56 protein-coding genes and 1 riboswitch (2 of these 57 only partly in view) are annotated in these 55,448 nt (G+C 70.9%); of the genes, 23 read left to right on the top strand and 33 right to left on the bottom strand.

Features of this window, described 5'->3' with window-relative positions; translation table 11 throughout:
• On the top strand, positions 1 to 1,032 hold the 3' portion of the coding sequence (locus tag QC283_RS07345) for a TetR/AcrR family transcriptional regulator (protein WP_279560553.1). 132 nt of this gene lie to the left of the window's left edge; the window shows 1,032 of its 1,164 coding nt (coding positions 133–1,164); its start codon lies off the left edge, out of view; it ends in the stop codon at positions 1,030 to 1,032.
• A 127-nt stretch (positions 1,033 to 1,159) separates the two neighbouring features.
• Here QC283_RS07345 and QC283_RS07340 read toward each other — a convergent pair whose 3' ends face one another.
• The gene (locus QC283_RS07340; RefSeq protein ID WP_279560552.1) at positions 1,160 to 2,368 is read right to left on the bottom strand and encodes an oxygenase MpaB family protein; all 1,209 of its coding nucleotides are present in this window, start codon (positions 2,366 to 2,368) and stop codon (positions 1,160 to 1,162) included.
• 442 nt (positions 2,369 to 2,810) lie between these two features.
• On the opposite strand from QC283_RS07340, the gene QC283_RS07335 reads away from it, so the two are divergent.
• Positions 2,811 to 3,908, top strand: coding sequence for a VWA domain-containing protein (locus tag QC283_RS07335; RefSeq protein ID WP_279560551.1), 1,098 nt, complete (start codon positions 2,811 to 2,813; stop codon positions 3,906 to 3,908).
• A gap of 217 nt (positions 3,909 to 4,125) precedes the next feature.
• On the opposite strand, the gene QC283_RS07330 is transcribed toward QC283_RS07335, so the two are convergent.
• A complete protein-coding gene (locus QC283_RS07330; protein ID WP_279560550.1) occupies positions 4,126 to 4,548 on the bottom strand; it encodes a hypothetical protein in 423 nt (140 codons plus the stop codon).
• A 129-nt stretch (positions 4,549 to 4,677) separates the two neighbouring features.
• Here QC283_RS07330 and QC283_RS07325 point away from each other — a divergent pair, with 129 nt between their 5' ends.
• Together QC283_RS07325 and QC283_RS07320 are read left to right on the top strand one after the other, a co-directional pair.
• On the top strand, positions 4,678 to 5,574 hold the full coding sequence (locus QC283_RS07325) for an alpha/beta fold hydrolase (protein ID WP_279560549.1): 897 nt from the start codon (positions 4,678 to 4,680) through the stop codon (positions 5,572 to 5,574).
• Positions 5,575 to 5,691: 117 nt separating this feature from the next.
• Positions 5,692 to 6,339 carry a TetR/AcrR family transcriptional regulator gene (locus QC283_RS07320; RefSeq protein WP_279560548.1) on the top strand — a complete coding sequence of 216 codons (648 nt, stop codon included), beginning with the start codon at positions 5,692 to 5,694 and terminating at the stop codon, positions 6,337 to 6,339.
• A gap of 30 nt (positions 6,340 to 6,369) precedes the next feature.
• On the opposite strand, the gene fabI is transcribed toward QC283_RS07320, so the two are convergent.
• The gene (gene fabI, locus QC283_RS07315) at positions 6,370 to 7,149 is read right to left on the bottom strand and encodes an enoyl-ACP reductase FabI (protein WP_279560547.1); all 780 of its coding nucleotides are present in this window, start codon (positions 7,147 to 7,149) and stop codon (positions 6,370 to 6,372) included.
• A complete protein-coding gene (locus tag QC283_RS07310; RefSeq protein ID WP_279560546.1) occupies positions 7,146 to 8,021 on the bottom strand; it encodes an alpha/beta hydrolase in 876 nt (291 codons plus the stop codon). Before QC283_RS07310 ends, fabI begins: the two co-directional genes overlap by 4 nt.
• A 149-nt stretch (positions 8,022 to 8,170) precedes the next feature.
• On the opposite strand from QC283_RS07310, the gene QC283_RS07305 reads away from it, so the two are divergent.
• Genes QC283_RS07305 through QC283_RS07295 form a run of 3 tightly spaced genes read left to right on the top strand, consistent with a single transcriptional unit; the run spans position 8,171 to position 9,620 of the window.
• Positions 8,171 to 8,344 (top strand): hypothetical protein, encoded by a 174-nt coding sequence (locus tag QC283_RS07305; RefSeq protein WP_279560545.1) that lies wholly within the window; start codon positions 8,171 to 8,173, stop codon positions 8,342 to 8,344.
• Entirely contained in the window at positions 8,341 to 9,279 is a 939-nt protein-coding gene (locus QC283_RS07300; protein WP_279560544.1) for a hypothetical protein, read from the top strand. Before QC283_RS07305 ends, QC283_RS07300 begins: the two co-directional genes overlap by 4 nt.
• Positions 9,276 to 9,620, top strand: coding sequence for a 4Fe-4S binding protein (locus QC283_RS07295; protein ID WP_279560543.1), 345 nt, complete (start codon positions 9,276 to 9,278; stop codon positions 9,618 to 9,620). The genes QC283_RS07300 and QC283_RS07295 overlap by 4 nt, the downstream gene beginning before the upstream one ends.
• Positions 9,621 to 9,705: 85 nt before the next feature.
• Here QC283_RS07295 and QC283_RS07290 read toward each other — a convergent pair whose 3' ends face one another.
• The 8 genes from QC283_RS07290 to QC283_RS07255 all read right to left on the bottom strand — a co-directional run bounded on the left by QC283_RS07290 (position 9,706) and on the right by QC283_RS07255 (position 19,504).
• Positions 9,706 to 10,719, bottom strand: coding sequence for an acyl-ACP desaturase (locus tag QC283_RS07290; RefSeq protein ID WP_279560542.1), 1,014 nt, complete (start codon positions 10,717 to 10,719; stop codon positions 9,706 to 9,708).
• A gap of 67 nt (positions 10,720 to 10,786) precedes the next feature.
• On the bottom strand, positions 10,787 to 13,240 hold the full coding sequence (locus QC283_RS07285) for a DHA2 family efflux MFS transporter permease subunit (RefSeq protein WP_279560541.1): 2,454 nt from the start codon (positions 13,238 to 13,240) through the stop codon (positions 10,787 to 10,789).
• 1 nt (position 13,241) lies between these two features.
• Positions 13,242 to 14,153, bottom strand: coding sequence for a prephenate dehydrogenase (locus QC283_RS07280; protein WP_279560540.1), 912 nt, complete (start codon positions 14,151 to 14,153; stop codon positions 13,242 to 13,244).
• Positions 14,138 to 15,055: a phytanoyl-CoA dioxygenase family protein gene (locus QC283_RS07275; protein ID WP_279560539.1), complete on the bottom strand. Its 918-nt coding sequence runs from the start codon at positions 15,053 to 15,055 to the stop codon at positions 14,138 to 14,140. The genes QC283_RS07280 and QC283_RS07275 overlap by 16 nt, the downstream gene beginning before the upstream one ends.
• A gap of 63 nt (positions 15,056 to 15,118) precedes the next feature.
• Positions 15,119 to 16,183 (bottom strand): 4-hydroxyphenylpyruvate dioxygenase, encoded by a 1,065-nt coding sequence (gene hppD / locus QC283_RS07270; protein ID WP_279560538.1) that lies wholly within the window; start codon positions 16,181 to 16,183, stop codon positions 15,119 to 15,121.
• A 12-nt stretch (positions 16,184 to 16,195) separates the two neighbouring features.
• Entirely contained in the window at positions 16,196 to 17,461 is a 1,266-nt protein-coding gene (locus tag QC283_RS07265) for a beta-ketoacyl-[acyl-carrier-protein] synthase family protein (protein WP_279560537.1), read from the bottom strand.
• The gene (locus tag QC283_RS07260; protein ID WP_279560536.1) at positions 17,458 to 19,110 is read right to left on the bottom strand and encodes a class I adenylate-forming enzyme family protein; all 1,653 of its coding nucleotides are present in this window, start codon (positions 19,108 to 19,110) and stop codon (positions 17,458 to 17,460) included. Before QC283_RS07260 ends, QC283_RS07265 begins: the two co-directional genes overlap by 4 nt.
• 130 nt (positions 19,111 to 19,240) lie before the next feature.
• Positions 19,241 to 19,504, bottom strand: coding sequence for an acyl carrier protein (locus QC283_RS07255; protein WP_279560535.1), 264 nt, complete (start codon positions 19,502 to 19,504; stop codon positions 19,241 to 19,243).
• 17 nt (positions 19,505 to 19,521) lie between these two features.
• Between QC283_RS07255 and QC283_RS07250 the strand changes: the two genes are divergently transcribed.
• Positions 19,522 to 20,190: a 4'-phosphopantetheinyl transferase family protein gene (locus QC283_RS07250; protein ID WP_279560534.1), complete on the top strand. Its 669-nt coding sequence runs from the start codon at positions 19,522 to 19,524 to the stop codon at positions 20,188 to 20,190.
• 5 nt (positions 20,191 to 20,195) lie between these two features.
• Here the strand turns inward: QC283_RS07250 and QC283_RS07245 are convergent, their stop codons facing one another.
• Both QC283_RS07245 and QC283_RS07240 read right to left on the bottom strand, forming a co-directional pair.
• Positions 20,196 to 21,596 carry a class I adenylate-forming enzyme family protein gene (locus QC283_RS07245; protein WP_279560533.1) on the bottom strand — a complete coding sequence of 467 codons (1,401 nt, stop codon included), beginning with the start codon at positions 21,594 to 21,596 and terminating at the stop codon, positions 20,196 to 20,198.
• Positions 21,597 to 21,864: 268 nt separating this feature from the next.
• The gene (locus QC283_RS07240; protein WP_279560532.1) at positions 21,865 to 22,941 is read right to left on the bottom strand and encodes an alpha-hydroxy acid oxidase; all 1,077 of its coding nucleotides are present in this window, start codon (positions 22,939 to 22,941) and stop codon (positions 21,865 to 21,867) included.
• A 170-nt stretch (positions 22,942 to 23,111) separates the two neighbouring features.
• On the opposite strand from QC283_RS07240, the gene QC283_RS07235 reads away from it, so the two are divergent.
• From QC283_RS07235 to QC283_RS07195, 9 genes are all read left to right on the top strand, one after another.
• Positions 23,112 to 23,756 carry a TetR/AcrR family transcriptional regulator gene (locus QC283_RS07235; protein WP_279560531.1) on the top strand — a complete coding sequence of 215 codons (645 nt, stop codon included), beginning with the start codon at positions 23,112 to 23,114 and terminating at the stop codon, positions 23,754 to 23,756.
• A gap of 45 nt (positions 23,757 to 23,801) precedes the next feature.
• Positions 23,802 to 24,764 carry an alpha/beta hydrolase gene (locus tag QC283_RS07230; RefSeq protein ID WP_279560530.1) on the top strand — a complete coding sequence of 321 codons (963 nt, stop codon included), beginning with the start codon at positions 23,802 to 23,804 and terminating at the stop codon, positions 24,762 to 24,764.
• Between the two features lie 4 nt (positions 24,765 to 24,768).
• Positions 24,769 to 26,106 (top strand): aminotransferase-like domain-containing protein, encoded by a 1,338-nt coding sequence (locus QC283_RS07225; protein ID WP_279560529.1) that lies wholly within the window; start codon positions 24,769 to 24,771, stop codon positions 26,104 to 26,106.
• 156 nt (positions 26,107 to 26,262) lie between these two features.
• The gene (locus tag QC283_RS07220; RefSeq protein WP_279560528.1) at positions 26,263 to 26,865 is read left to right on the top strand and encodes a TIGR03086 family metal-binding protein; all 603 of its coding nucleotides are present in this window, start codon (positions 26,263 to 26,265) and stop codon (positions 26,863 to 26,865) included.
• 29 nt (positions 26,866 to 26,894) lie between these two features.
• Positions 26,895 to 27,155, top strand: a complete 261-nt coding sequence (locus QC283_RS07215; protein WP_279560527.1) for a hypothetical protein — start codon at positions 26,895 to 26,897, stop codon at positions 27,153 to 27,155.
• Positions 27,156 to 27,171: 16 nt separating this feature from the next.
• Positions 27,172 to 28,146 carry a hypothetical protein gene (locus QC283_RS07210; protein ID WP_279560526.1) on the top strand — a complete coding sequence of 325 codons (975 nt, stop codon included), beginning with the start codon at positions 27,172 to 27,174 and terminating at the stop codon, positions 28,144 to 28,146.
• Entirely contained in the window at positions 28,109 to 28,483 is a 375-nt protein-coding gene (locus tag QC283_RS07205; RefSeq protein ID WP_279560525.1) for a holo-ACP synthase, read from the top strand. Before QC283_RS07210 ends, QC283_RS07205 begins: the two co-directional genes overlap by 38 nt.
• Positions 28,480 to 28,905: an acyl-CoA thioesterase gene (locus QC283_RS07200; RefSeq protein ID WP_279560524.1), complete on the top strand. Its 426-nt coding sequence runs from the start codon at positions 28,480 to 28,482 to the stop codon at positions 28,903 to 28,905. Before QC283_RS07205 ends, QC283_RS07200 begins: the two co-directional genes overlap by 4 nt.
• Positions 28,902 to 30,509, top strand: a complete 1,608-nt coding sequence (locus tag QC283_RS07195; RefSeq protein WP_279560523.1) for an AMP-binding protein — start codon at positions 28,902 to 28,904, stop codon at positions 30,507 to 30,509. The genes QC283_RS07200 and QC283_RS07195 overlap by 4 nt, the downstream gene beginning before the upstream one ends.
• Before the next feature lie 265 nt (positions 30,510 to 30,774).
• Here QC283_RS07195 and QC283_RS07190 read toward each other — a convergent pair whose 3' ends face one another.
• Positions 30,775 to 31,182, bottom strand: coding sequence for a RidA family protein (locus QC283_RS07190; RefSeq protein WP_279560522.1), 408 nt, complete (start codon positions 31,180 to 31,182; stop codon positions 30,775 to 30,777).
• Between the two features lie 79 nt (positions 31,183 to 31,261).
• Between QC283_RS07190 and QC283_RS07185 the strand changes: the two genes are divergently transcribed.
• Complete coding sequence (locus QC283_RS07185; RefSeq protein ID WP_279560521.1) at positions 31,262 to 31,912, top strand: TetR/AcrR family transcriptional regulator; 651 nt, start codon at positions 31,262 to 31,264, stop codon at positions 31,910 to 31,912.
• 73 nt (positions 31,913 to 31,985) lie between these two features.
• On the opposite strand, the gene QC283_RS07180 is transcribed toward QC283_RS07185, so the two are convergent.
• Positions 31,986 to 32,498 carry a CPCC family cysteine-rich protein gene (locus tag QC283_RS07180; RefSeq protein ID WP_279560520.1) on the bottom strand — a complete coding sequence of 171 codons (513 nt, stop codon included), beginning with the start codon at positions 32,496 to 32,498 and terminating at the stop codon, positions 31,986 to 31,988.
• Positions 32,499 to 33,070: 572 nt separating this feature from the next.
• Between QC283_RS07180 and QC283_RS07175 the strand changes: the two genes are divergently transcribed.
• Entirely contained in the window at positions 33,071 to 33,679 is a 609-nt protein-coding gene (locus QC283_RS07175) for a hypothetical protein (protein WP_279560519.1), read from the top strand.
• Between the two features lie 241 nt (positions 33,680 to 33,920).
• Here QC283_RS07175 and QC283_RS07170 read toward each other — a convergent pair whose 3' ends face one another.
• Positions 33,921 to 35,165 carry an NADH:flavin oxidoreductase/NADH oxidase family protein gene (locus QC283_RS07170; RefSeq protein WP_279560518.1) on the bottom strand — a complete coding sequence of 415 codons (1,245 nt, stop codon included), beginning with the start codon at positions 35,163 to 35,165 and terminating at the stop codon, positions 33,921 to 33,923.
• Positions 35,166 to 35,260: 95 nt separating this feature from the next.
• On the bottom strand, positions 35,261 to 36,082 hold the full coding sequence (locus QC283_RS07165; protein WP_279560517.1) for an SDR family NAD(P)-dependent oxidoreductase: 822 nt from the start codon (positions 36,080 to 36,082) through the stop codon (positions 35,261 to 35,263).
• Positions 36,083 to 36,272: 190 nt separating this feature from the next.
• Between QC283_RS07165 and QC283_RS07160 the strand changes: the two genes are divergently transcribed.
• A complete protein-coding gene (locus QC283_RS07160) occupies positions 36,273 to 36,704 on the top strand; it encodes a MarR family winged helix-turn-helix transcriptional regulator (RefSeq protein ID WP_279560516.1) in 432 nt (143 codons plus the stop codon).
• Positions 36,705 to 36,935: 231 nt separating this feature from the next.
• Here the strand turns inward: QC283_RS07160 and QC283_RS07155 are convergent, their stop codons facing one another.
• The gene (locus QC283_RS07155; protein WP_279560515.1) at positions 36,936 to 38,129 is read right to left on the bottom strand and encodes an MBL fold metallo-hydrolase; all 1,194 of its coding nucleotides are present in this window, start codon (positions 38,127 to 38,129) and stop codon (positions 36,936 to 36,938) included.
• A gap of 168 nt (positions 38,130 to 38,297) precedes the next feature.
• Here QC283_RS07155 and QC283_RS07150 point away from each other — a divergent pair, with 168 nt between their 5' ends.
• Both QC283_RS07150 and QC283_RS07145 read left to right on the top strand, forming a co-directional pair.
• Positions 38,298 to 38,882, top strand: coding sequence for a carboxymuconolactone decarboxylase family protein (locus QC283_RS07150; protein ID WP_279560514.1), 585 nt, complete (start codon positions 38,298 to 38,300; stop codon positions 38,880 to 38,882).
• Positions 38,883 to 38,963: 81 nt separating this feature from the next.
• The gene (locus tag QC283_RS07145) at positions 38,964 to 39,545 is read left to right on the top strand and encodes a TetR/AcrR family transcriptional regulator (protein ID WP_443032563.1); all 582 of its coding nucleotides are present in this window, start codon (positions 38,964 to 38,966) and stop codon (positions 39,543 to 39,545) included.
• A gap of 111 nt (positions 39,546 to 39,656) precedes the next feature.
• On the opposite strand, the gene QC283_RS07140 is transcribed toward QC283_RS07145, so the two are convergent.
• On the bottom strand, positions 39,657 to 40,442 hold the full coding sequence (locus QC283_RS07140; protein ID WP_279560792.1) for an SGNH/GDSL hydrolase family protein: 786 nt from the start codon (positions 40,440 to 40,442) through the stop codon (positions 39,657 to 39,659).
• A 204-nt stretch (positions 40,443 to 40,646) separates the two neighbouring features.
• Positions 40,647 to 41,609 (bottom strand): M23 family metallopeptidase, encoded by a 963-nt coding sequence (locus tag QC283_RS07135; RefSeq protein WP_279560512.1) that lies wholly within the window; start codon positions 41,607 to 41,609, stop codon positions 40,647 to 40,649.
• Position 41,610: 1 nt separating this feature from the next.
• Positions 41,611 to 41,770, bottom strand: a riboswitch (cyclic di-AMP (ydaO/yuaA leader).
• A 423-nt stretch (positions 41,771 to 42,193) separates the two neighbouring features.
• Between QC283_RS07135 and QC283_RS07130 the strand changes: the two genes are divergently transcribed.
• Positions 42,194 to 42,991 (top strand): tyrosine-protein phosphatase, encoded by a 798-nt coding sequence (locus QC283_RS07130; RefSeq protein WP_279560511.1) that lies wholly within the window; start codon positions 42,194 to 42,196, stop codon positions 42,989 to 42,991.
• 25 nt (positions 42,992 to 43,016) lie between these two features.
• Here the strand turns inward: QC283_RS07130 and QC283_RS07125 are convergent, their stop codons facing one another.
• The 12 genes from QC283_RS07125 to hpnD all read right to left on the bottom strand — a co-directional run.
• Positions 43,017 to 43,139 (bottom strand): DUF6126 family protein, encoded by a 123-nt coding sequence (locus tag QC283_RS07125; protein WP_279560510.1) that lies wholly within the window; start codon positions 43,137 to 43,139, stop codon positions 43,017 to 43,019.
• Positions 43,136 to 43,807 carry a helix-turn-helix domain-containing protein gene (locus tag QC283_RS07120; RefSeq protein ID WP_279560509.1) on the bottom strand — a complete coding sequence of 224 codons (672 nt, stop codon included), beginning with the start codon at positions 43,805 to 43,807 and terminating at the stop codon, positions 43,136 to 43,138. Before QC283_RS07120 ends, QC283_RS07125 begins: the two co-directional genes overlap by 4 nt.
• An 86-nt stretch (positions 43,808 to 43,893) precedes the next feature.
• Entirely contained in the window at positions 43,894 to 45,279 is a 1,386-nt protein-coding gene (locus QC283_RS07115) for an aspartate aminotransferase family protein (RefSeq protein ID WP_279560508.1), read from the bottom strand.
• Positions 45,280 to 47,232: a 1-deoxy-D-xylulose-5-phosphate synthase gene (gene dxs / locus QC283_RS07110; RefSeq protein ID WP_279560507.1), complete on the bottom strand. Its 1,953-nt coding sequence runs from the start codon at positions 47,230 to 47,232 to the stop codon at positions 45,280 to 45,282. It lies immediately after the preceding gene.
• A 27-nt stretch (positions 47,233 to 47,259) separates the two neighbouring features.
• Positions 47,260 to 48,414: a flavodoxin-dependent (E)-4-hydroxy-3-methylbut-2-enyl-diphosphate synthase gene (gene ispG / locus QC283_RS07105; RefSeq protein ID WP_279560506.1), complete on the bottom strand. Its 1,155-nt coding sequence runs from the start codon at positions 48,412 to 48,414 to the stop codon at positions 47,260 to 47,262.
• A 4-nt stretch (positions 48,415 to 48,418) separates the two neighbouring features.
• Positions 48,419 to 49,441, bottom strand: coding sequence for an adenosyl-hopene transferase HpnH (hpnH, locus tag QC283_RS07100; RefSeq protein ID WP_279560505.1), 1,023 nt, complete (start codon positions 49,439 to 49,441; stop codon positions 48,419 to 48,421).
• Positions 49,442 to 49,447: 6 nt separating this feature from the next.
• The gene (locus tag QC283_RS07095; protein WP_279560504.1) at positions 49,448 to 50,089 is read right to left on the bottom strand and encodes a phosphorylase family protein; all 642 of its coding nucleotides are present in this window, start codon (positions 50,087 to 50,089) and stop codon (positions 49,448 to 49,450) included.
• Positions 50,089 to 52,158 carry a squalene--hopene cyclase gene (gene shc / locus QC283_RS07090; RefSeq protein ID WP_279560503.1) on the bottom strand — a complete coding sequence of 690 codons (2,070 nt, stop codon included), beginning with the start codon at positions 52,156 to 52,158 and terminating at the stop codon, positions 50,089 to 50,091. The genes QC283_RS07095 and shc overlap by 1 nt, the downstream gene beginning before the upstream one ends.
• Positions 52,159 to 52,276: 118 nt before the next feature.
• Positions 52,277 to 53,341, bottom strand: a complete 1,065-nt coding sequence (locus QC283_RS07085) for a polyprenyl synthetase family protein (protein WP_279560791.1) — start codon at positions 53,339 to 53,341, stop codon at positions 52,277 to 52,279.
• A gap of 68 nt (positions 53,342 to 53,409) precedes the next feature.
• Positions 53,410 to 54,846: a hydroxysqualene dehydroxylase HpnE gene (gene hpnE, locus QC283_RS07080; protein ID WP_279560502.1), complete on the bottom strand. Its 1,437-nt coding sequence runs from the start codon at positions 54,844 to 54,846 to the stop codon at positions 53,410 to 53,412.
• On the bottom strand, positions 54,843 to 55,001 hold the full coding sequence (locus QC283_RS07075; protein WP_279560501.1) for a DUF6380 family protein: 159 nt from the start codon (positions 54,999 to 55,001) through the stop codon (positions 54,843 to 54,845). The genes hpnE and QC283_RS07075 overlap by 4 nt, the downstream gene beginning before the upstream one ends.
• Positions 55,001 to 55,448, bottom strand: the 3' portion of a protein-coding gene (gene hpnD, locus QC283_RS07070; RefSeq protein WP_279560500.1) for a presqualene diphosphate synthase HpnD. The gene runs 503 nt beyond the window's last position; only the last 448 of its 951 coding nucleotides appear in the window; its start codon lies off the right edge, out of view — the gene reads right to left on this strand; it ends in the stop codon at positions 55,001 to 55,003. The genes QC283_RS07075 and hpnD overlap by 1 nt, the downstream gene beginning before the upstream one ends.

Raw genomic sequence — 55,448 nt, 5'->3', positions numbered from 1 at the left:
ATCACCGCGGCCGCCCTGTACCGCCACTTCCCGAACAAGTACGCGCTCTTCGCCGAGTGCGCCGACGTCATGGCCGACGGGCTGGTCGCCGCGCTCGACGAGGTGCCGCCCGAGGCCCCCCTGACGGATGTGCTCACGGCCGTCACCCGGGTCACCGTCGCGCACCGCGCGTCAGGAGGCGTGTACCGGTGGGAGGCCCGGTACCTCAATCGTGAGGACCGCCGGCGTCTCAGGGCGAAGTTCAGGCACGTCGTCGGGCGGGTCGACGAGGCGGTGCGGCGTGAGTACCCCCTGCCCGACGAGCGGCTGCGGGCCGTGGCGGCCCTCGGTGCGATCGGCTCCATCACGATGCATCACACCTCCATCGCCGGGCGCCGGGCCGAGAACCTGCTGTCGGCAGCCGCACTGCGGGTGGCCGCCACGGATCCCGCGGCGGTCCACGAGGGCGCACGACCGGTCGAGTTGCCCGCCCAGCCGGTGCCGCGCACCCGGCGCGCGGAGATCCTCGCGGCCGCCATCCCGCTGTTCGCACGGGACGGATTCGCCAACGTCACCAACGGACAGATCGCGCGGGCGGTGGGCTTGGCCCCGTCGGCGCTCTACCGCCACTATCCGGGCAAGGTCGACATCCTGGCGGCGGCGTGCCTCCAGGCGGCGGGTCTCCTGGCCCAGTGGGTGGAGCAGAGCCTTCACGCGGCGGCCGGCCCGCGCGAGTCCGTCGTCGCGCTGGCCGCGACGTACGTGGCCTACAGCTTCGAGTACACCGCGCTCAACAGCGTCGCCGAAGCCGAGTTGGCCGGTCTGCCGGCGGACCTGCGGCGGCCCCTGGTCCTCGCCCAGCGTGAACACATCGCCGTCTGGGAGCAGCAGTTGCGGCTGGCCCGTCCCGAACTGGACCCGCGTCAGGCCCGGGTGCTCGTGCACGCGGGGTTCGGCGTGGTGGTCGAGGCCGGACGCGGACTGCGGTGGCGGGACGGCCACGACCACCGTGACGCCGTGACCGCTCTGGTCGTGGGTGCCCTGGGCCTTTGAACCGGCGTCGGAGGCGGGCGCGTGACGATCCACCGCCCCGTACGGCGCCTCGGGGCGAGGTCGCCCGGGCGCCCGCCCCTCGACGCGTCCGCCGTGGGACGGGCACCTGCGGAAGGGGACGGCCGGCTCAGCCGGTCGGCCTGTTCCCGGTGGGGATCGTGATGGGGGTGGTGGTCCCGGAGGAACCCTTGTTGAGGAACAGCATGGCCAGAGCGCGCACGAACTGGTCCACCATGTAGAAGGTGCCGGGCATGATGGGCGACAGCCCTTCGCGGAACTTGATGTACGCCGGCCACGCGGTACGGACCAGAGCCGCTGCCGCGTAGTCGCGTCGCAGTCCCAGCCAGTCGCCGACCTCGTCGCTGAGGACGTAGCGCACGAACTCGTTCTGGAACCCGCGGGTGACGCCGAGATCGACCTGTGCGGTCAGACTGAGCAGTTCCTCGGCCAGCTTGATGCCCTCGGTCGTGGGGGCGAGGATCGGGGTGAGCACCTGCTTCGACTGCGCCTGGGCGGCCGCCCAGGTCTTGGGGATGTACTCGTCCGGCACCCCGAGCAGGTGGAGCGCGACCTGCCAGGAGTGCAGGAACGCCTCCTGGTCCTCGGCCGGGAACGGGATCTTCCACTCGGTCAGCTTGCTGTGTACGTAGGTTCCCAGGCTGTGGAAGGTGACCAGGATGTCGGCGGCGCTGATCGGGATGTCCTGGTCCGCGCCCGACTTCCACTGCCGCAACTGCGGCAGCAGGTGGCGCACCGCGGCATGCACCAGCCGGGTCTTGTTGGCGGTGACGATGAACTGTCCCGTCGGCTCGAAGGCCCTCAGCTCGGACAGGTCGTAGCCGAACGTGAACGTCTTGGCCGCGCGGTCCTGCATGTCGGCGCCGCCCGCCGACCAGTAGACGCTTCTGGCCTCGCGCGGGATCACGGTGCTCATGATGCCGCTGCCGAGGCCGTACAGCATGAACAGGTAGGTGTCCCTGCGCCGGTTGAAGTCCGCCGCGCGGGTCAGCTTGGCGCGGTCGGCCCAGGAGGGCAGCCTGTTGACCTGCCGCAGATGCGCGGTGAGCTCCGCCGGGAAGCCGCTGGGCAGCGGGTCACCGTTGTTCACCCACCCTTCCATCGCGGCGTTGATCGAGGGAACCTGGCCGTTCTTGAGCAGCGCGGCCATCAGAGGGTCCGTCGCACTGTCCCAGACGTACTCCGGGTCGGCACCCGTGCCGGTGCCGGCCACCGAGTCCGCCGCCGGCCACCCCCACGCCTTGGCGCTGTCCGCCACGCCCACGAGCCCGAGCGCGACACCGAGCGACAGGACTCCTCGCCTGCTGAGATTCTCCATTGACTTACCTGCTTCTTCCCTGAGGCCGGAGGGTACTCTGCGTCATTCTCCCGACGTGCCAGTTGAGCGATCACCAGGCTTCGAAGTCCTGCCGAGCGATGTGATTCCTCATTAACATAGCGACCCGTGTCAGCGTCGGCAATGGGGATGACGGAAGGTCCTGGAGTGACGCCGGTACGCGTTGTCAGTGGTGCTCCGTAGAGTGAAACCATCATCCGAACGGACCGGAGTCCAGGCCGGGTTGCGCGACCCGTGACCGCGACGTCCGCCGACGGACGAGGGCGTTTCGTGGCTCTCGTGGCGACCGTTCGCCACCGGCCCACGCCGACGCTCGACGACAGGACGGGCTGAGGCACCGACCGACACGACTTCACCGGGAAGCCGCGTCTCCGCAGGGCACCGCCGCGGTCCCACGGGGAACGAACAGAAGGGGATTGACGCGATGAGCACAACGGTAAAGGACCGGCTCAAGAAGCACTTCGTGAACCACGTCGCTCTCGTCATCGACAAGTCCGGCTCGATGAGAGGGCACTCGGAGCAGCTCATCCGGGTGGTGGACGAATTCGTGAAGGGGCTGGAGGAGGAGTCGGACAGACTCGGCCACGAGACCCGGATCAGTCTCTACGCCTTCGACCACCTGGTCGAGAACCTGGTGTGGGACATGGACGTGAAGCACCTGCCGTCCATGCGTGGCCTGTACACCGTGGAGAACGGCGCGACCGCGCTCATCCAGGCCTCGGTGAAGGCACTCGACGACCTCGGCCACATCTGGGAGGAGTACGGCGAGCACAGCTTCCTCCAGGTCGTCGTCACCGACGGGGAGGAGAACGCCTCCGGCGCGGACCGGACCGGCTCGCGCCACGACCACCTGCCCGACGGCCGCGCCGTCCTGGACACATGGCGAGGCAGGATCGCGGACAAGCTGAACGGCCTGCCGGAGCACTGGACCTCGGCCATCATGGTGCCGAACTCCCTGGCCAAGCGCACCGCTCAGCAGTACGGCTTCCCGACCGGCAACATCTCCATCTGGGACGCCGACTCGGCCCAGGGCGTCGAAGAGGCGATCGGCGCCGTCAAGATGGCCGCCACCAGGTTCCTGCGAGACCGCGAGCAGGGCGTGCGCGGAACCAGGAACCTCTTCTCGATGGGACAGGACCTCAGCACGGCCGACGTGAAGTCCAGCCTTCAGGCCCTCGACGCCGGCAAGTACGTGCTGATACCCGTGGACCAGCAGACGTCGATCCGCGATTTCGTCACCAGCGCCGGACACCCGTACAAGACCGGCTGCGCCTTCTACGAGCTCTCCAAGCGCGAGAAGATCCAGGCCAACAAGAAGATCGCCGTGGCGGAGAAGGACCCCGCCACCGGCCGGATGACCGGAAAGGTGTTCACCGGCCCCGCCGCCCGGCAACTGCTGGGCCTGCCGGAGACGGAGGTCACGGTGACCCCCGGAAGCAACGCGGCATACACCCTGTTCGTCCAGTCCACGTCGGTCAACCGGAAACTGGTCACCGGCACCAAGCTGCTGGTTCTCCTGTAGCCGACGCTTCCGTCAGTGCCGCGTCACGGAGGCCTGGGTGCCGGCGGCGGCCGTCCCGTCCCGTCCCCGGCGATCGGGCCGGGGCGGGACAGCCGCTCTGCCTTGTCGGCGACTGTCTCCGCGCCCAGGACAAGGACGGACCGCTGACCGAGCGGTCCGGAGGGCAGGGCACGAGCTTCGCCGTCGCCGCCCCTTCATCAGCCGCCCCCGCCGAGGATCACCCCCACCGCGCGATCAGAGACCGCGCGGCCCGCTGCACGGCCTCCCGGTCGAGGTCGTCCGTACGCCAGGTCGCGGACCGCAGGGCACCCCGGTCGCGGTAGGCACCCACGATCCGGCGGTGCTCGGGGCTCGCCACGAAGTCCCTCAGGTCGTCCTCGTGGCGCCACAGGGTGACGGAGCCCGAACGGGGGCGCAACAGGTCGGGCGTGGTCCACAGCCAGAGCCCGAGCGCGCCGCCGACGCGCCGCCAGTTCCGGCGCAGGGTGAGGCCGGCCAGGTTGACGCCCACCGCCACCCAGGGCCGGTCAGGGGCGAACTGGGTGACGCTGACGACGACCTGCGGCACCGGCCGGCCATCCTCGTCCGGGCCCGGTGCCGGACCGTCCTGCCAGGGCGTGAACCAGACGGTGGCCGTCATGGCAACCTCCTCACGGACGAGCGGCGCCAAAGGCCGCGTCGGCCTCGGCCGCCCTTTCGTCCGAACTTATATGCACGGTCGTTCGTGCTAAAATACCAGTCCTCTGGTGTCGATGGAGGAGCAGCGAGCATGAAGCTCAGCGAGGCAGTGCCGAGTGTCGCCCTGAACACACTCTCCCGCGTAGCCGGCCGGCCGGCGGGCGCGGCCACGTTCGCCCTGTTCCACATGCCCCTCGCGCGCAGCACGGCCCGGCCGGCGGAACGGGAGCTGATCGAGAGGGCGCACGTCGGCCGAGTGGAGCTCGACGGCAAGCACGCCGTCACCTACGAGTGGGGCGACGGCGCGCGCACCGTCCTGCTGGTGCACGGCTGGCAGTCGCGGAGCTCGCGCCTGTCCGACCTGGTCACGGGATTCCTGGACCGGGGCTACCGTGTCGTCGCGTTCGACGCCCCCGGTCACGGCGCCGCATCCGGCCGCAGCGCGACCATCCTCGACTACCGCGCCGTCATCACCGCGCTCCACGAGCGGTACGGAACATTCGACGGTCTCGTGGCCCACTCCCTGGGCGCGCTGGCGTCGTTCTTCGCGTTGCGGCACGGAGTGAAGGCGGAGCGGATCGTCACCATCAGCGGCGTCTGCGACTTCGGCTACCTGGTCGACGAGTTCGCCGCCGCGCTCGCATTGCGTCCGCGGCTCAAGACCGAGCTGCACCGGCGGATCGCGAGGGACCTCTTTCCCGGGCTTCCGGTGGACCGGTCGCCCTTCTCCGCGACCGACACCGCCGAGGAGGTGCACGCACCGGTACTGGTGATCCACGACGAGGACGACACCCGGATCGGGGTCGAGCAGGGACGGCGCCTGTCCGGCGCTTTCGGCGACCGGGCCCGCCTGGTCGTCACCAGCGGACTCGGGCACCGGCGCATCCTCGGCGACCCCGAGGTCGTACGGGCCGCGGTGGATTTCGTCGAGCACGGGCCGAGCCGAAAGGGCGGGCCGGTGGACGTGTCCCGTGTCGCGTCGGACTGAGGCCGCACGGACCTCGTGCCATCGGCGACAGCACTAACCGCACGGACGTCCACCTATTCGCTACACTCGAGTAACCTCATCGGCGCCGAGGGGCAAGCCCGGGAGAGTAGGTAAGGCATGGGCACGACTACACGCATTGACGGCCGGATCGCGCGAGGCAACCAGACCCGCCAGCTGATTCTCCAGCGCGCCATGGAGACGGCGTCGGTCGAGGGCCTCGAAGGACTGTCTCTGGGTCGTCTGGCGAGCGAACTCAAGCTGAGCAAGAGCGGCGTCTTCGCCCTGTTCGGTTCCAAGGAGGACCTCCAGCTCGCCACCGTCCGCGCGGCGATCAACGTGTACCTGGACGTCGTGGTCCAGCCGGCCCGCGACGTGCCGCCCGGCATCGGCCGCCTGTGGCGCCTGTGCACCGGCTGGCTCGCCTACTCGCGCGACCGGGTCTTCCCCGGCGGCTGCTTCTTCTACTCCGCCTCCGCCGAGTACGACGCCCGCGTGGGCAAGGTCCACGACACGCTGGCAGGCGCCCGGGCCAACTGGCTCGCCTACGTCGAGAAGACGGCGCTCGACGCCCGGCAGTGCGGCGACATCGCGGAGGGGACCGACGTCTCCCAGCTCGCCTTCGAACTCATCGCCCTCCTGGAGATGGCGAACGCCGAATCGGTGCTGCACGACGAGTTCACCAGCTACGACAAGGCTGCCAGGGCCATTCTGGACCGGCTGCGCACCGTGGTCACCGACGCCTCAGCGCTGCCCGACAGCCCCTGACACTCCTTTGGCGGTCCTCGTCCCCCTTTTTCACGCGCCGATGGCGTGCACACCGCCGTCGACGTGCACGATCTCCCCCGTCGTACGGGGAAACCAGTCGGAGAGCAGGGCCACCACCGCCCGAGCGGCCGGCTCGGGGTCCGACACGTCCCAGCCGAGCGGGGCGCGGGATCCCCACACCTCGCGGAAGATGTCGAATCCGGGGATGGACTTGGCCGCCATCGTCCGGATCGGCCCGGCGGCGACCAGGTTGCAGCGGACGCCGCGCGGCCCCAGGTCTCTGGCGACGTAGCGCGACGTCGCCTCCAGAGCGGCTTTGGCCACGCCCATCCAGTCGTAGGCGGGCCAGGCCGTTCGCGCGTCGAAGTCGAGCCCCACGACGGATCCGCCGCGCTCGTCCATGAGCGGCAGGCAGGCCATCGCCAGCGCCTTCAGGGAGTACGCGGAGACCTCGACCGCGGTCGCCACGGAGTCCCAGCCGGTCGCGAGGAAGTTGCCGCCGAGAGCGTCCTGCGGCGCGAAGGCGATCGAGTGCACCACGCCGTCCAGCCGCACGTCGGCGCCGACACTCTCCCGGACACGCCCCGCGAGCGTCTCCAGGTGCCCCGTGTCCCGGACGTCGAGCTCGACCACGGCGGCCGGACGCGGCAGGCGTCTTGCGACGCGCTCCACCAGGCCGAGCCGGCCGTATCCGGTGAGCACCACGTCGGCGCCCTGCTCCTGGGCGAGCCGGGCCGTGTGGAAGGCGATCGACGACTCCATCAGTACGCCCGTCACCAGCACCCGCTTACCGGTCAGTATGCCGCTCATCCGGCCGCCACCTCCGCGTCCGGTCCGGCCCCGCGCCCGGCGACGACCCGAGCACCAGCGGCGAACAGGGCGATCTCCTCGACCACTTGCGGCGCTCCGAGGATCCGCCGGTGGCCGTACCTCCGGGTGGTGAGCAGGCGGGCCCGGGCGCCCAGCGCCTCGACGATGCGCTCGGCACGGGCCGAGTCGACCGCCTCGTCGTCCTCGTCATGGACGACGAGCAGCGGAGCGCAGTCCTCGGTGGCACCGTCGAGGACCGAGAAGCGGGTCCACATGTCCGGCTCTCCGGGATACAGGTCGCACTCGATACGGGTCCGCACCTCGCGCGTGAGGTGCGGGCTCAATCCCCTGGCCTGACAGAAGACGTCGACCAGGTAGGCGAAGTCCGGAACCGGGCTGACGGCGACGACCCGATCGGCACGCAGTCCCTGCCGCAGGGCGAGCGACATCGCCAGGGCACCGAAGGAGTGACCGACCGCCGTGACGAACCCGCCGTGCGCGCGGTGCAGCGCGAGGATGATGTCGCGGTACTCCACGAGGGTCGTACCGTCCCCCTCGGACTCGCCGTGTCCCGGCGCGTCGAAGGCGACGGGGCTGCAGCCCAGCGCGACCAACCGGTCGATGATCTTCGCGTAGCGCGAGGCGCGCGACTCCCAGCCGTGCACCAGGAGGACCGGGTTCCGGCCATCGCCCCAGCGGTAGGTGACGACGGCCCTGCCACCGGAACACAGCTCGCCCGTGCGTGCGCTTTCGATGGCCGCCCGCTCGTCGGGGCGGGGCCTGCTGCGCCCCTGGGGCCGCCGGAAGAGCTCGAACAGCTCCTCCCCCTCAGCACTCAGGGCCACGCTGACGGCTGCCGTCGCGGGATCCATGCCACGCCCTCCAGCTCGATTTCGAATGGAGGAGATAGTAGCACGATCGTTCGCTCATATTTATTGGCTCCTCACGCCATTAAAGTGCACGCACGATCGTGCTACTGTCCGACATCGACGCTCGTCAACTCTTCCCTCTGGAGGACGGCATGACGTTCTCGCAGCCCGCTCCCCGTCCGGACGACACGGCGCACCGGAGGCCCGGGCCCAATCAGTGGATCAAGGACCATCTGGACTCGTTGATCGACGCCCAGCTCCTCACCGGCCGCCCCGACGCCGCCCCCGGCGGCGCGGCCGACCGGCAGGAAGGACGGACCCCGTGACCGACCCCGTGACCGGCACCCGCCCCACGCGGCGCGTCGGCGTCGTCGTGGCCGCCGGCATGCTCAAGGGGGCGTACGGCCATGGCGTGCTGTCCGCCTTCGAGGAGCGCGGACTACGCGCCCACGTGTACGGGGCCGCCTCGTCGTCCGCCCTGTCCGCCGGTCTGGCGGCGGTGGGGCGGGCCCGGCGAACCGGCGTGGCCTACTGGCTGGATGCCGCGGAAGCCGCCACGGCCCAGGGCATGAGCAGCGTCGTACTCGACAGCATCAAGGAGTACGGCCCGGTGCTGCACGCGGACCTCTTCCGCCCCACCGCCCCGGAGTTCCTGCTGGCCACCAGCAAGGTCACCACGACGGCCGGCGCGCGGATCACCCAGGGACCGGAAGCACGGTCGCTCGGCAGGCAGTTGCTCCGCGACGTCTTCACCGGTGACCGGAGCTGGGTCGAGGAGAACCTGGCCACGGTCGTGTTCTCCTCGCACGCACGGCCCGGGGACGGCAGGTCCCGGCTGACGCCGGACAACTACGACGCCGTGGCCTACGCCTCGACACGCATGATGCACGCCTGGCAGGTGCCGGCCGAAATCGACGGGGAAGCGTACGTCGACGCCTCGTACACCTGCTCCTGTCCGGCGCGCGAGGTCGCGGCCAGGAACGTGGACACGCTGGTCGCCGTCGGCTGCGATCCCTTCCCGCTCTTCCGCGACCTGTACGCCACCGAGCAGATCGTCGACGGGACCGTACTGCACGGCGCGCGGGTCCTGATCGTCAAGCCGGACGAGGACCTCAAAACCCTCGGCGTCGACTACGCCGCCGCGACGGCCGAAGGGCTCGTCAAGGTCTACGGGCTGGGAGTCGACGCGGGTCACCGGTTCGCGGACCGGCATCCCGCGCTGCTCGGCGCGCCGGTCGCCGCACACGAGGAGCCGACGTGACGCACGTGGTCACCGAGCAGTGTGTGCACTGCAAGTTCGCGGAGTGCGTCACGTACTGCCCCGTCGCCTGTTTCCGGGAGGCCGACACCTTCCTGGTGATCGAACCCGAGGAGTGCATCGACTGCGGGAACTGCGTGGAGGCGTGCCCCGCCGACGCGATCTACCCGGAGGCCGAGTTGCCGCCCGACCTCCAGCCCTCCCTCGAGTGGAACGCCCGGCTCGCCCCGGGGCTGCCGCTGGCCACCTCCCGCGTCGAGCCCCTGCCCGACGGTGAGGCATGGCGGGGAAGGCCCGGCAAATGGCACACACTCCCGCCGGATCGGGCTCCCGGCTCCTTGTGAGGTGCCTTGTCTCTCCGAGGAGGCTGGGACGGGACGGGCGCCCCCCGGGACATCCCCGGTGGCGCCCGTCCCGTCTCAGCGGGTCTCAGGCAGCCGTCTCGCGCCGGGCCCGCGCCGCCCGGATGCCCTCCCGGCGGGTGGTGAAGGAGGTCGCCTTCCCGTCCAACCGCGCGACGAAGGCGGCGAGTTCCTCCCGGGCCGCGTCGCCCGCCGGGCCGAGGCCGCCCCGCTCGAACACGCGCAGCTTGCGCAGGATCGGCATCACCACGCTGTCGTGGTGCAGGCGCAGGTCGTAGATGCCGGCGATGGCGATCTCCGCGGACTTGCGGCCGAAATCCCTGATCGTCGATCCCGGCATCTCGAAGCCGACGACGACGTCGCGCACCACCTCCATGGTGGTGTCGGGTGCCAGTTCGAACGCGGCCTCGACCAGGTTCCGGTAGAACACCATGTGCAGGTTCTCGTCAGCCGCGATGCGGGCGAGCAGCGCGTCGCAGACCGGATCGGTGCTCGCCTGGCCGGTGTTGCGGTGGGAGATACGTGTGGCGAGTTCCTGGAACGCCGCGTAGGCGATGGCGTGCAGGGCACTGAAACCGTCCGGGCGGTCGTAGCCGGCCGACATGTGCGCCATGCGGGCCCGTTCGAGGGCCCTCGGGTCGACGGCCCGCGTGACCAGGAGGTAGTCGCGCAGCGCGGCGCCGTGCCTGGCCTCCTCCGCCGTCCAGCGGTCGACCCAGTGGCCCCAGGCTCCGTCCTTGCCGAACTCGGCCACCGCGAAGTGGTATCCGGGGAGGTTGTCCTCGGTCAGCAGATTGACGACGAGGGACGTGCGGGCGACCTCGGGGAGCGTCGCCTCGGCCCGCGTCCATGGCTCGCCGCCGAGCGGGCCGTCGAAGGTGCGGCCCTCGTCCCACGGGATGTACTCGTGCGGGAACCATTCCCTGGCGACCCCGAGATGCCGGTGAAGGTTGTCCTCCACCACCGGCTGCAGTTCGGCCAGCAGGGAGTGTTCGGCTCGCGCGGTGGATCGGTCGGATCGGTCGGGCCGTACGGGTCGGTCAAGTCGTACGGTCCGGTCGGGTCGGTCGATGGGAGGCATCCTGCCCTCTTCGTCCTCTGTCGTCGTTCGGGCGATGAAAGTGCCGCGTGCGGCGTGGGCGCGCGGGTCAGGCAGACCGGCGGGCCTTCGCGCGGATCGCCGGTGCGGCGGCGGCCGCCGCCAGTGATCCGACGGCGCAGGCGACGAAGACCTCGAGGTACCCCTGGTCGTCGAGGACGTCGTAGCGCTCCAGGATGGCCGCCAGTGCGGCGATGCCGAGCGCTCCGCCGACCTGGCGCGTCGTCATCAGCAGCCCGGTTCCGGAGGCGAAGCGCCTCGGCGGAAGGGACTCCGTGGCGGCGTTGGAGATCGCGGTCAGCGCGGCACCGATACCGAGCCCGGCGACGATGCCGATGGGCAGCCACACGGCGGCGTACTGACGGTCGGTCCCGAGCAGCAGGTACATCGCGGCGCAGGACAGACCGAAGAGGGTGGCACCGACAGCCACCGCGGCCCACTGGCGCCGCGGGTCGACCCGGCGTCCCACCACCATGGCTCCGACCGCCGCGCTGAACGCGCCCGGCGTCACCGCGAGACCGGCCTTCAGCTCGGAGTAGCCCCACACCGCGTTGAGGAAGAGCAGGGAGCCGAGGAGGTAGGAGTACATGGCCGCGCCGAAGAGGAACGAGGCGGCGTTCGTGGCCGCGAAGGGGCGGCTGCGCCACAGGTCCCACTCGATGGCGGGCGCGGTGTGCCGCCGGGAGAGCAGCAGGGCGGCCGTGAGGAGCACCGCACCGCCGGCCAGGAGGGCGAGCACGCGACCGCTGCCCCAGCCCCACTCGGTGCCCTGGGTCACCCCGAACACCACGCCGCCGATGCCGAGGGCCAGTGCCAGGGTGCCCACCGGATCGGGCAGCCTGCGCCCGTCCGCGGTGTCCCGGGAGAGCCGGGCGGCGCCCGCCAGGATCACGAGTCCGACGGGCAGGTTAATGAGGAAGACGCTGCGCCATCCCCACACGTCCACCAGCAGGCCGCCGAGGCTGGGCCCCACCGCCGCGGCCATGCTGCCGACCGCTCCCCAGACTCCGACGGCGACCTGCCGCCGGGCCACGGGCGTGTGCTGGAGCACGAGGCCGAGCGCCGAGGGAATCATGCCCGCGGCCGCCACTCCCTGCAGCGCCCGGGCGCCGACGAGCATCGGCACGCCCACGGCGATGCCGCTCAGCAGGGAGGCGACGGTGAACAGCGCCGTGGACCACAGGAACAGCTTCTTGCGCCCGAGGACGTCGGCGATCCGGCCCGCTACGGCCAGCAGCGCCGCGAACACGACGGTGTACGCGGTGACGACCCAGGTCAGTTGGGACAGCGAGGAATCGGGGAAGTCCCTGCGCAGGTCGGCGAAGGCGATGTTGACGACCGTGGTGTCGAGCACGGCGAGGAAGGTCGCGCCGGACGCGACGAGCAGGGCGAGCTTCGCCGTGGCCGGAGCCGCGGCGGGGTGCCGCGGCTCCTCGCCCTCGGGCTGCGCGGCCTTGGCCGGGCCCGCGTCCCGCGAGTGGGGTGAGGCGGTGGTCATACGAGGTGGTCCCTTCGTCTCGGTACGCGGTCGCCGTCCTGTGGCGGGCGTGACCCGACCATAAAAGTAAACGACCGTACGTGCTTTTAAAAGGGAGCTCTCCGGGGTGACGACTCGATGAAGTCCAGCGCGCTCTCGATGACCGCCGCCCCACCGAGCGCCTTGCGGTGTCCCAGCCCCCGCGTCAGGTACCAGCTCCGCCTGATCCCCGTACGCCGCCTTCAGGGCGTACGCGTGCGCCGGCGGCACCAGCTCGTCGTCCGTGTCGTGGAGGATCCTCATCGGCACCTTGATCTCATGGGGCCGGCGCGTGGCGTCGAAGAGGTCCCAGGGATCCGCGACGGACGCGAACAAGCGGTGGGCGATCCGGTGGCGCAGGTCGGCGTGGAGCCCGCCGGCCAGACCCAGCATCCGCGCGAACTCGTCGGGAAGATGGCTGAAATCCCGCATCGCCGAGACCGTCACGAGGCGCTCGGCCCGGACCCCGCCGCGCAGCGCCAGGAACGCGCCGGCGGCACCGAGCGAATGACCGATCACCGCGTGGAAGTCCCCGTACTCCTCCTGCAGCCGCCTGGTGATCGCCTGGTACTCGAGGATGGTGGTGCTGTGTCCCGGGGAGTCACCGTGCCCGGGCGCGTCGAAGGAGAGCGCCGTCAGCCCCAGCTCCTGAAGACGCGGGACGAATCCCGTGTACCGCGACGCCCGGGACCGCCAGCCGTGCAGCATCAGCACCGGGCGCGCGCCCGAGCCCCAGCGGTAGACGCGCACCCGTTTCCCCGCCACGACCAGGTCCGCCGTCACGGCGCGCTCGTGCACGTCGCGTTCCCGGGGCAGGACCTTGCCGCGGAGCAGCGGGTGACAGAACAGGCTGTAGGCGGCCCGGCCGGCGAGGGCCGGCGCCGGGCGCGCCAGGCCGTTCAGGGCCGCGCCGACGAGCGAAGCTCCCCGGCTCCTTCGCGGCCCCCCGTTCGGCGCGCCCGGCTGTTCTCCTCGGTGAGCGGTCATGTCAGGCCCCCGCAGCCGCACCGCTCAGGCGTGCTTCACCCGTGCTCCTCCCCGGGAGCCTGTCCCGCCCATCGACACCGCGGACCAGCAGGGTGTTGAGGTGGCCGCGTGCGGCCGGGCGCCCTTCCGGCGGCCCGTCCACCAGAGCGCGCAGGGCCTCCACCACCGTGTCCAGCTCGCCCGCGAACTCGGTGAGCACGTCCACGACGGCCGCCGCGTTCGCACCGAGGATGTCCGTCCACAGATCAGGGTCACCGCCGGCGATCCGCGTCGCGTCCCGCACTCCCTGTCCGGCGAGCCCGAGTTCCGACGCGTCACCCCGCACCAGACGTGCCGCGAGCAGACTCGCCACCACGTGCGGCGCGTGCGAGACGAGGGCGACGGCCCGGTCGTGCCGGCGGGGGTCCATCAGGACGGGCCGGGCCCCGCACAGTTCCGCGAGCCCCGTGGCCCGGTCGAGCGCCCGGCCATGGGCGTCTCCGGCCGGTGTGAGCACCCAGGGACGGTCCCGGAAGAGTTCCTCCCGCGCGGCCAGGGGCCCGGACCGCTCACGTCCCGCCATGGGGTGGCCGCCCACGAAGCGGGTCAGGTCGCAGCCGAGCGCCGCGGCCTCGTGCTGAATCCGCTCCTTGACGCTCGCCACGTCGGTGAAGTCGTGGGCGAGCCCTTGGAGCTGCTGCTGTCTCAGGACCGTCGCCACGTGCCGGGGAGGCACCGCGATGACGGCCAGGTCCACGGGTGTGCGGGGCACGCCCACGACGCCGGCGCCCAGGTCGGCCGCGAGGCGCGCGGCCGCCGGGTCCGCGTCGATCAGGTAGGGGACCAGGCCCCGGCCGCGCAGCGCCAGGGCGATCGACGTACCGATCAGGCCGGTTCCGACCACGGCGGCGCTGCGCATCAGCGGCTGCGCCACAGCACGGGGAGGAACTCGGGGTCGCTGTAGTCCGGCGTGCCGTCGGACGTCCTGCGGACCAGTGCGTCGTGGTTGTACGAGACCCGGGTGCCGTCCGAGCGGTGGAAGTCCCGGTACCGGTTCTCACCGTCCTGGAGGTGGAAGGAGATGGCCCGGCGGGGGCGGTCGCTCACGTTGGCCCCGCTGCCGTGGTAGGTGCGGCAGTGGTGGAAGCTGACGTGTCCCCTGGGTATGCGCATGGGGATCTTGCGCACGTCGGTGCCGTTGTGCCGGGCGTTCTCCTCCAGCATGGTGTCGAGTTCGCCGCGGTCGCGCTCGGCGAAGTGCAGCGACGTCGCGTCGTTGACCGCCGTCTCCCGCCACCGGTGGCTGCCGTCGACCATGGTGATGGTGCCCATGTCCTCCCCGCAGTCGTGGAAGGGGATGAAGGCGGTCAGCATCCGTTCCGACGTGCACGTGGACCAGTAGTGCCGGTCGAAGTGCCAGGGGACGACGTTGGACTGCTCCTCGGCGACCGGCGGCTTGTAGATCAGCGTGGACTGGAACACCCTGATCTCGTCGGCCTCGGCGAGCCGCGCGGCCACCGCACCGAGCAGCGGCCGGCACAGGATGCGGGCGATGGTCTCGTCCTCGTAGTGGATGTAGTCGTTGTGCCGCTGCACCGCACCGTGCCCGGGCTCCCAGTAGGCGAGCTTGGGAGGACGGGCCGGCAGCGTGCGGTCGCGGTGGCCGGCGTAGAAGCGCTCGCCGGCCGACTCGAGGAGGTTCGTCTCCTCGTCGGTGAACAGCTTCTTCGACAGGTACCAGCCGTGCTCGGCGTAGAAGGCGACGTCTTCGTCGGAGGGGAGGAGGGCGCGCTCCTCCTCGGTCAGCTGGAACAGGGTGGGGTCCTGGACAGTCACGTTCGTCCTCACAGATGACGGTGGGAGCGGGGGGTCGGCGCGGTCGCGCGGGTGCGGCCGGAGTCAGGCGGGTGTCTTCTCCCTGGCGACCGCCTCGTAGAGAGCCTTGATGTTGCCGCTGCCGAAGGTTCGTGCCCCGTGCCGGTCGATGACCTCCCAGAAGAAGGTCCGCCGCACGTGCATGGACTGGGTGAAGATCTGGAAGACCTGGCCCCAGTGGTCCCGGTCGACCAGGACGTTGGTGCGCCGCAGGTCCTCGAGCCTCAGGTCGGGACGGCCCAGGCGGTCCGTGAGTTCGTCGTAGTAGGCGTCGGGAGTCTCCAGGAAGGTCACCCCGCGGGCCTCCATGGCCGGGACGGTGGTGACGATGTCGTCGGTGAGCAGGGCGAGGTGCTGCACGCCGGCGCCACCGTGCCGCTCCAGGAAGGTGTCGATCTGACCGGGCCGACGATCCGTCACCGGCTCGATGAGCGTGAAGGTGACCTCGCCGGAGGCGCTCTGCACCACCTTGGAGTCCATCGCCTGGTCACCGACCTCGATGAACTCCTCGAAGATCTGCCGGAACCCGAAGACCCGTTCGTAGTAGGCGACCGTCGGCCGCAGCTCTCCGGCGGGCAGGCAGATCGCGGCGTGGTCCACGGTGTGCAGCAGTTGCTCGCTCTCCTCGGGGTCGGCGGCGAAGATCTCCACCACCCCGGGCAGGAAGTCCGCCCGGTCGCCGGTCCGCTGCACGAAGCGGTGGGCGACGTCGCCGAAACCGGACACGCCGGCCGTGACGACCTCGGTGCCGCCGCGGCGGTGGACCTCGGGCTCCTCGACGACGGCGGCACCCTGCTCGACCGCCGCGTCGAAGGCACCGGCGGCGTCGGTCACCTCGAAGGCGATGTTGGCCACGCCGTCGCCGTGCCGGGTGACGTACTCGGCCGCCGGGTGCTCGGAGGAGAGCGCGGAGGTGAGCACGAGGTCGATGCCGCCCTGGCTCAACAGCAGCGAGCGCCGGTCGACATGGCCGGTCTCGGGCCCCGCCTGGCCGCGCACCCTGAATCCGAACGCGGTGCACAGGTAGAACGCCGCCTGCTGGGCGTCTCCGACGTAGAACTCGACGTGATCGACTGCTCCGATGTTCACGATGATCCCTCTCTAGCGTTTCTTACGGGTGCCGGCGGTACCGATGAGCAGGCTGACGTTGTGGCCGCCGAACGCGAACGAGTTGGAGATCGCGGCCTCGATCCGTCCGTGCCGCGCCTGGCCCCGCACGTGGTCCAGGTCGCACTCGGGGTCCACCTCGTCGAGGTTGTGGGTGGGCGGCAGCACACCCCGCGACACGGCGAGGGCGCAGACTGCGGCTTCCACCGCTCCCGAGCCCCCCAGGAGGTGGCCGGTCATCGACTTGGTGCTGCTGACGGCGGGCGTCCGGGCGCCGAACACCGCGCGAACGGCCTTGCTCTCCGCGACGTCGCCGAGCTTCGTGGCGGTGCCGTGGGCGTTGACATATCCGACGTCCTCGGGCGCGAGTCCGGAGGTTTTCAGCGCCCCGCGCATGCTGTGCGCCGCGCCCTCGCCGTCGGGGCGTGGCGTGGTGGGCCGGTGGGCGTCGGTCGTGGCGCCCCAGCCGAGCAGGTCGGCGTAGCCCGCCGCGCCGCGTCCGTCCGCGTGCCCGGCGCGTTCGACGACCAGCACGCCCGCGCCTTCGGCGAGGACGAAGCCGTTGCGTCGCCGGTCGAAGGGCCGGCTGGCCGCCTCGGGGTCGTCCCAGCCGCTCGCCAGTGCCCGGGCGTGCGCGAAGGCGAGCGCGGAGGTGGGGTTGAGGGGCGCTTCGGCTCCGCCGCACACCACCACGTCGGCCTCGCCGTACCGGATCAGGCGGGCCGCCTCCGCCACCGCGTGGGCACCGGCGGCGCACGCGGTGGCCATGGCCGAACTCCAGCCGCGGATGCCGTGCTTGATGGCGATGCGCGCGGCCGCCATGTTCGGCAGCATTCCCGGCAGCAGGTAGGGGCTGACCGCGGTCCGGCCGCGCTGGACGCGGTCGTGGGCCTGGGCCTCGTACGTGGTGAGGCCACCGGCACCACTGGACACGATCACCGCGACCCGGTGCGGGTCGACGTCCCGGCCGACGACGAGCCCCGCGTCGGCCAGCGCGTCGTCGGCCGCGGCGAGGGCCATCAGGGCGTAGCGGTCGACGAGCCGGCCCTCGCTCGGGGGCAGCACCTCATGGGCCTCGATGTCCGGAGCGATGCCTGCCACGCTCACGGTCCCGTCCAGGAGGTGTCCGGGCGGCGGTGTGCGCAGGCCGGACTTGCCGTGGCTGAGGGCGTCGAACAGGTCGGCGGCGCCGCGTCCGAGGGGGGAGAAGGTGCCCAGCCCCGTGATGACGGCTCCCGGCCGTGCGGTGTCCGCGGTCATCGGACGGCCACCCGCGACCCGGTGGTCTCCCGGCCGAGCAGCTCCCCGTCGAGGAAGCGTTGCCGCAGCAGGAACTTGCGTACCTTGCCGGTCGCTCCGAGCGGGAGCCGGTCCGGGTCGACCACCACCACACGCTCGACCGTGCGGGCCACGTGGGGCTCCAGGGCGGCCAGCACCTCGGCTGTGCGGTCGGTTCCCCGATCGGCCTTCGGGTCGAGCACGAGCAGGACGGACGTGACGGCGCCGCCGTCGGAGGGGACCGCGACGACGGTGCATTCGAGCACGTCGGCGCAGCGTGCGAGGACTCGCTCCTCACACAGCATCGTGTACAGCCTGGTTCCGTCACCGACGTCCACGGCGTCCACCGCCCGGTCGACGTGGTAGTAGTAGCCGTCCTCGTCGTGACGGACGAGGTCGCCGGTGAGGAAGTAGCCGTCCTTGCGGGTGCGGTAGGTGGTCACCGAGTCGTTCCAGTAACCGAGGGACAGCGTCGGCGCGCTGATGGCGAGCTGTCCCACCTGGCCCGCGCCGAGCCGTTCCCCGTCGTCGCCGACGACCGCCACGTCCGAGAACGCGTGCGGCTTGCCGATGCACCGTCCATAGCGGTCGGTGTCGGGCGTGTGCGTGATGAAGAACTGGGAGTGTCCCATCTCCGACGAGCCGAGGCCGTCCACGAAGAAGGAGCCGGTACGGCGCACCCGCCCCTGGGCGGTGACGGTCTCCCGGGAGCCGACGGCGACGAGCCGGCGGATATGGGCCTCGTGCGCGCAGTCCCCGGTGTTCCACCAGGTGCGCACCGACGCGAGATCGCGGGACGAGAGGTCCTCGCCGGCCAGTTCCGACCAGACGGCGGCGAATCCGAGAACGCTCTGCGGCTGCCAGGCCTCGATCGCGTCCAGCACCACCGGACCGGACTGCGCCGACAGTACGGCCAGTTGGGCCCGGTTGGTCAGCGCGAGGTTCACCGCGATGACGGTGGCCGCGTGTGCCGACGGCAGGGCGCCCAGCATCCGGTCCAGGCCCTGTCCCTTGGGCAGGGAGAGGCGGTGCCGGATGGCCGCGAACAGGCTGTGGTGCGAGTGGGTCACGGCCTTGGGCAGGCCGGTGGTCCCGGAGGAGTGCGTGATCACCACCGGTTCGCCGGCGTGGTGCCGGTAGGGGGCGGGTGCCTGGGCCGGGTCGCCCTTGCCGAGCGTGGCCGGGTCCACGAACGAAGGTGCCGTGGTCCCGGCCGCGGTCAGGGCGTCCTGGTGCGGGGAGTCCGCGACGACGGCCACGGCACGCAGTCGCCGGATGTACTCGGCGGCCTGTTCGGCGGGCAGCCTGCCGTTGACCAGGGCGGGTATCGCGCCGATCCGGGCGAGCGCCAGGTAGCCGAGGACCTGGTCGGCGCCGTTGGTCACCCACACCGCGACCGGGTCCCGGGGGCGAATGCCGAGCGCGTGCAGCGCGGCCGCGCGGGCGGCGACCCGGTCCCCCAGCGCGGCCAGCGACAGTGCCTGCCAGGCCGGGTGGCCGTCCACATCGGTGTCGAAGGTAAGTGTCGGCGTGTCGAGGCCGGTGCCGCGCTCGACGAGCGTGGTCACCACGTTGCCCACGCCCAGCCGTTGGTCGGCGGCGAGCTCCGCGCGTTCGTTCTTGGAATTCATTCCCCGTCTCTCCACTCTGGATCGGACTCTTGGCGAACGGCGTGCCGCTCCTCCCTGCCCGCCGCCGTCCGCCGCGGGCGTCCGGGCCGGTCAGGAAGGAGCGTGTGTCAGGCCGGGGCCGGCCGGGCGTTCACTTGGCCGCGGCAGCGGCGGACGCCCGGTCGACGATCTCCTTGACGAGGCCGGACACGGTCAGGAGCGCGACGGTCTCCATCTCGTCCTCCTCGAACTTCACGCCGTAGGTGTCCTCGACCTGGATGGCGACCTCGGCGACGGAGAGCGACTCCAGGTCCAGGCCGGCCGGCCCCAGCGGGGTGTCGCCGGTGACTTCCGAGACGTCGTAGTTCATGTTCCTCAGGGCTTCGATGACGAACTTCTCGACTTCGGCGGACATTTGATTGACTCCCTCTCATGGACTGGCACCCGGGACTGGCCCCGGACACGGTGACGGTGCTGTGGTGCACCACGGACGGGGACGAACGCCGACAGGCGCGCACGCTGCTGCTGCGGACCGCGGCAGCGATGCTCGGCGTCCCGTCGTCCGAGATCTGGTTGGAGCATGAGCCGAGCGGCAGGCCGTTCCTCGGCGGCGCCGGCCGGACGCTGCGGGTCAGCGTGGCTCATGCCCGTGGGGCGCTCGCGGTCGCGCTGACCGCCGCGGGCCCGGTGGGTGTGGATGTGGAAGTGGTACGAGGACTGCGCGCGGACGCGCTGGCGCGTGCGTGGCTGCACGACGCCGAGGCGGCCTGGATCGGCGAGCTGCCCGAGGCCGACCGGTCAGCGGCGTTCCTGTGGCTGTGGACCCAGAAGGAGGCGGTCGGCAAGGCGCTCGGCCTCGGGCTGCGCGCGGGTGGCATGAGCCGCCGGGTGCCCCTCGCCGCGCAGTGGCCCCCGGACGGCGAGCGAATGCCGGTGCCGCGCGCGCTGCCCGGTGCCCGTGGTGTCGCCTCGGCGGCGGCGCTGGTCGACCGGAACCGGCATGTCATCGGTGTCGCCGTGGGCGATGGTAAGGACGGCGGCCCGGTCGAGCGTGGTGTCCGGGTCCTGGTACACCGGGTGGCGTCGGTGCCGCCCGGCTGACGCGGTCACGCCGGGGCCGCCGACCGTGCGGCAGTGCGCAGGGCTTCGGCGTCCCGTACCGGTTTGCCGGTGACGGTGCGCGGGAGTTCGTCAAGGACGTGCAGTCTGCGCGGTCTCTTGTACGCCGCGAGGCGGGTGGCGACGGATTCGGCCAGGCCCTCGCCGACGCGCTGATCCGTCACGGTGACGAAGGCCTCGATGCCGGTGCCGTGCACGACGACGGCGTCGGTGACGCCCGGCAGCGCGGAGATGGCGGCCTCGACCTCGCGCAGGTCCACCTTCAACCCGCCGATGGAGACCTGCGAGTCGAGGCGGCCGTGCACCGTCAGCAGTCCGGTGGCGTCGTCGATGACGCCGGCGTCCTTGGTGCGCAGCCAGCCGTCCAGGTAGCGGGCCGGGTCGGCCGGTCCCACATACGGTGTCTGGGGCAGTCCGAGCAGAATCTGCCCGTCCTCGACCCGCACCCTCATGCCCGGTGCCGGAGTCAGCGCGGGACTCGTCGATCCGTCGAGGTCGGTGGCGATGACACCGGCCTCGGTCATGCCGTACATGGCGCCCAGCTCGGCGCCGTAGCCTCGGACGAACCGCTCCCTGGTCTCCGCCTTGACGAGTTCGCCGCCGACGATCATCCGGCGCAGTCCGGGCAGCCGGGGCGGTGACTGCGCCGCGGCCAGGAGCGCGGCCTGGGAGGGCACTCCGAGGAGGGTCGTCGGCTCGTCCCCCGCCGCGACGGCCTTGAGTACTCCGTCGACGGTCTGCATGCCGGGCAGCACCACCTGGGTGCCGGACGCCAGGCCGTGCAGCAGTCCGCCCACCAGCCCGAGTACGTGGACGACGGAGGCCAGCACCACGCACCGTTCGCCCCGGCGGGGGAACCCGTCCAGCTGCGCGTACCGGTCCAGCTCGGCGAGCAGACTGGCGACCGTGCGGCCGATCACCTTGGAGGGGCCGGTCGAACCGGAGCTCAGCTGCAGCAGGGCGTGCGGCGTGGCGGCCGGCCGGCCGGCGGGCAGTGGAAGGACGCGCCCGCGGACGTCGAAGTATCCGCGGAGCCGTCCGGTGACCTCCTCGACTGGCTCCACGACCAGTTGGGGTGCGAGGCGTGCGACGGCCCTGCCCACCTCGTAGGTGGTCAGCCGGTGGTCGATCAGTGCCACCTGGGCGCCTTGGCGCCAGCCGGCGAGCATGGCGACGACACAGCCCTCCGAGGGGGGCATGCGCACCGCCAGCGTGCCGCCCGTGGTCAGACCGGCCGCCCTGAAGCGTTCCTGCTCGTCCTGGACGAGGCGGCGGAGTTCCGCGCGGCTGATGGAGCGGCCGATATGCAGTACGTTCTCCCGCCCGTCCCCGGCGAGTAAGATGTCGTCAACCCAGGCGCCTTCAAAACAAACGGGCCTTTGGGGCACCGTTTCCCCCACTGAAATCCCCACCCATCGAAAATTCAGAACGACACGGCCGGCCACGGACCACTCTGTCCGGCGGGCCTGTCGGAGGCAACTACCGCTCACCGTTCTCCTGCGGCTTAATCATCGTTGCTCACTACTTTCGAGTAATCAAGCGGAATCTCTCTCGAACCGAAACATCTTGGTCACTTCGGAATAAGGAAATGCCAGAGGGCCATTCGCCGTCGGGAAGACCAACGAATGGCGCGCCTGACCCGCAGAAGTGCGTAGATCAGTTTCCGGTGACTCCCGAGGGGCCGAGCAGCCGGGCACGAGGGGCGCCCATCAGCGCCATGACCTCTTCGAATTCTTCGCCGAGCAGCCGAAGTACGGCAGCCGCACCGGCTTCTCCGGAATGCGCCAGGCCCCAGAGGACCGGACGCCCGACAAAGACGGCGTCCGCACCCAGGCACAGCGCCTTGGCAATGTCGGCGCCGTGCCTGATGGAACCGTCCAGAATGAGTCGGCATCTCCCGGAGACGACCCCGGAGATCTCGGGAAGGGCCTCGACGGCGGACAGCGCGAAATCCAGCTGCCGCCCACCGTGATTCGACACGACGATCGCCTCGACTCCGTGCTTCACGGCGATTTCGGCGTCTTCCGCGGTCAGGATTCCTTTCAGAACCAGTGGCAGAGAAGTGTGTTCACGGAGCCACGCCAGGTCCTCCCAGGTGATGGAGGCGTCGAACTGCTCCCGAGCGTGCCGCGCGATGGCGGACCGGCCGGCCCGTCCGCCGTGCGAGGCGGACATGACCGAGGCGTCGACGTTGACGGCACGGACCCCCTCGGGCACGGCGAACCCGTTGCGCACGTCCCTGGGGCGGTGGGCGACCCGCGGCGCGTCGACCGTGAGGACGAGCGCCCGGTATCCGGCCGCCTCCGCCCGGCGAATCAGGTCGATCATCGGCTCGCGGCGTCGAAGCCAGTACAACTGCAGCCACAACGGGCCGTCCGCCGCCGCCGCGATGTCCTCCAGGGTACGGCTGGCGAACATACTGACCGTGAAGAGCGCGCCCGCCGTTCCCGCGGCCCGGGCCGTCGCCACCTCCCCTTCGGGATGGGCGAGTTGATGGTAGGCCATGGGGGCCACCCCCACGGGGGCCGCCAGTGGCGCCCCCAGCAGCGACACCCCGGGGTCGCAGTCCGAGACGTCGACGAGGCAGCGCGGCCGCAGCCGCAGTCGGTCGAGCGCCTCGCGCCCGGCCGAGAGCATCGACTCACTCCCGCTTCCGCCCGCGAAGAAGTCCCATACGGATCTGGGCAACCGCTCCCTGGCAGCCGCCTCGTACTCGTGAAGGGTCAACGACACCACCGCAGACTTCCCCCGTCACAGTTCATCCCCGCGCACAGACCGGTACACATAACTAACCGCACGTGCGTACACTAACCGAACTCTCCCACATGTCCGCACGGTCGTCCACATTGTGAGGTGGGAGGCCCGCCGACGAAGCGGCGGGCGGGAGAAACAGGAGGTGTTCCTTGACGACGACACGCACGGACGGACGGACCGAGCGGGGCAACCAGACACGGCGCACGATCCTCGAGCGAGCGGTCGCCATCGCCTCGGTCGAAGGGCTCGAAGGGCTGTCGCTCGGCCGTCTGGCGAACGAGCTCGCCATCAGCAAGAGCGGTGTGTTCGCCCTGTTCGGCTCCAAGGAGGAGCTGCAGCTCGCCACCGTGCGCACCGCCATAAAGATCTACATCCAGCACGTGGTGCAGCCCGCCCGCGATCTGCCCGTCGGCCTCGCCCGGGTGTGGTGCCTGTGCCGCAACTGGCTGACCTACTCCGAGCGGCGGGTCTTCCCGGGCGGCTGTTTCTTCTACTCGGTCTCTGCCGAGTACGACGCGCGCGAGGGCAAGGTCCACGAGGCGGTCGCCAGGGCGCACAGCAGCTGGTTCACCCTCGTGGAACAGACGATCGACGAGGCGAAGGTGGCAGGAGAGGTGCGCGTGGCCGTCGATGCGGCACAGCTCGCCTTCGAACTCATCGCCCTGCTGGAGATGGCCAACGCCGAATCCGTACTGCACGACAACTTCACCTGTTACGGCCGGGCGGCCGCGGGAGCCCTCAGCCGCCTGCGCGACGCCGCGACGAACCCGTTGTGGCAGCCCGACAGACCTTGACACACGGCCGCGCCATCGCGGACCTCGACACGGCCCGGAGACATCATGCGACTCGATCCACAGCTGCAGGACCTTTACGACCGGCGCGCGGAACAGCGTGTGCGCCCCCTGTACACCATGACCCTCGCCGAGGCACGCGCGGCCGACCTGGCCGCCGTCCAGGCCGGCGCCGGAACACCCGAGCCGGTTCAGCAGGTGGTCGACACCTCGATGCCGGGCCCGGCCGGACCACTTCCCGTCCGGGTCTACCGCCCCTCGGCCGAGGGACCGCTCCCCGTCCTCGTCTACTTCTTCGGCGGCGGCTGGACCCTGGGCTCGCTGGACACCGGCGACGCCATCTGCCGGAGCCTCGCGAACGCGGCCGGCTGTCTCACCGTCGCCGTCGGCTACCGGCTCGCCCCGGAGCACAGGTTCCCCGCCGCCCCCGACGACTGCTTCGCCGGACTTCGGTGGGTCGCCGAGCACGCCGGCCGGTGGAACGGGGACGCGGACCGACTGGCCGTCGCGGGCGACAGCGCGGGAGGCAACCTCGCCGCCGCGGTGACCCTGATGGCCCGCGACGCGGGCGGCCCGGCGCTTCGCGCCCAGGTACTCGTCTACCCGAACACCGACGGCCTGGCGGACACGCCGTCGTACCGGGAGAACACCGACCCGCTGCTCTTCAACGACAAGTCCGTCCGGTGGTACTGGGACAACTACCTGGCCGCCCCCGAGGACGCGGCCCACCCCCTGGCGTCGCCACTGCGCGCCGACGACCACTCCGCCCTGCCGCCGGCGCTGGTGATCACCGCCGAGTACGACCCGCTGCGGGACGAGGGCGAGAGCTACGCCCAGCGCCTGCGGGACAGCGGCGTCCCCGTCGAGGCCAGGCGCTACCCCGGGACGGTCCACGGGTTCTTCGCGATGGCGGGCACACTCGACGCCGGCCGCGGCGCGCACGAGCAAGCCGCCGGTTTCCTGCGCACCGCCCTGGCCCCGACCCCGGCATCGACCCCGACGGGAGGCTGAACCCGTGGACGACACCGCACTCGCCGCACACGCCCCCGCGCTGTCCCTGGACGATCTGCACGCCTCGCTCACGGACCCCGTGCTGGACGCGATGAACTTCCTCAACGAGGTGGTGGCACGCTTCCCCGACGCGCTCTCTTTCGCCCCGGGCCGTCCGCGGGAGGGCGGCTTCCAGGTGGCGGACCTGACCCGGTACCTCCAGGCCTACACGGATCACCTCGAGCGGGACCTGGGCTGGTCCCCGGACCGGGTGCGCACCCAGCTCTTCCAGTACGGCCGCACCAACGGCATCATCCACGACCTCGTGGCCCGCACCCTCGCCAACGACGAGCAGATCCATGTGAGTCCGCAGGCCGTGGTGGTGACGACCGGCTGCCAGGAGGCGATGCTGCTCACCCTGCGGGCCCTGTTCGCGCGGCCCGAGGACACCCTGCTCGTCAGTTCTCCCTGCTACGTCGGGGTCACCGGGGCGGCCCGGCTGCTCGACATCGCGGTGCGCCCCGTACCGGAGGGCCCCGACGGCCCGGACCCCGCCGCGATCCTGACCGCCGTCCACCGCACCCGCGCGGCGGGGGGACGTCCCCGCGCCCTGTACGTGGTGCCGGACTTCGCCAACCCGTCCGGCGCGAGCATGTCCGGCCCCGCACGCGAGCGGCTGCTGGAGATCGCGGAGGCGGAGGACCTGCTCATTCTGGAGGACGACCCGTATGGGTTCTTCGTCCGGGCCGGGTCTCCTCGTTTGACGCTCAAGGCGCTGGACCGCGGGCGCCGAGTGCTGCACCTCGGGTCGTTCGCCAAGACGGCGCTGCCCGGGGCCCGTGTCGGATACGTCGTCGCCGACCAGGAGGTGGTCGGCCCGACCGGACGGCGCTCCCTGCTCGCCGACGAGTTGTCGAAGATCAAGAGCATGACGACGGTGAACACCTCGGCAGTCGCCCAGGCCGTCATAGGCGGGCTGCTCGTCGAGTCCGGCTGCCGGCTGCGCGCGGCCAACGCGGAGTCCATCGCCGCGTACCGGACCAACCTCGACACCCTGCTGGCCGAGCTGGACCGGCACCTTCCGGCCGAGCGCCGCCAGGCTCTCGGCGTGCGCTGGAACGAGCCCGACGGCGGGTTCTTCCTCGTCCTCGACGTCCCGTTCGCAGCCGACGGCAAGGCGCTGGAACACTCCGCCCGCAGCTTCGGGGTGCTGTGGACGCCGATGAGCGACTTCTACCTCGACGGCGGCGGACGGAACCAACTCCGGCTGTCGTGCAGCGCACTGTCGCCCAGTCAGATCACCGAGGGTGTGCGCAGGCTGACCGGGTTCATCGAGGCGCAGGCCCGCGAACCGGCCGCGTAGCCGCGGCGGAGCCCGGGACGAGGCGGGAGCGGACGGGACACCCCCGGCCCCTCCCCCTCCTCTTTCTCTCCTCCAACGGAATGCCCGCCCCACTAAAACTATACGCACGATCGTGCTAATGTCTCGTGCGGACCATCTCCTGCCGAAAGGGACCGCATGGACATCCGGAAGCTCGACCGGACGGCGGTGCTGGAGACCGTACGCATCCTGCAGCAGGCGAGTCCCGAGGACTGGGGCTCGCCCACTCCCTGCGCCGACTGGACGCTCGGCCGACTCGTCGCCCACATGGCGGGCCAGCACCACGGATTCGCGGACGCCGCGACCGGCGGCGGGGACGACCTCACCGTCTGGCAACCGAGCGACCTCGGGGACGACCCGCTGCCGGTGTACCGCGCCGCGGCCTGGACCGCCATCGACGCCTTCTCCCGACCGGACGTGCTGACGCGGGAGTTCAGCCTGCCCGAGATCAGCACCGGCAGACGCTTCCCGGCCTCGGTGGCCATCGGCTTCCACTTCCTGGACTACGTGGTCCACGGCTGGGACGCCGCCCGGGCACTCGGCCTTCCCTACACCCCGGACCAGGACGTCGCGGAGGCCGCGCTGGTCTTCGCGCTGCGCGTCCCGGACGACGAACGCCGGCTCGGCCGGGACGCGCTCTTCCGTCCCGCCCTGACCGCGACGCCGGGCGCCAGAACGCTGGACCTCGTCCTGACGGCACTGGGCCGGTCCCCCGACTGGTCCGTGCCCGCAGCCCTGTAGCCGCTCGCCCGACACGCACGGAGGCACCCATGCTCGCCGAACTCAGAATCCATGTCGCCCGGCGCCTCGGCCTGGCTCCCCAGGAGGTGTTCGCCGGACAGCCGCTGTCCACCGTCCTGGTGACCTCCCCGACCGCCATCAACTCCATCGACCTGCTCGACGCGTTCGCGGGAGCGATGGCCGACGTCGGTGTGGAAGAGGACGTCGAACTGCCCACGATGACGCTCGACCACACCGCGGAGGACGTCGTCGTGGCCCTCGCCGAGCAACTCGCTCCCAGCTCCTCCTGAACGGAAGGCCTGCTCCATGCTGATCATGACCGACATCGTCGGGGAACTCCGCGCGGGCGCCACCGTCAGCGATGTGCTGCGCGTCCAGCAGAGCTATCACGAGCAGCGTCGCTGGTCGACCGACGCGCTCTTCGACGGCCGCCGGCTCTCCCGGCCCGGCCCCGGGGACAAAGCCGCCCTGTGGCACGCGGCCCGGGCCGAACTCACGACGCAGCCGGCCGGCATCAGGCTCGCCGTGGACGGCGTCGCACTCGCCGCCGAGATCCGCGAGTCCAACCCCCTGGGCAGTGACGTCCTGCACGCCGCCGCGGCCTGGTCGGCACGCTACTGGCTGGAGGAGGAGGCCCACCACGAAGTGGCGTTCGGGCGCCTCATGGAGATGGCCGGCATCGACCCGATCGACGAGGCGGAGGTCGTGGAGCACCGGGGAGCCTTCCCCACCGACAACTACGCGCGCGTGTGCGTGCTGCAGGCCTGCGTGGAGATCGAGGCATGCGTCTCCTACGGGTGGCAGTCGCGCACCACCGAGGACGCGCTGGTACGCGACGTCTTCCGCACCATCATGAAGGACGAGGTCCAGCACCGGCAGTACTTCGCCTCGTTCGCCAAGGCCCTCGTCGAGTCCGGCGTGTACCCCGTCAAGGACGTGCTGTCCATGGCGTACACCTGGGTACGCCCCGACGGCGGAGAGACGTTCGGCTCGGCCCGCGACGCGCAGACCCGACGCCAGGGCTACGTGAACTGGTGGGAACGGACCCGGTCCGGCGAGGACGAGTTCGCCCTCGGCGACGACGCGCTGCACGAGGGCTCGGTCCACGCGCAGAAACTGACCAGCGTGTTCGCCCTGGTCCGGGAAGTGACCGGCATCGAAACCCGATCCTACGAGGACCTCAAACGTGCCTACTTCGCCAGTCTCCGCACCAACGACGTCGACCGGATTCGATCTGCAGTCCGTGCCGGAGCTGGGCGGGAAACGGCATCTGCGCGATAACGGGACGCTGTTCACGGCCGCCGAACGGGCGCACTGCCGTTCTCGCCCCGACCCGGACGCCTCCCTGACGGGGCTGTTCAGCGCGAAAGAGGCCTTCGTCAAAGCCCTCTGCGCGCTGGAGGACGCGGGCGACGCACCGGCGTACGCCTTCCCCCAGGTCGAGGTGGTGCACGGCCCGGCCGGGCAGCCCCGGTTGCGGCTTCACGGGGACCTCGCCGCCTGGTGCGCCGAGCGGGACGTCTCCGTATCCGTGTCCATCAGCCACACCGGGTCCACGGCCGGCGCGGTGGTCGTGCTCCAGGCCCGGGCGACGACGGGCGGAGGACGGTGCCCATGACCACCGCGGCCTCACCCGACCTGGCGCACACCTGCGAAGTCGCCCTGCGTCCCAACGACTTCGACTGGGCCGGACACCTGAACAACAGCGTGTACGCGCAGCTCCTCGAAACCGGCCGCTGGGAGTGGGGGCTGGCCCACGGTGTGGACCTGCGCCACAGCCCGCTGGTCGCCGTGGTGCTCCGGCTCCAGCTCGACTACCTGCGGGCGGTCGACTGGGACCCCGTGGGACGCCTGGCCGTCCGTACGTCCCTGGCAGAGCGGTCGGCGTACAGCTTCACGCTGGCCCAGGACGTCACGGAGCCGGACGGCACGGCGGTGGCCAGGGGCCTGGTCCGTCTGGGACTGGTCGATCGCCACACCAAGCGGGTCCACCGAGCCGACCTGGACGCCATGCTCGGCACGACGGGAAGGACGACATGAGCCCGGGCAGCCCCGGCACCCTGCGGGAGGCACTCGCCGCACTGGCGGGCCGCCCGGAAGCGACAGTGACCTTCGGAACGTCGGCCCGGCGAGAGGAACTCAGCCATGCCGACTTCGCCGAGCAGGTCTCGGCGGCAGCCGGCGGTTTCGCCCGGCAGGGCGTGCGCCCCGGGGACCGGGTCGTGCTCAGGGCCGGCAGTTCCCGCCAGTCGGTGCTGGCGTTGATGGGACTCCTCCACCTGGGCGCCGTCCCCGTCTCGGTCAAGCCCCGTGTCCCCGGCGCGGTCACCGGGCAGTACTTCGCCACCGTGACGCGGCAGCAGGATGCCCGCCACTCCTTCCGTGTCCCGGGGCAGGGCCTGAACGAACTCGACCTGGAGCTCCGTCCGGCCCGCGAATCCGCCCCCGCCCCCGGACGACCGGAGGACCTCGCGCTCGTCCAGTACACGAGTGGATCCACCGGGGCACCCCGGCCCATCCCGCTGAGCAACCGGGCGGTACTGGGCAACATCGAGGCCATCGCGTCCGTCGCCGGAATGCGGGCGGGGCACGCCGGGCTCATCGCCCTGCCCCTCCACCACGACATGGGGCTGGTGGGCGTACTGACCTCACTGGTCCGGGGTCTCGACCTGGTGATCGAGGAGCCGGGCACCTTCCTGCGCAGGCCGATGGCGGCGCTGCGGCTGATACGGGAGGCCGAGCGGGTGCACAGCGCCTTTCCCGACTTCATGCTGCGCTACGTGGCGGCCCGCGTCGCGGAGGCGGCCGGCCGGCAGGCGCCCGACCCCCGGCTGTTCGCGGCGTGGAGCACGGTGTTCTGCGGCGCGGAACCGATCCGCCGGGCGACAGTGCGCGCCTTCCTCGACGCGACAGCGCCCTGGGGGTTCGATCCGAAGGCGCTCGTGTTCGGCTACGGACTGGCCGAGGCGGTCCTGATGGCCACCTCGCACCGGTACGTGGACGACGCCACGAGCTTCCGTCCGGACGGGCCGGTCACAACGGCGTGTCTCGGCGCCCCGGTGCCCGGCCTGGCTCTGCGCGTCGTGGACGAGGCGGGGCACGACTGCCCCGCCGGACGGACCGGTGCGGTACAGCTGCGCGGCAGCACGCTGTTCGACGGTTACGACGGTGCCACGGACCACCGCGGCACGTGGTTCGACACCGGCGACCTGGGCTGCCTGCGGTCGGGGCGGCTCTACCTGAGCGGCCGCCGGGACGACCGGGTCACGGTCAACGGCGTCAACCTGTTCGCCACGGACGTCGAGCAGGTGGTGGCGGCGGAGCCGGATGTGGCCGAGTGTGTCGTCCTTCCCCACGGCGCGTCGTTCGTCGTCGTGGTCGTCGCCCGGCGGGGCCGGTGGATCGACACCGCGGGGATCGCGGCGCGCGTCACCGCCGATTTCGCCACCGCGCCCGAGGCCGTGCTCGACGTCTCGCACAGTGCCGTCGTCCGCACGGCCGGCGGCAAGCCCGCTCGCCGGTACATGGCGGAGCGGCTGGAGCGGACGGCCGACGACCGGGTCGTCCTGCGCACCGACCGGTCCACCGGGCAGGACGACCACCGCTCCCCGCCCGTGGCCCAGGTCCCGTCTCTCCGATCGTGATCGGAGCCGGATGACCGGATGAGGAGTGCGGCAGCGGTGACAGTGCCGAGACAGACATATCCGCGCTCGCCACCCCTGCAGGAGGCCGTGCGGCACGTCCATGGGCGACAGCCGCCGCACTGACCTTCGGCGTCCTCCTTTTGAAGGCATCGACGGCGGACTGGACGTGCCTCGGGAGCCGCTCCCGGGTTCCGTACTCGCCGTCCGTCAGATCCCCCGACTCAGCATGGTCAGCCCCCGAGTCTCCCTACTCGTGGTGCTATGGCTATTCGATGACCGCAGTGGCTTCGACCTCGACCAGGAGGTCCGGTTCCCCCAGCGCCGCGACGCCCAGCAGGGTGATCGGCTTGACCGGATCGATGCCCAGTTTCGCTGCCGCCCGGCCCACGCCCTCACCCAGCAGCGGCATCTTCTCGGGACTCCAGTCGACGACGTAGACGGTCAGCTTCGCCACATCGTCGAAGGAGCCGCCGATCGCGGTCAGGGCGGTGCCGATGTTGAGATAGCACTGTTCGACCTGAGCGGCGAAGTCCCCTTGGCCCACGGGCTGGCCGTCGGCATCGCGGGCGACCTGCCCCGCGAGGAACACCAGCTTCGATCCGGTGGCGACCGACAGCTGTCGGTAGACCTCGGGCTTCGGCAATCCCTCGGGATTGAGCAACGTCACAGACATGAACGGCCTCTTCCTCTTGACATCGGGAGCAGCAAGATCCGCACCATCAAAGCATAGCGACGCTATGTATCGTGGGGTCATGGCGAGGACGAAAGATCCAGCGGTCCGCTCCCTGCTGCTCGACCGGGCCGCACAGATGCTGCGGACGAGGCAACCGGTCACACTGCGCACCCTGGTCGCCGGAACCGGCGTATCGACGATGGCTGTCTACACCTACTTCGGCGGCATGGACGGCCTCTGGAAGGCAACGCGACAAGAGGGTTTCGTCCGCCTGGCCGCCCGGCTCGCGACCGTCAAGAAGTCCGCGGACCCGGTACGAGACCTCGCCGCACTGGGCGCTGCCTACCTGGTCAACGCCCTGGAGAACCCTGACCTCTACCGCGTCATGTTCGACGCGGACTTCGACCTCCAAGACACCGGCGCCGCCGACGAAACCCTGCACCGTCTCGTCCAGGCCATCGAACGGGCCAAGGCGAAGGGCCGCTTCAACGACGAGGTCGACCCGCTGGAACTGGCCGTACAGAGCTGGACGATCGGCCACGGACTCGCCTCCCTCGTCGCCACAGGCCCCCTGCCGCACCAGACGCTGGCTCACGGCGCACCGATGCTGGCCGCACTGTTCACCGGCGCAGGAGACGAACCCGACCGATGCCGCCAGTCGGTTGAGCAGGGCTGGGGCCGGCCGGCCCCAGCCCGGTCCAACTCTCGCGACCGGAGAGACAGGACCTAGCTAGTTCCTCGGGAGCGGACCGCGGCGCGATCCCGAGGACGAGCCACTCCAGGTTCGGCACCTGTCCCACGGCTCAGGTCTCAGGCGCAGAAGTGGGTGGCGCCGGGCGCTCGTCGCGCCGCCAGAAGGCGGGGCGCCACCAGTACAGGAGCCTCGGGTCCTCAGGCCACTTGCCGCTGTTGCCTGGCTCTTCGAAGGAGTCCCGCGACGGGTCGATCGGACGCCACCCAGGGTCCAAGGGTTCATCACGCGCAGGAGGCCGCACATTCTTGAGAAAACGCTCTTCCACGGCCCCGAAGCGCTGAAAGTTGCCTTGCGCCTCCACCAGGCACACGGCGTTGGCGCCAAAGCTCCACGGCCAACGCAACTGCGCCGGATCGTCTTCCCAGAAGCAGACGGCACAGATCTCATAACCCCCGTGCTCACCGAATACCTGGTGGCCGCAGCAGGGACACGGAAGCCAGCCCTCTGCGGGGGGCGCCACGTGACTCTCTGGAAGCACTAGGTGCTCCCCTCGCGCCTCCGCCGCTTCGAGAGCTTCGAGCTCAGCCAGCTCGGCGAGTATCTGCGGATCCACATCGTCCATGGAAACGAACCTACAAGGCAGCCTCGCCCGGCGGATCGGCGGCTGAGCACCAAGCGGGCCAACTGAAGCACCCGGTCACAGGTCACGCGGCGAGGGAGAAGCCGAGGCGGGCAAAGTGACTGACTCGGGTGCGGGCGAGCGGGTGGCCGTTCCACCAAGCGTCGAGGTGGAGGAGGTTGAGCGCAGGGGCGGCCACGAACTCGCGGTAGTCGGCCGGGAACGCCAGGCGTGCCGTCTCCTCGATTTCCGCCCCCAGTCCACCACGTCGCGGGCACGGTAGTACGTTACGCCGCCAACTCTCCGAAGAGGATACGGGTGATATCTGCCGTAAACTCCCTTTTGGTTCCTCCGTGTCACCCAACGCACCGAAATGCAATCGCCAGTTGATCTCCAACGCCACGACGAGGGATACTACTTGGCGGATGCGTGTTCCCGACCGAGTGGTCCTCGCTTCACTAATCTCCCGCGCAGATCACGGGAGGCCAACTACCCAGAGATTACTGGGCAGTTGACCTCAGGGTTTCGTGATAGCGTCCTCGCTCGGAGGGACAGTGCAACCTGAAAGGGAAATCGTGAACACGGAGAAGATCGCCGCTCGCCGCCTCTCGCTGGAAGAGGTGAAGAAGCTCGGCGTAAAGGACAGGCTCTTCGTTTCCGCTGACACCGCAGAACTCAAACTTCCCGAATGCTATGTCCCTGCTTTTCTGACGAAGTCCGGTGAGGATTTCGAGGGCGGCTCGATCACGGCGAGAACCGCATTCCAGGAAGAGGTCTCCTGCCTTCCCGATGACGAGAACGAAGCCGGAGTCTACTTGGCCGACGAGAACGGCTCGGTGACCATCGAGGTCCTCCAGTCCGCCGGTGTCGTGCTGGACCTGGCACTGTTCGTCCCTGGTGGGGACAAGGGGTCCCTCACGGCCCTTTACGCTGCGGCCCGGCAGGCGTTCGGCGCCGACATCGTGCAGATCTGGCGCCAGGGCCTCAAGGAGGTCCCCGACGTGAAGGTCGACATCTTCGAGGAGCAGATTCCCCGGGGGCGCAAGGGGAGCGACAGCCCCAAGCGTGACCGTCGCGCGATCGACACCTACCCCACCCGTGCGGACTTCATCGAGTTCTCCACGGGGTGGAAGCCGGTCGTCGAGGTTCACAAGCCGGTCGTTGACGACACCCCGACCATCTGAGGCGGCATCACCCCCTCGGCTCGTCCTGAGACAACACCGAATCGCCGTTCCACTCGAAGACCTCGCGAGACAGCCCGCCTGACCCGATGTCAAAGCCTGAAGTCGTTCTGCGACAGCCCACAGTGCTTCGGCTCAGTCGAGTGACGTCCACTTCACGCTCGAGCGAGGTCGAGGAGCATGAGGCGTCGGCGGGCGTCACGCGCACTGCGGCGACGGCCGGAGGCGATGTCCTTCACACCGTTCAGGCGCAGGGCGCCGACCGCGAGGGCCGACATTTCAGGTAGGTGCGCCGGCGCCGGGCGCGGACGAGCCGTTCGAGGAGGAGGGCGACGGCCGGAGGGTAGGGCGTCTTCGGCGGCTTGCCCGCACCGAGGCGGGCGAGCTGCCGCGACGTGACGGCCTGGACGGCCGCGGCTGCCAGCGTTTTGTTCCGGAAGCGGGTGCGGGGCGGGCGGGCCCGCGCATCACCGCCGGCAAGCCACTGCCCCGGCAGCGTGGGGTCGATGGCCAGTGCCGTGGCCAGGCCGGCCATGGCGACTCCGGAGTCGATCACCTGCTGGGCGACCGCGCGTCGCCGGATCCCTCCGGTCAGCAGCAGCGGCAGCGGCGAGGTGGCGACGAGCCGCTCGGCGAGTTCGAGGAAGTACGCCTCGCGGGCAAGGGTGCGGCCGTCCGCGGGGAAGCCCGCCGTGGCCAGGCTCTCGATGCTGCCGCCGGACAGCTCGACCAGGTCAGCCCCCACATCGGCGAGCATCTTGATCACGTCACGCGCGTCGTCGGTGTCGAATCCGCCGCGCTGGAAGTCCGCCGAGTTCAGTTTCACTCCCACTGCGAAGCCCGTGCCGACACGCTCGCGGACCGCGCCCATGACATCGAGCAGCAGGCGGGCGCGGTTGTGCAGGCTGCCACCCCAGCGGTCGTCGCGCCGGTTCACCAGGGGAGAGAGGAACTGGGAGAGGAGGTAGCCGTGGGCGGCGTGGATCTCGACTCCGTCGAAGCCGGCCTGCTGGGCCCGCCGCGCGGTCACGGCGAAGCGTTCCACCGTCTCGTCGATCTGCCGGGCGGTCATCGGCTGGGGTGTCGGGTACATGCTGGAGAAGCCGCCGGCGTCGATCGGCACCGCGGAGGGCGCCCAGGTGGTGCCGGCGAGGTCTTTGGGGATGACGCGCCCGGGGTGGTTGATCTGCATCCAGATCCGTCCGCCTGCCGATTTGCCGGCCGCCGCCCAGCGCTGGAACGGCTCCACCGGCGTGTCCTGTTCCAGGACGACGTCGCCGGGCTGGGCGACCGCTCTGCCGTCGATCATGACGTGTCCGGTGATCAGGAGCCCGGCGCCTCCCGCGGCCCAACGGCGGTAGAGCGTGAGCAGTTCGTCACCGGGCAGCCGGCCCGGCGCGGCGAGCAACTCCTCCATCGCGGCCTTCGCGATCCTGTTGGGCAGCGGAGCGCCGTTGCTCAGGTACAGCGGCTCATTCAGCGTGGTCATCTCTTCTCCCATGACGTCGGCTCTGGGCGGACTCGGTGGGCTGTCGGCGCCGTTGTCCGTCTTCGCGCCGCGGGTGGTGGCGTCACCAGGTGGCGTCACGAGGTGGCGGGGTCGAGGTCGCTCACGTCGTCGAATCCGGCCTTGCGGTTGAGGTTGCCGGTGATGCGGGCGACCGTGGTCCGAGGAAGCAGGCGCGACGCCCAGGTTCCAGCGCGGTTGGAGGCCCGTCCGGGGAAGGAGACCGACCGGCCGCGTGCGAAGTCGTCGAGTGTTCCGGCAGCGACGTCGGCGGGGGTGTCCGTGGTCTTCGGGTCCATGGACGCGGTCGTGCGGTCGAAGAACCCGGTGTCGGTGGCTCCCGGGTGGGCCGCCATCACGCGCACGCCGGTACCTCGGACCTCCTCGGCGAGCGCCTCGGTGAACGAGAGCACGAATGCTTTGGTGGCGGCGTAACTGGCCTGGTACGGCATGGGCTGGAAGGCGGCGGTGGAGGCGACGTTGACGATGCCGCCGCGGCCGCGCTCGACCATGCCGGCGCCCAGAAGGTGAACCAGGCCGATCAGCGCGGTGACGTTCACGTCGACGGACTGGAGGTTGGGTTCGAGGGGACGGCCGAGGAAGGGCCCCACCGAACCCATCCCGGCGTTGTTGACCAAGAGGTCGACTTCCAGGCCGAGTTCATCGATGGCGTCGACCACCGTCTGCGGGGACCGCCGGTCCGAGAGGTCCGCGGCGATCACGTCGACTCGGACGGAATGGGCCTTCCGGATCTGCCCGGCAAGGGTGTTGAGCGCGTCGGCCGAGCGGGCGACAAGGACGAGGTGTGCGCCTCGGGAGGCAAGTTCCCGTGCGTAAGCCTCGCCCAGTCCCTTCGAAGCGCCGGTGACCACGGCTGTGGTGTTCGTGTAGTCGTGCATGAGTGAGTGCTTCCTGTTCGGCTGGGCGCCGGGCCGCGTCGGAGTGGACGGGCCTCGGGAAGGAGGAACGCGGGGAGCGTCCCGCTCCGGGGACGGCCTCGTGCCCACAGCGGGAACGAGGACCGATTACTTCGAGCCTCGAAGGAACATAACACTTCGAGGCTCGAAGTAAAAAGGCTAGGATGAGGCCATGACGCGAAGCACCCTTGAGGCAGCGGTGGTGGCGAACCACGAGATCTTCATGCGGACCAGCGCCCGGATCGAGACCGTCCTGGCCGAACACGGTCTGACGCAGGCAACCGCTCAGGCACTCTGGGCGATCGACCCGGCCGAGGCGCCACCCTCGATGAAGGAACTGGCCGGCCGGCTGTACTGCAACGCGCCCAACCTCAGCTTCGTCATGAATCAGCTCACCGGCCGGGGACTCGTCGAACGTTCCGCCGACCCCGCCGACCGCCGTTCACGCGTCGCGGCACTGACGGAGGACGGCCGACGGGTACGGTCCGCGCTGATCGAGGCAACACTGGCCCTGAGCCCGTTCGCCCGACTGGACGCCGACGATCTCCTCAAGCTGGTGAGTCTCCTGGACAAGGCACTCGAACCGACGGCAGGTCCGGCGTGAGATTCGCGTGAGATTCGGCAGACTTCAAGACGCGGCACACGGATGTGAACTTCGGGGATCAGTTCCATCGGGCGTACGTCCAGCAGCCGCATGCCGCCGCCGAACACTGCCAGGTAGTCCGGGATGCGCCAGGACTGCCCGCCACGTCGAAGTCGGGACCTCGACTGGCGGGATCTGCCCCTGCCAGGGGCTACATGCGCTGAGGGCCTGTCGGAGGAACGACGACCGACGTCACCGCTCACCAGCAAGGTCGAGATCACCCTTGCTCGTCTCGGCCGTCCCCTCAGCGATCCGGGGACGCCGCCAGGAGCGCGCGATCGGGGCGGAGACCGCCCGCCACCACGGCTCCACCGGCAGCTTCCCCGTCGGCTCGAACGGCTCCCCCGGCCGCGGGAACGCCACTGCCTGGCCGGCCTCCCCGGCCGCGTCCTTCGTCCACTCCCCCGGCTCCGCCCACGGATGCGGCGCCAGGTTGAAGGTGCCCCAGTGGATCGGCAGCAGGGCACCGCCCGCCCGGCCTCCCTGCAGGTCGAGGTGGGCGCGTACACCCTCCTCGGGAGTCATGTGGATGTCCGGCCAGAACTCGGCGTACGCCCCGAGCTGGATCATCGTGGCGTCGAACGGGCCGTGGGCGGCGCCGATGTCCCGGAAGCCGTCGAAGTAGCCGGTGTCCCCGCTGTGGAAGACACGGTGCTCCTCACCGGCGACGACCCAGGACGCCCAGAGGGTGTGCTGGGTGCTGCGCAGCCCGCGTCCGCAGAAGTGCCGGGCCGGGGTGGCGGTCAGGGTGAGGCCGCCGACGCGCGTCGACTCGTGCCAGTCCAGTTCGCGCAGCCGGTCGGCACCGACGCCCCAGTGTTCGAGGTGGGCGCCGACACCGAGGGGCACGGCGAACAGGGTGTCCGTGCCGGCCAGCGCCACGATCGTGGGCATGTCCAGGTGGTCGTAGTGGTCGTGGGAGATGACGACGACGTCGACCGGGCCCAGGGCGGCCAGGGGCACCGGGGCCGGATGCAGCCGCTTGGGGCCCGCGAAGGGGACCGGGGAGCAGCGCTCGCCCCACACGGGGTCGAAGAGCACCCGCTGCCCGTCGATCTCGGCGAGCACGCTGGAGTGACCCATCCAGGTGACCCGCAGTCCGGTGGCGGGCGGCCTGGCGAGGTCGGCGAGGGTGGTGGCGTGCACGGGGACCGTGCCCCGCGGCGCACGGCGCAGCTTCGCCTCCCGGTCGAAGTAGATCTTGGCGAAGTCGCGGGCCGATCCGGAGGGCCGGGTCCGGGCGGGGCCCCCGGGATTCTGGAAGACACCGTCACCGAAGTGCGGCGATCTGCGGATACGCGCCATGCGCTCACCGCTCGGGTCCGCGCCGAAGGCCGCGGGCCGCGGCACGCTCAGCCCGGGACTCGGGAAACGGAAACCGGCCACGGTACCTCCAGGTGGAGTAGGTCAGGTTCTCATTGTCGTCTCGTCCGACGTCACTCGAACGCCCGATGTCACATCCGAGTTCCCTCCGCCCGTCGTACCGGTGAGGGCGCCCCGGCCGGAGCGCCCGGCACGCACCGGCACGACCGATCGGACAGGAAGGTGGCCCTCATGGCCCGCGTATCCCTCACCCCGCCCCGGACGCTCCTCCTCCGCGTCATGGAGTGGTACTCCCGGCGCACCTACGGCAAGGTCCTCGACCCCGGCAAGGCGCTCGCCCACAACCCGCGCGTGCTCTGGGGCGACCTGCGGTTCGAGCAGTCCGTGGCCAAGTGGAACAGGCTGGACTCCGACCTGAAGGCACTCGCCGTGATGGCCTCGGCGGCCTCGATCGGCTGCTCCTGGTGCATGGACTTCGGCTACTGGGAGAACGCCGAGCGCGGCATGGACCGGCGCAAGCTCCATGACGTGCCGGTGTGGCGGGAGAGCGACGTCTACACACCGCTGGAGCGGGACGTCATGGAGTACGCGGAGGCGGTGACGGCGACCCCGCCCAGCGTCGGCGACGACCTCGCCGAGCGGCTGCGGACCCGGCTCGGGGAGCCCGCGTTCGTGGAACTGACGGCCATGGTCGCCGTCGAGAATCTGCGGTCCCGTATCAACGCGGCGCTCGACCTCACCAGCCAGGGCTTCAAGGACTCCTGCGACCTGCCCGACGCCGGGCGCACGGGCGCGGTCACCGCCACCACGGACTGAGTCAGCGGGGCCAAAAGCAGCCGTCGCCGCACGTCGGGGCACCTGTATAGGGTGACGGGCGTGGGGAGAGTCCGGTTGAGTGTGGCGGAGCGTCGCGAGGAGCTGCTGCGCGCGGCCATCGAGCAGATATCGGCGCGGGGCGTGGCGGCGTTGCGGATCGCCGACGTGGCCGCCGCGCTCGGTGTCAGCAACGCGCTGGTCCTCTATCACTTCTCCACCAAGGAGAAGCTGGTCGCCGCCGCGTTCACCTACGCCGCCGAGGACGATCTCGCCCATCTGCGCAAGCTGCTCGGCCGCCGCACCTCGGCGCTGCGCCGGCTGCGTGCGGCCGTACGGTGGTACGCCCCGACGGGGCAGGCAAAGGGCTGGCGGCTGTGGATCGAGGGCTGGGCGGCGGCGCTGCGCGAACCCGCGCTGCGGGAGGTCACACGGGAACTGGACCGCCAGTGGAAGGCGGCGATCGCCGAGGTCATCGCCGAGGGCGTGGCCGCCGGAGAGTTCCCGTGCCCGGAGCCCGACGGCGCCGCCCTGCGTCTGACGGCACTGCTCGACGGGCTGGCCGTACAACTGACGTCGTACGAGGGCGCGGTGTCGCGGGCCCGGGCGCAGGAGTGGACGGACGAGGCGCTGGCCCGGGAACTGGGCCTGGAGCGGAGGCGTTGACGACGCCGCGCCGCTGACCGCACCGCCCTAAGCCGACACCGACCCCACCGCACCGCCCTGAGCCGATACCCCCCACCGCCACCACCGGCGCCCCACACCCGCGCCCCGCCGTCAGGCCACCGCCGAGATCCGCATCTTGATGTCGTCCGGCGACAGGGTCCCCTTGGCCGTCACGTGGTCCCCCGACGACTCCCCGCGCAGCCGGCGTCCGATCCACGGCACCAGGTACTCGCGTGCCCAGTGCACGTCGTCCCGCCGGACGCCCAGGGTGCCGCGGGGCGGCAGCTGCGGCCAGGGCTGGTCCGGGTCGGCCGGGACCCGCAGGCCCAGTGCCTGGCCCGCGCGCAGCGCCACCCGCGTGTGCCCCTCGGGCGACAGGTGCAGCCGGTCGGCGTCCCAGGCCCGGCGGTCCTGGACGCTCCGGAGCGACCACAGGTCGAGTACGGGGCAGCCGTAGCGGTCGGCGACGGCACGGACGTGCCCGTTGTACGTGGCGATCTTGCCGCGCAGATGCTTGAGGACAGGCACCCCGCGGGTGTCGAAACCGGTCGTCACCAGGACGGTGCCGGCCGCCGCGGTCAGCGCCGCCACGGCCCGCTCGAACCGCTCCGCCACCTCGTCGGGATCGGTGCCGGGCCGGATGATGTCGTTGCCGCCCGCCGCGAAGGAGACCAGGTCCGGCGCGAGTCCGACGACCCGCGGGATCTGCTCCACCATGATCTGGTCGAGCAGCCTGCCGCGCACGGCGAGGTTCGTGTACGCGAAGTCGCCCTCGGGGCGCCGGTCCGCGAGCAGGACGGCGAACCGGTCCGCCCAGCCGACGAACGCCCCGTCGGGGCCGGGGTCGCCGACGCCCTCGGTGAAGCTGTCCCCCACAGCCACGTACGACCCGATCACTTCTCTGCTGTCACTCTTCGAATCGTCTGCCACGTCGGCCCATGATTCACCTTGGATTGTGACCTACGCGACCGTAGAAAGGGTTGACGGGCGGTGAGAAAGACCACGCCTAAAGTGTTCACCAATTCAGGAATACACCGAAGGCCGGACCCGGGGATCGGGGTCCGGCCTTCGGAGGCGCGGAGACTGCGCCGAAAAGCGTCGTCAGAGAGAGACGCCGTGCGAGCGCAGGTACGAGATCGGGTCCACGTCCGAACCGTAGTCCGGCGTGGTGCGGATCTCGAAGTGCAGGTGCGGGCCGGTCACGTTGCCGGTCGCGCCCGAGAGGCCGACCTGCTGACCCGCCGTCACCGACTGGCCGGCGGAGACGGAGAGCGAGGACAGGTGGGCGTACTGGGCGTAGTGGCCGTCGGCGAGCTGGATGACGACCTGGTTGCCGTAGGCGCCGCCCCAGCCGGCGGAGACGACGGTGCCCGCGCCGACGGCCTTGAGCGAGGTGCCGGTCGGGACGACGAAGTCGGTGCCGGTGTGGTAGCCGCTGGACCACATGCTGCCGGTCTGGTGATACGGGGTGCCGAGGCTGCCGCCGGGCACGGGTGAGGTGAAGCCGCTGGTGGTGCCGGCGGACTGGGCACTCGCGCCGGAGGAGTCCGAGGAGGTCTTCGCGGCGTCCGACGACTTCTCGGTCGACTCGGACTTCTCCGAGGACGACTTCTGCGGCGCGGCGGGCTTCTCGGCCGCCGGCTTCTGGGACTCGGTGGAGGACGACGGGGCGGACGACTTGGCGGCCCGCTCACCGACCGAGAGCTTCAGGCCGGGGTGGATCATCGACGGGTCGGCGCCGACGGCCTCGCGGTTGTCCGAGTACAGCTTCTTCCAGCCGCCGTCGACGTCCTGCTCGTCGGCGATCTTCGAGAGGTAGTCACCGCTCTTCACGGTGTACGTCCGCGAGTCCGAGTTCTTCTCGGCGTTGCTGCCCGCGGCCTGCTTGACGGCCGTCGGTATGGACTGCACGGCCTGCTCGGAAACGGACTGCGCGGGAGCGGCCTGGGCACTGGCGGCGCCCATCAGCGGAAGTGCGAGCGCCGCGCCACCGGTTCCGGCGACGGCGATGGTGCGGGTCAGGCGCATGGCCCTGGTACGGCGGTGCTTACCCTTCGCGGGCATGTCTTTTCCTCTCCGGCGCCTGCGAGGTGAGCTGTCGGGTGCGGGCTGGAGATGCCCGGCCGCGCCGAGACGCGGCTTAACCCCAAGCCGTTCCGGGAACCGGAACAGGCGGTAGTACCTGTGGGTCCCCCGCTCCTGCCGTGTACGGGTGGTGGATGAGTGCGGGCTCCGGTCGGCGGCAGGATTAGGCGTCCGTCCGGATCGGTGGTGAACGTAAGGGACCAGGACGCGCAGGGACAAGCGAGGGGTTCCCTTGGCAGGTGTTCCGTTTGATCCTTTACGGGAATCACCGGTCACCCTCCGTCGATTACCGGAGTGCCCTTTCATGCAAAGAGCCTTGAAAACCGGCCGAATTGCATGAACATGACGGGCAACGCACCGTCACGGATATGACGCTGCTCACCCGTCACCCCTCCACTCCCTTTTATTCCGGCGCTAGTTGGAACGAAGATGCCAATTCGGACAGAAAGCCCAGATGTGGCGTAGTCGGATGAGCGGGACTCCGAAATCTCCGAGCGGTGCCGTATCGTCGAGTGGCGCCCGCCGACGAGCAGCGTCGGCGGGGCCCAGTGGGAGGAGCCCCCGTGACGCAGCAGGTCCCGTCGACCGAACCCGAGCTGACCGGTGTGCGCAACTTCCGGGACGTGGGCGGGCTGCCGACCGTGGACGGGCGGCGGGTGCGGCAGGGGGTGCTGTTCCGCAGCGGCCACCTCGCGCACGCCACCGGAGAAGACGCCGCGCTGCTGGCCTCGCTGGGCCTGCACACGATCTTCGACTTCCGCAACGCGGCCGACCAGAAGCTCGACGGCCCGGACGTCGAGCTTCCGGGCGTGCGGAACGTCAACCTGCCGCTGAGCGATCCGGCGGACGGCGCCGAGTTCTGGAAGATGGTCCGCGACGGCGACCTCGACCAGCTGCGCGAGATCCTGGCGGACGGCAGGGGCGCGAACCGGATGATCGACTCCTACCGCGCGATCATCAAGGACCGTACGGCCGAGCACTCCCGGGTGCTGCACGCGCTCGCGCAGGACAGCGTCCCCGCCCTGATGCACTGCGCGGCCGGCAAGGACCGCGCGGGCCTGTCCATCGCGATCACCCTGCTCGCCCTGGGCGTCGAGCGTGAGGCCGTCGTCGAGGACTACCTGAAGTCCAACGCCACGCACCGCCGGTACAAGGTGCGCCGCAGCAGCACCGCCGCCTCGGCCTACTCCCCCGAGGTCATGGAACTGCTCAATCCCCTCTTCGACGCGCGCGCCGAGTATCTGGCGGCGGCCTTCGAGACCGTCGAGGAGACCTGGGGCGGGGTCGACACCTATCTGGAGAAGGGCCTGCGGATCACTCCGGAGACCCGGGAGCGGCTGCGCGAGCGGATGCTGGACTGAGCCATCGGCTCACCGGCTCACCGGCTCACCGGCTGTTGGCGCCCACCTCGAAGAGCAGGTAGAGGAAGGCCGCGAGGACATGCCCCACGACGAGGTAGATGAAGAGCCGCACCCACAGGGCGCGCGGGAACTTCTCCTGCAGGTTCATGGCGTCTCTCCAAGGGTGGGGTGGACCGGTCCGGACGTGGGGTGGACCGGCGCGGCCGCCGGTCCCAGGCACAGTGCCGCCGTCGGGCTCTGCAGCAGGGTGTGGACGAAGAGGAGCTCGACACCGTCGGCGTCCTGGGCGGCGATCCGGTGCGGGGTCAGCGAGTCGAAGTGCGCGCTGTCGCCCGGGCCGAGCCGGTGCACGGTGTCCCCGAGGCGCAGCCGCAGCCGGCCCCGCAGGACGTGCAGCCACTCCTCACCGGGGTGCACCCGCACGATGTCGCCCTGTGAGCCGTGCGGCACAAGGACGCGCAGGGCCTGCATGCCGCGGCCGGCCCCACCGGCCTGCCAGTAGGTCCAGCCGCCCGCGAACGTCGGCTCCATGGCGTCGGCGCGTACCACCGCGTCCCGGTCCACGGCCGTCTCGCCGAGCAGCTCCGAGACCGTCGTACCGTAGACACGGGCGAGGGAGAGCAGCATCGGCAGTGAGGGCTGGCGCTGCCCGGTCTCCAGACGGGAGAGGTGGGCGGGCGACAGCCCGGCGGCACGGGCCGCCGCCTCCAGGGTGAGTGCGGCCCTGCGCCGCAGGGCACGCAGCCGCGGCGCCACGACGGACACCGCGTCCGCCGACGCGTCCGGCGACGGCGGTTCGGGCTCGTGGGTGGTCATGCCTCCCATTCAGCCGGAATATTGCCTGACAGGCAATTTCTTTGCCTCTGAGGCAAAGAGCGGTGACGGGTGGCCCTCGCTGATCGTCAGCGGTTGGCCACCGCCTGCCTGACCAGGGTCTTGCCGAAGTCCCACATCAGGCCGCCGCCGTCATGGGCGTCGTCCATCACCTCGGTGAAGGCGTCGACGAACCGGTCCGCGTCCCCCGCGTCGATGATCAGCGGCGGGATCAGCTTGATCACCTCCAGGTGGTCGCCGGACACCTGTGTCAGGATCCGGTGCCGTTGCAGCAGTGGCACCACCACCATCTGCGCGAACAGTCCCTTCCGCGCGGCCTGCAGCATCGTCCAGCGGCTGCGCAGCTTCAGCGATCTCGGCCGTCCGAACTCGATGCCGATCATCAGCCCGCGGCCCCGGACCTCGGCGAGCAGCTCGTAGCGGTCCACCAGCTCCGTCAGCCGGGACTTCAGCCGCTCGCCCACCGCGGCCGCGTTCGCCACGATCTCCTCGTTCTCCATCACCGAGAGCACCGCGAGCCCGGCCGCCATGGCCTGCGCGTTGGACCCGAAGCTCGCCGAGTGGACCTGCACCCGGTCCATCGAGGAGTACACCTTCCTGAAGATCCATTCCTTGCCCAGCGTGGCCCCCACCGGCACATAGCCGCCGGACAGCGCCTTGGCCACGCACACCAGGTCGGGCTCGACGCCCTCCTCGTGCTGGAAGGCGTAGAACTTCCCGGTCCGGCCGAGACCCGTCTGCACCTCGTCGGCGATCAGCAGTGCCTTGTGCCGGTGCAGCAGTTCCTGGGCGCCGCGCAGATAGCCGGGCGGGGGCTCGTGCACGCCCTTGCCCTGGACCGGCTCCACGATCAGCGCGGCCACGTCGCCCCGCTTCAGCTCCCGCGCCAGGGCGTCCAGGTCGCCGAGCGGGACGGCGGTGTCGGGCAGCAGCGGGGCGAAGCCGTCGCGGAAACCGTCCTCGCCGTTGACGGACAGCGAGCCGGTGGTCAGCCCGTGGAAGGCGTGCGCGCAGTACAGGATCCTCGGCCTGCCGGTCGCGTACCGGGCGAACTTCAGCGCGGTCTCGACCGCCTCCGTGCCGCTGTTGCCGAAGAAGACCCGGTCCAGGTGCGGGCTGTAGGAGAGCAGTTTCTCGGCCAGCAGTCCGGGCAGCGGCGGACAGTCGAAGCGGGTCAGGTCGGCCAGCGAGGCGTCGAGGACGTCGTGCAGTGCCTTGCGTACGACGGGGTGGTGGCGCCCCAGGCCCATCACCGCGAACCCGGCGAGCATGTCCAGGTAGTCGTTGCCGTCCGCGTCCCAGAAGTGCGCGCCCTCGGCCCGCTCGTAGACCTTGTCGAAGCCGATGGTGCGCAGCATGCGCGGCAGCTGGTGGTTGAGGTGCCTGGCGTGCAGCTCGTACCGTTCGGCTCCGCGCTCGGCCAAGAGTGCGGCGAGGTCGAACTCCTTGGTCATTCAGCTCTCTCCTTGCACTGGCGTGACGGGCCGTCCGTGCCTGGTCCGATCTCCGGCCTGCGCTCCGGCATGCGCTCCGGCCTGTTCTCCGACGGCCAGGCTCGCGCTGATCCGGCCGGCGATCTCGACCGGGGTGAGTCCGATGTCGGCGAGCACCTCGGCGCGCTTGGCGTGCGCGAGGAACTGCTCGGGAATGCCGAACCGGCGTACGGGTACGTCCATCTCGGCGTCGCCCAGCGCCAGCGCCACCGCCGAACCGACCCCGGCCGCACGGCTGTTGTCCTCGACGACGGCCACCAGCCGGTGCCGTGCGGCCAGCGGCGCGAGCGCCGGGTCGACGGGTTTGACCCAGCGCGGGTCGACGACGGTGCATCCGGTGCCGCGGGCTTCGAGGAGCTCGGCGGCCCGGAGACAGACGGGCGCCATCACGCCGACGGCCACGAGCAGCACCTCGGGCCGCTCGGCGGTGTGCAGGACGTCCATGCCACCGATCCGGTCCACGGCCGGTACGGCCGGTCCGACGGACTCCTTCGGGAAGCGCACCAGCGTCGGCGCGTCGTCGACGGCCACCGCCTCGCGCAACTGGGCGCGCAGTTGGCCGGCGTCGCGCGGCGCGGCGATGCGCAGGCCCGGAACGACCTGGAGGACGGACATGTCCCACATGCCGTTGTGCGAGGGCCCGTCGGCGCCGGTGACGCCTGCCCGGTCCAGCACGAAGGTGACCCCGCAGCGGTGCAGGGCCACGTCCATCAGGAGCTGGTCGAAGGCGCGGTTGAGGAAGGTGGCGTAGACGGCGACGACCGGGTGGAGGCCGCCGGTGGCGAGACCGGCCGCGGACACCGCGGCGTGCTGCTCGGCGATGCCGACGTCCCAGACCCGGTCGGGGAACCGCTCGGCGAAGGCGCCGAGGCCGACCGGGTGCAGCATGGCCGCGGTGATCGCCACGACGTCGTCCCGCTCCTCGCCGATCCGGACGATCTCCTCGCCGAACACGGAGGTCCAGGAGGGCGCGCCGGACGGGCTGAGCGGCGCGCAGGTGAGCGGGTCCATCGCGCCGACCGTGTGGAAGTGGTCCGCCTCGTCGCGCAGGGCCGGTTCGTAGCCGCGGCCCTTCTCCGTGAGGCAGTGCACCAGTACGGGCCCGTGGAAGCGTTTCGCACGCCGCAGCGCCGACTCGACGGCGCCGATGTCGTGCCCGTCGATCGGGCCGACGTACTTCAGTCCCAGGTCCTCGAAGAGTCCCTGCGGGGCGAAGGCGTCCTTGAAGCCCTTCTTCGCGCCGTGCAGGGCCTCGTACAGGGTGTCGCCGATCACGGGTGTGCGCTGGAGTACGGTCTTGCCCCAGGCCAGCACCCGCTCGTAGCCGTCGGTCGTACGGAGCGTCGCGAGGTGGTTGGCGAGGCCGCCGATGGTCGGTGCGTAGGAGCGTTCGTTGTCGTTGACGACGATGATCAGGGGCCGGTCCCTGGCCGCCGCGATGTTGTTCAGGGCCTCCCAGGCCATGCCGCCGGTGAGCGCGCCGTCGCCGATGACGGCCACGACGTGGCCCCGCTCCCCGCGCACCCGGCGGGCCTTGGCGAGACCGTCGGCCCAGCCGAGCACGGTGGAGGCGTGGCTGTTCTCGATGACGTCGTGCTCGGACTCCTCGCGCGACGGGTAGCCGGACAGCCCGCCCTTGCCGCGCAGCTTGGAGAAGTCCTGACGTCCGGTCAGCAGCTTGTGTACGTAGCTCTGGTGGCCGGTGTCCCACAGGATGCGGTCGGCCGGTGACTCGAAGACCCGGTGCAGGGCGACGGTCAGTTCCACCACGCCCAGGTTGGGTCCCAGGTGCCCGCCGGTACGGGCGACCGCGTGCACCAGGAAGTCACGTATCTCGTCGGACAGTTCGCCGAGTTCCGCCTCGGACAGCGCCTTCAGGTCGCGTGGTCCCCGGATGCTCTCCAGAATCGTCACGCTCGGGCCCCCTTCGGTCCGTGCTGTTCAGCTCACGGTGACGGCCGGCTCCCCCGACGCGCCGTCCTTCTCCATCTGCTCGGCGATCCGCATCGCCTCTTCGATGAGCGTCTCCACGATCTTCGACTCGGGGACGGTCCTGACGACCTCGCCCTTGACGAAGATCTGGCCCTTGCCGTTGCCGGAGGCGACGCCGAGGTCCGCCTCACGGGCCTCGCCGGGGCCGTTGACGACGCAGCCCATGACGGCGACGCGCAACGGCACCTCCATGCCCTCCAGGCCTGCCGTGACCTCGTCGGCCAGCTTGTAGACGTCCACCTGGGCACGGCCGCAGGAGGGGCAGGAGACGATCTCCAGCCGTCGTTCCCTGAGCCCCAGCGACTGGAGGATCTGGGTACCTACCTTGATCTCCTCGACCGGCGGGGCGGAGAGGGAGACGCGGATGGTGTCGCCGATGCCCTGGGAGAGCAGGGCGCCGAAGGCGACGGCCGACTTGATGGTGCCCTGGAAGGCGGGGCCGGCCTCGGTGACACCGAGGTGCAGCGGGTAGTCGCACTGGGCGGCGAGCTGGCGGTAGGCCTCGACCATGACGACCGGGTCGTTGTGCTTGACGGAGATCTTGATGTCCCGGAAGTCGTGCTCCTCGAAGAGGGACGCCTCCCACAACGCGGACTCCGCCAGCGCCTCGGGGGTCGCCCTGCCGTACTTCCGCAGCAGCCGCTTGTCCAGCGAGCCGGCGTTGACGCCGATGCGGATCGGAGTGCCGTGGTCGCGGGCCGCCTTGGCGATCTCCTTGACCTTGTCGTCGAACTCCTTGATGTTGCCCGGGTTCACGCGGACCGCCGCGCAGCCCGCCTCGATCGCGGCGAAGACGTACTTCGGCTGGAAGTGGATGTCGGCGATCACCGGGATCTGCGACTTCTTCGCGATCACGGCCAGCGCGTCCGCGTCGTCCTGCGTGGGGCAGGCCACCCGGACGATCTGACAGCCCGACGCCGTCAGCTCGGCGATCTGCTGGAGCGTCGCACCGACGTCCGACGTACGGGTCGTCGTCATCGACTGCACGGACACCGGGGCCCCGCCCCCGACGGCCACCGGCCCGACCTGGATCCGCCGCGACACGCGCCGCTCGGCGATCGGCCGGACCGGTACCTCGGGAACGCCCAGGGAGATGGCGGTCATGCCGTCAGTCCCGGTTCCCTGAGACCGTCTCCCGCATCGCACGCAGGGACTCCTTGAGCGAGCCCATGGTGGCCAGGACGGCGGTGGGCTCGTAGCCGCAGTGCGCCATGCAGTTGGCGCAGCGCGGGTCCTTGCCGCGACCGTACTTGTCCCAGTCGGTGTCCTCGATCAGCTCCCGGTACGTCGGGACGTACCCGTCGCTCATCAGGTAGCAGGGGCGCTGCCAGCCGAAGAGGGAGTAGTTCGGGATCGCCCACGCGGTGCACGGGAAGTCGACCTTGCCCTCGAGGAAGTCGAGGAACAGCGGGGAGTGGTTGAGCCGCCAGCGGGTCCGGTTGCCGCCCGAGAAGGCCTTCTTGAACAGCTCGCGGGTCTGCTCCACGCCCAGGAAGTGCTCCTGGTCGGGCGCCTTCTCGTAGGCGTAGGCGGGCGAGATCATCATTTCGTCGACCTGGAGGTCGTCGTTGAGGAAGTTGAGGACCTCGACGATGGTCTGCGGGGTGTCGGTGTTGAAGAAGGTCGAGTTGGTGGTCACCCGGAAGCCCCGCCGTTTGGCCTCCTTGATGGCCTCCACGGCCTCGTCGAACACACCTTCCTTCGCCACGGACTCGTCGTGCCGCTCCCGCAGCCCGTCGATGTGCACCGCGAAGGCGAAGTACGGCGAGGGCTTGAACTTGTCCATCTTCTTGCGCATGAGCAGCGCGTTGGTGCACAGGAAGACGTACTTCCGCTTGGCCACCAACTGGCGGACGATCTCGTCGATCTGAGGGTGCATCAGCGGTTCACCGCCGGCGATGGAGACCATCGGCGCGCCCGATTCGAGCACCGCGCCCACCGCCTGCGCGACCGGCATGCGCTGCTTGAGCACCCCGGCCGGGTGCTGGATCTTGCCGCATCCCTCGCACGCCAGGTTGCAGGCGAAGAGCGGCTCCAGCTCCACGATGAGGGGGAACTTGTCCCGTCGGCGGATCTTCTGTTCGGCCAGGTATGTAGCGACCTTGATGGACTGGCGCAGCGGCATGGCCATCTGGGCTCACCTCCGGGGGAGCGGCAAAGAACGGTGCCATTCGAAGAATGCGGGAAGAACGGATCGAAGGACGCGGAAAGCCGATATTCCACCGCGCACCGTGCCGATCCGGACGAGCTCGTGCTCTGGAGCGTCCACGACCACCCGCACGGCCGCAACCGGGCGCGCGCCCGTCCGGACGGCGCTCAGGAGCGTGGCCGCGGACTCCATGTCGACGGCGATCGCGCCGGTCGCCAGCAGATCGGCGCGTTCGGGGCCGCGGACGACGTGGTCCGAGCCGGTCAGCGGCCCGGTGTGGACGGTGCGTCCGGGCGCGGCACGCGCGAGTTCCTTGACGAGCCGGTCCGTCCCGACGCACGGGACGGTGGAGCGCGGGTCCCGGGTCTCCTCGGCGACGACCAGGTCGCCGGGGTGCATGCCGGGGGCGAGTCCGGCGCAGAATCCCGTGGCCAGCACGGCGGCGTCGCCGAGCGCCGGGTCGGCCAGGACCCGGGTGACCGAGCGCTCGGCCGCCTTCGGGCCCATGCCCGTGCGCAGGACGGTGACCGGCCCGCCGGCGCCGCCGCGGTCGCCGGTGCGCAGGGCGAGGTGCTCGATGCCGAGCGCGCAGGCGATCAGCAGCGGGGACGGGCCGGGCTGTCGGGTCATCAGCTGCCCTTCACCTCGGCCGTGGACGTGTCGGCCGTCTGCTGCCCGGCGGGGGCGGTGGCGGTGGCCTGCCCCGCGTGCGGCTTCTTGGCGAAGGGCTCTCCGTGGACGTACCGCCCGAGCGCGGTCAGCGGGAAGACCTGCCGGTAGAGGTGGTAGTTGATGGAGAAGTCCCAGGGGAAGCCGGTGCCCGTGAAGTAGGGCTCGTCCCAGGAGCCGTCCTCCCGCTGGGTGGCGGCGAGCCACGCGACGCCGCGCTCCACGGCCTTGGACTCCCGCTCCCCCGCCGCCAGCAGGGCCATCAGCGCCCAGGCGGTCTGCGAGGCGGTCGAGGCGCCCCGGCCGCTCCACGTCCTGGCGTCGTCGTAGGACCGCAGGTCCTCGCCCCAGCCGCCGTCGTCGTTCTGGACGGACTCCAGCCAGCTCACCGCGCGGCGGAGGGCCGGGTGCGAGACGGGGAGTCCGGCGGTGGTCAGGGCGGGTACGACGGAGCCGGTGCCGTAGATGTAGTTGACGCCCCAGCGGCCGAACCAGGAACCGTCCGGCTCCTGTTGGGCGAGCAGCCACTGGATGCCGCGCCGGGTGCGGGGGTCGTGGGTGAGGCCCTCGACGGCGAGGCTCTCGACGACGTGCGCGGTGACGTCCGCCGACGGCGGGTCGATGACCTCGCCGAAGTCGCAGAACGGCAGCCGGTTGGGGAACGGGCTGGTGTTGTCGACGTCGAACGCGCCCCAGGCACCGTTCTTCGACTGCATGCCGAGGTTCCAGCGGACGCCGCGGCCGATCGCCTTCTCCACCCGTTCCGGGTCGTGGTGTCTGACCCGGCGCAGGGCCAGGACCACCTCGGCGGTGTCGTCGATGTCGGGGTAGTTGTCGTTGTGGAACTCGAACGCCCAGCCGCCGGGCGGGAGTCCGGGCCGTTTCACCGACCAGTCACCGGGGCGCACGATCTGCTCACCGAGCATCCAGTCCGCGGCCTTCACCAGCTGCGGGTGGTCCTCGGGCACCCCGGCGTCGGCCAGCGCGATGGTGGCCAGGCAGGTGTCCCACACCGGGGACTGGCAGGCCTCGATCATCCGGGCGCCGTCCTCGCGCCACACGGCGAACCGGTCCAGCGACTCCAGTCCCGCGCGCATCACGGGGTGTTCGAGGTCGTAGCCGAGCAGGTACAGCGCGATGACCGAGTACACGGCCGGCGGCTGGATGCCGCCCCAGCAGCCGTCGTTCTCCTGCCGTTCGATGATCCAGCGGGCGGCGGTGTTCATCGCGGCCCGGCGCAGCCGGCGCGGGGCGACCTTGCGGTAGGCGTGCAGTGCCTTGTCGAGGCGCTGGAAGGTCCCGTCCCAGCTCGCCGCCGGAGCCAGGGGCCGCGCGGGGTTGGGGAGGGCCGGGTCGGTGTGCAGTTCGTCGAGCGGGAAGGGCGCGGGGCGCACCGGCCGTTTCGCGGAGACGATGGTGAGGGGGACGATGGTCTGCCGGGCCCAGCAGCCGAAGTCGTAGATGTTGAGCGGTACCCAGGTGGGGAAGTAGATGAGCTCCGGCGGGAGTTCGGGCAGGTCGTCCCACTTCCACCAGCCGAACAGGGCGAGCCAGATCCGGGTGAAGACCCGCGACGCGGCGATGCCGCCCCGCGCCCGGATCCATTCCGACGCCCTGGCCATGTGCGGGGCGTGGGGCTCGTCGCCGGCCAGGCGGAGGGCGACGTAGGCCTCGATGGTGGCGGACAGGTCGCCGGGGCCGCCGTAAAAGGTGGCCCAGGTGCCGTCCTCGCGCTGCTCGCCGCGGATGAACAGGGCGGCGGCCCGCGTGGTCTCGTCGTCACCGATGCCCAGGAACTGGCGGAGGAGCAGGTCCTCGGCGTCCATCGTGACGTTCGTCTCGAGGTCGCCCTTCCACCAGCCCTGGGCGTCCTGCCGGGAGAGCAGGAAGTCCGTGGCGCGCCGGGTGGCGCGTGCGGCGGCTTCTGGTACCCCGGCCGCCACGGCGGGGATCGTGATGTCGGTTTCGCTGGCCGCGGCTGCGAGGGGCTTCAGGGTGGCCCCGGTGCTTCCGTCGGTCGTCGCTGTCATGGCTTCCCCTTCGTGCAGTGTGCATACGGTGCTTCTGCTGTGGGTCCGCCGTCGGCCGGTGCTCGTCTACCCGCGACACCGGCCGGCGACTACGCGAGGGCTATTCGACCGATAGTGATCATCTCTTTCGTACGACGACGAAGTCCGCGAGCGCCGTGAAACGGTCCCGCACCCGGTCGGGCATGTCGACGGAGTCGAGGGCTTCGATGGCGATGGTGTGCTGACGGCGCGCCTCGTCGGCCGTCCACTCCCGGCCGCCCGCCTCTTCGATGAGGGCGGCGCGGGCCGCGAACTCCTCCTCGGAGAAGTTCGCGAAGTCGCTGGTCTTGGCGTCGGCGGCGAGGATCTCACCGAGCCGCTCGGAGGCGGGACCGCCCGCGGCGAGGGCGGCCACGACCGGGAGGGACTTCTTGCGCTGGCGCAGGTCGCTCCAGGTCTGCTTGCCGGTGGAGTCCGGGTCGCCCCAGATGCCGAGGAGGTCGTCGACGGCCTGGAAGGCCAGGCCGAGGTGGTAGCCGTACTTCTCCAGCAGGTCGGCGGTGCGCTCGTCGGCGCCGCCGAGCACGGCGCCGATGGAGCTGGCGGTGGCGATCAGGGCGCCGGTCTTGTTGCCCTCCATCTCCAGGCACTCCTCGACGCTGACGCGGTCGCGGTGCTCGTAGGAGATGTCCTGGGCCTGACCGTCGATCAGGGCGCGGGAGGCCTTGGTCAGGCGGCGGGTGGCACGGCCGGCCTCCACGGTGCCCAGCTCCAGCAGTATCTCGTTGGCCAGGGCGAACAGGGCGTCGCCGACCAGGATGGCCTGGGCGGGGCCGTGCACCTTCCAGACGGTGTCGCGGTGGCGGCGCTGCTCGTCGCCGTCCATCAGGTCGTCGTGCAGGAGGGAGAAGTTGTGCACCAGTTCCACGGCCACCGCGCCGGGTACGCCGACCTCGGGCGCGGCACCGGTGACCTCGGCGGAGAGCACCGCGAGCGCGGGCCGGACGGCCTTGCCGCCGTCGCCGTCCGCGGGCCTGCCCTGGGCGTCGATCCACCCGAAGTGGTACGCGGCGACGGTGTCCATGGGAGGTGCCAGGCGGTCGACGGCCGCCCGCAGGACCGGCGTGGCCAGGGTCCGGCCGCGCTCCAGAAGCGCGGTCACGTCCACCGTGGTCCTCGGAGCGGCCTTCGGGGCCGGGGGCACAGTGGGCACAGTCATTCCTCCAGTTGCGGTGCCGGGAGTGCGGGCGTCGGTCCCTCGCGGGGCGGCCTTCACGCGGCCTCCTCCAGGAAATCGGGGAGGAGGCCGCGGGACAGGCCCAGGGTGCCGAGGGCGGCGCCCGCCGCCGAGACACCGCTGCGAACCGCACTCTCCATGGTCGCGGGCCACCCGGTGGCGGTCCACGCTCCGGCCAGACAGAGGCCGGGTGCCTTGGTGCGGGCGCCGGGCCGGAGCCGTCCGACGCCGGGAGCGGGAACGAACGTCGCGGTGCGCTCCCTGGTCACGAAGAAGTCCTTCACCTCGGCGCCACGGGTGCGGGGCAGCAGCCGCTCCAGTTCGGGCAGGTACCGCTCGCGCAAGGTGGCCACGGGCTCGTCGATCTCGTTCTGCGCGGTCGACTGCGACAGCGCCAGGTACTGTCCCTCCTTCAGTCCGGAGGCCTCGGTACGGTCGAACACCCACTGCACCGGGGTGCCGAGAGCCGTCAGGAACGGCGTGGCGAGCACCTTGCGGTCGTAGATCACGTGGACGTTGAGGATCGGCGCGGTGTCGATCTGCAGGAGGTTCTCGGGGGCGTCGAGGGCGCCCGCGGGCAGCAGGTCGTGCGCCTCGCGCTGCGGTACGGCGAGGACGACCGCGTCCGCGTCGAGCGTCTCGCCGGGTACCTGGACGCTCCAGCCGCCGTTCTCGTGTCCGCGCACGGAGGTGACGCGGGTACGGACCTCGGTGCGGACGCCCGCGGCGTCGAGCGCCTCGCGGGCCAGCCGGTCGTGCAGCTCCCCCAGCGGGACGCGGGCCCAGCCGATGTCGGCCGCGCCGGGCTCGGAGAGCAGACCGGTCTTGAACACCATCGCGGCGAGCCCGAGGGAGGCGTCGCCCGCGACCGCGTTGAGGGTGGCGACCCCGACCAGGTCCCACAGGGCCTCGATGGCGCGTGCCGACTGGCCGTGCGCGGTCAGCCAGCTGCCGAAGTCCTGGGTGTCCAGAGCCGGGTCGGCGGGGTCGAGCCCTTTGAGGGCGAGCGCGGCACGCCCGACACTCGCGCGCTCGGCGAGCGAGAGATGCGGGTACGTGGCCAGGCTCCGCCCCAGATGCAGGGGCACGGGCAGCGCGTCGCGCCGCAGTCTGCCGAGCCTTCGGCCCTCGGGCCGGGCCAGGTCGACGACGGGTACGTCGAGACGTTCCTGCACCGGAGCGAGCGCCGCTCCCCCGATGCGGTCGAGGAACCAGCGGTAGGCGGTGCAGCAGCGCAGGTACACGTGCTGGCCGTTGTCGACGGTGAGGCCGCCGCGCTGGAAGGAGAAGGCGAGTCCGCCCAGACGCGGACGTCCTTCGAGCAGGGTGACACGCACCCCGGCATCGGCGAGCGCGAGCGCGGCGGTGACACCGGCGAGTCCGCCGCCGACCACGACGGCGTGTCCGCCGGGGCGGAGGGCGGAGACGTCCGCGAGCTGCCCGCCGTCACGCGTGCCGTTGCCGTCGGTCATGGTGCGCCTTTCCCTGTCCGGTCGCCGCGGTGCTTGAACGGCGTACGGCCGACCGTCTCAGTCAGGGACGCCGACCGCCACCGGAGGGTTGCCCGCCGTTCGTGGCCCCAGGCTTCGCCTGGTGCCGGAGTGTCGAGTGTGCCGGGTGTGTCCATCAGCCGCGCCTCCTGACGGCCCGCCGGGTGACGTGCCGGGCGTCGAGCCCGGACAGTCCGCGCACGGCGACGTACGCCTTCTCGCGTCCGGGGAGCGAGACCCGGCCGCGCAGCACGGCCTCGGGGTCGCGCTCGATACGGTCCAGGAGACGGCGGTAGATGCCGGCCATGGCGGCCACGCAGGCGCCGCTGCGCCGGTCGAGCAGGGGCAGCAGCCGGTAGCCCTCGGCGAAAAGGGCGCGGGCCCTGCGCACTTCGAAGTGCACGAGGCCCGCGAAGTCGGAGCCCTCGGGTGGCGTCGGCCCGCTGAACCCGGCCGAGCAGCCGAACTTGGCGAGGTCGTCGGCGGGCAGGTAGGTCCGCCCGCCCTCGGCGTCCTCCCGGACGTCGCGCAGGATGTTGGTGAGCTGGAGTGCGAGACCGAGCGTGTCGGCGTACTCGGGCGCG

The organism is Streptomyces sp. DH41 (assembly GCF_029813785.1).
Lineage (GTDB): Bacteria > Actinomycetota > Actinomycetes > Streptomycetales > Streptomycetaceae > Streptomyces.
Note: the sequence above shows the minus strand (reverse complement) of the source record. Positions and strands in the feature narration are given on the sequence as shown.

Bases quoted from the DNA above. Each gene is read 5' to 3' on its own strand.
- QC283_RS07215 (WP_279560527.1), top strand. From the start codon at position 26,895: ATGCTCGCCGAACTCAGAATCCATGTCGCCCGGCGCCTCGGCCTGGCT.
- QC283_RS07125 (WP_279560510.1), bottom strand. From the start codon at position 43,139: ATGAACCTGCAGGAGAAGTTCCCGCGCGCCCTGTGGGTGCGGCTCTTC.
- QC283_RS07305 (WP_279560545.1), top strand. From the start codon at position 8,171: ATGACGTTCTCGCAGCCCGCTCCCCGTCCGGACGACACGGCGCACCGG.
- QC283_RS07230 (WP_279560530.1), top strand. From the start codon at position 23,802: ATGCGACTCGATCCACAGCTGCAGGACCTTTACGACCGGCGCGCGGAA.
- QC283_RS07200 (WP_279560524.1), top strand. From the start codon at position 28,480: ATGACCACCGCGGCCTCACCCGACCTGGCGCACACCTGCGAAGTCGCC.
- QC283_RS07150 (WP_279560514.1), top strand. From the start codon at position 38,298: ATGGCCCGCGTATCCCTCACCCCGCCCCGGACGCTCCTCCTCCGCGTC.
- QC283_RS07185 (WP_279560521.1), top strand. From the start codon at position 31,262: ATGGCGAGGACGAAAGATCCAGCGGTCCGCTCCCTGCTGCTCGACCGG.
- QC283_RS07165 (WP_279560517.1), bottom strand. From the start codon at position 36,082: ATGCACGACTACACGAACACCACAGCCGTGGTCACCGGCGCTTCGAAG.
- QC283_RS07255 (WP_279560535.1), bottom strand. From the start codon at position 19,504: ATGTCCGCCGAAGTCGAGAAGTTCGTCATCGAAGCCCTGAGGAACATG.
- QC283_RS07290 (WP_279560542.1), bottom strand. From the start codon at position 10,719: ATGCCTCCCATCGACCGACCCGACCGGACCGTACGACTTGACCGACCC.
- QC283_RS07210 (WP_279560526.1), top strand. From the start codon at position 27,172: ATGCTGATCATGACCGACATCGTCGGGGAACTCCGCGCGGGCGCCACC.
- QC283_RS07170 (WP_279560518.1), bottom strand. From the start codon at position 35,165: ATGACCACGCTGAATGAGCCGCTGTACCTGAGCAACGGCGCTCCGCTG.
- QC283_RS07260 (WP_279560536.1), bottom strand. From the start codon at position 19,110: ATGAATTCCAAGAACGAACGCGCGGAGCTCGCCGCCGACCAACGGCTG.
- fabI (WP_279560547.1), bottom strand. From the start codon at position 7,149: ATGAGCGGCATACTGACCGGTAAGCGGGTGCTGGTGACGGGCGTACTG.
- QC283_RS07195 (WP_279560523.1), top strand. From the start codon at position 28,902: ATGAGCCCGGGCAGCCCCGGCACCCTGCGGGAGGCACTCGCCGCACTG.
- QC283_RS07075 (WP_279560501.1), bottom strand. From the start codon at position 55,001: ATGGACACACCCGGCACACTCGACACTCCGGCACCAGGCGAAGCCTGG.
- QC283_RS07120 (WP_279560509.1), bottom strand. From the start codon at position 43,807: ATGACCACCCACGAGCCCGAACCGCCGTCGCCGGACGCGTCGGCGGAC.
- QC283_RS07220 (WP_279560528.1), top strand. From the start codon at position 26,263: ATGGACATCCGGAAGCTCGACCGGACGGCGGTGCTGGAGACCGTACGC.
- QC283_RS07325 (WP_279560549.1), top strand. From the start codon at position 4,678: ATGAAGCTCAGCGAGGCAGTGCCGAGTGTCGCCCTGAACACACTCTCC.
- QC283_RS07265 (WP_279560537.1), bottom strand. From the start codon at position 17,461: ATGACCGCGGACACCGCACGGCCGGGAGCCGTCATCACGGGGCTGGGC.
- hpnE (WP_279560502.1), bottom strand. From the start codon at position 54,846: ATGACCGACGGCAACGGCACGCGTGACGGCGGGCAGCTCGCGGACGTC.
- QC283_RS07115 (WP_279560508.1), bottom strand. From the start codon at position 45,279: ATGACCAAGGAGTTCGACCTCGCCGCACTCTTGGCCGAGCGCGGAGCC.
- QC283_RS07135 (WP_279560512.1), bottom strand. From the start codon at position 41,609: ATGCCCGCGAAGGGTAAGCACCGCCGTACCAGGGCCATGCGCCTGACC.
- ispG (WP_279560506.1), bottom strand. From the start codon at position 48,414: ATGACCGCCATCTCCCTGGGCGTTCCCGAGGTACCGGTCCGGCCGATC.
- QC283_RS07160 (WP_279560516.1), top strand. From the start codon at position 36,273: ATGACGCGAAGCACCCTTGAGGCAGCGGTGGTGGCGAACCACGAGATC.
- QC283_RS07285 (WP_279560541.1), bottom strand. From the start codon at position 13,240: ATGACCGCTCACCGAGGAGAACAGCCGGGCGCGCCGAACGGGGGGCCG.
- QC283_RS07095 (WP_279560504.1), bottom strand. From the start codon at position 50,089: ATGACCCGACAGCCCGGCCCGTCCCCGCTGCTGATCGCCTGCGCGCTC.
- QC283_RS07335 (WP_279560551.1), top strand. From the start codon at position 2,811: ATGAGCACAACGGTAAAGGACCGGCTCAAGAAGCACTTCGTGAACCAC.
- hpnH (WP_279560505.1), bottom strand. From the start codon at position 49,441: ATGGCCATGCCGCTGCGCCAGTCCATCAAGGTCGCTACATACCTGGCC.
- QC283_RS07250 (WP_279560534.1), top strand. From the start codon at position 19,522: ATGGACTGGCACCCGGGACTGGCCCCGGACACGGTGACGGTGCTGTGG.
- QC283_RS07320 (WP_279560548.1), top strand. From the start codon at position 5,692: ATGGGCACGACTACACGCATTGACGGCCGGATCGCGCGAGGCAACCAG.
- shc (WP_279560503.1), bottom strand. From the start codon at position 52,158: ATGACAGCGACGACCGACGGAAGCACCGGGGCCACCCTGAAGCCCCTC.
- QC283_RS07340 (WP_279560552.1), bottom strand. From the start codon at position 2,368: ATGGAGAATCTCAGCAGGCGAGGAGTCCTGTCGCTCGGTGTCGCGCTC.
- QC283_RS07180 (WP_279560520.1), bottom strand. From the start codon at position 32,498: ATGGACGATGTGGATCCGCAGATACTCGCCGAGCTGGCTGAGCTCGAA.
- QC283_RS07190 (WP_279560522.1), bottom strand. From the start codon at position 31,182: ATGTCTGTGACGTTGCTCAATCCCGAGGGATTGCCGAAGCCCGAGGTC.
- QC283_RS07330 (WP_279560550.1), bottom strand. From the start codon at position 4,548: ATGACGGCCACCGTCTGGTTCACGCCCTGGCAGGACGGTCCGGCACCG.
- QC283_RS07310 (WP_279560546.1), bottom strand. From the start codon at position 8,021: ATGGATCCCGCGACGGCAGCCGTCAGCGTGGCCCTGAGTGCTGAGGGG.